42 protein-coding genes and 1 tRNA gene are annotated in these 50,989 nt (G+C 60.0%); 22 read left to right on the top strand and 21 right to left on the bottom strand.

Annotated features, from left to right (window positions below; all coding sequences use genetic code 11):
* Positions 1-163: 163 nt before the first annotated feature.
* The 5 genes from ABF757_RS05285 to ppk2 all read left to right on the top strand — a co-directional run bounded on the left by ABF757_RS05285 (position 164) and on the right by ppk2 (position 7,072).
* Positions 164-1,951: an ABC transporter ATP-binding protein gene (locus ABF757_RS05285; RefSeq protein ID WP_415481234.1), complete on the top strand. Its 1,788-nt coding sequence runs from the start codon at positions 164-166 to the stop codon at positions 1,949-1,951.
* 44 nt (positions 1,952-1,995) lie between these two features.
* Positions 1,996-2,331, top strand: a complete 336-nt coding sequence (locus ABF757_RS05280) for a hypothetical protein (RefSeq protein ID WP_415481233.1) — start codon at positions 1,996-1,998, stop codon at positions 2,329-2,331.
* A gap of 142 nt (positions 2,332-2,473) precedes the next feature.
* Entirely contained in the window at positions 2,474-3,955 is a 1,482-nt protein-coding gene (locus ABF757_RS05275) for an APC family permease (RefSeq protein WP_415481232.1), read from the top strand.
* Between the two features lie 448 nt (positions 3,956-4,403).
* Positions 4,404-6,014 carry an inorganic phosphate transporter gene (locus ABF757_RS05270; protein WP_415481231.1) on the top strand — a complete coding sequence of 537 codons (1,611 nt, stop codon included), beginning with the start codon at positions 4,404-4,406 and terminating at the stop codon, positions 6,012-6,014.
* 137 nt (positions 6,015-6,151) lie between these two features.
* Complete coding sequence (ppk2, locus tag ABF757_RS05265; RefSeq protein WP_415481230.1) at positions 6,152-7,072, top strand: polyphosphate kinase 2; 921 nt, start codon at positions 6,152-6,154, stop codon at positions 7,070-7,072.
* A gap of 11 nt (positions 7,073-7,083) precedes the next feature.
* On the opposite strand, the gene ABF757_RS05260 is transcribed toward ppk2, so the two are convergent.
* From ABF757_RS05260 to ABF757_RS05250, 3 genes are all read right to left on the bottom strand, one after another.
* The gene (locus ABF757_RS05260) at positions 7,084-8,724 is read right to left on the bottom strand and encodes an FMN-binding glutamate synthase family protein (RefSeq protein ID WP_415481229.1); all 1,641 of its coding nucleotides are present in this window, start codon (positions 8,722-8,724) and stop codon (positions 7,084-7,086) included.
* A gap of 118 nt (positions 8,725-8,842) precedes the next feature.
* Positions 8,843-9,739, bottom strand: a complete 897-nt coding sequence (locus tag ABF757_RS05255; protein ID WP_415481228.1) for a pirin family protein — start codon at positions 9,737-9,739, stop codon at positions 8,843-8,845.
* Between the two features lie 89 nt (positions 9,740-9,828).
* The gene (locus ABF757_RS05250) at positions 9,829-11,259 is read right to left on the bottom strand and encodes an aminotransferase-like domain-containing protein (protein ID WP_415481227.1); all 1,431 of its coding nucleotides are present in this window, start codon (positions 11,257-11,259) and stop codon (positions 9,829-9,831) included.
* A 187-nt stretch (positions 11,260-11,446) separates the two neighbouring features.
* Between ABF757_RS05250 and ABF757_RS05245 the strand changes: the two genes are divergently transcribed.
* The 4 genes from ABF757_RS05245 to ABF757_RS05230 all read left to right on the top strand — a co-directional run bounded on the left by ABF757_RS05245 (position 11,447) and on the right by ABF757_RS05230 (position 15,641).
* Positions 11,447-12,250 carry a carbon-nitrogen hydrolase family protein gene (locus ABF757_RS05245; protein ID WP_025860393.1) on the top strand — a complete coding sequence of 268 codons (804 nt, stop codon included), beginning with the start codon at positions 11,447-11,449 and terminating at the stop codon, positions 12,248-12,250.
* A complete protein-coding gene (locus ABF757_RS05240) occupies positions 12,247-13,695 on the top strand; it encodes an APC family permease (protein ID WP_415481226.1) in 1,449 nt (482 codons plus the stop codon). Before ABF757_RS05245 ends, ABF757_RS05240 begins: the two co-directional genes overlap by 4 nt.
* Positions 13,696-13,852: 157 nt before the next feature.
* Positions 13,853-15,202, top strand: a complete 1,350-nt coding sequence (gene aptA, locus ABF757_RS05235; RefSeq protein ID WP_415481225.1) for an omega-aminotransferase AptA — start codon at positions 13,853-13,855, stop codon at positions 15,200-15,202.
* A 46-nt stretch (positions 15,203-15,248) separates the two neighbouring features.
* Positions 15,249-15,641 carry a tautomerase family protein gene (locus ABF757_RS05230; protein ID WP_025860394.1) on the top strand — a complete coding sequence of 131 codons (393 nt, stop codon included), beginning with the start codon at positions 15,249-15,251 and terminating at the stop codon, positions 15,639-15,641.
* A 65-nt stretch (positions 15,642-15,706) separates the two neighbouring features.
* Here the strand turns inward: ABF757_RS05230 and ABF757_RS05225 are convergent, their stop codons facing one another.
* From ABF757_RS05225 to gatC, 5 genes are all read right to left on the bottom strand, one after another.
* Positions 15,707-16,531 (bottom strand): DUF3828 domain-containing protein, encoded by an 825-nt coding sequence (locus ABF757_RS05225; protein WP_415481224.1) that lies wholly within the window; start codon positions 16,529-16,531, stop codon positions 15,707-15,709.
* Positions 16,532-16,591: 60 nt separating this feature from the next.
* Positions 16,592-16,684, bottom strand: a tRNA-Ser gene (locus tag ABF757_RS05220).
* Positions 16,685-16,853: 169 nt separating this feature from the next.
* Complete coding sequence (gatB, locus tag ABF757_RS05215) at positions 16,854-18,308, bottom strand: Asp-tRNA(Asn)/Glu-tRNA(Gln) amidotransferase subunit GatB (protein WP_415481223.1); 1,455 nt, start codon at positions 18,306-18,308, stop codon at positions 16,854-16,856.
* A complete protein-coding gene (gene gatA, locus ABF757_RS05210) occupies positions 18,305-19,792 on the bottom strand; it encodes an Asp-tRNA(Asn)/Glu-tRNA(Gln) amidotransferase subunit GatA (protein WP_415481222.1) in 1,488 nt (495 codons plus the stop codon). Before gatA ends, gatB begins: the two co-directional genes overlap by 4 nt.
* Positions 19,792-20,079: an Asp-tRNA(Asn)/Glu-tRNA(Gln) amidotransferase subunit GatC gene (gene gatC / locus ABF757_RS05205; protein WP_415481221.1), complete on the bottom strand. Its 288-nt coding sequence runs from the start codon at positions 20,077-20,079 to the stop codon at positions 19,792-19,794. The genes gatA and gatC overlap by 1 nt, the downstream gene beginning before the upstream one ends.
* An 82-nt stretch (positions 20,080-20,161) precedes the next feature.
* Between gatC and ruvX the strand changes: the two genes are divergently transcribed.
* Positions 20,162-20,626 (top strand): Holliday junction resolvase RuvX, encoded by a 465-nt coding sequence (gene ruvX / locus ABF757_RS05200; protein ID WP_415481220.1) that lies wholly within the window; start codon positions 20,162-20,164, stop codon positions 20,624-20,626.
* A 97-nt stretch (positions 20,627-20,723) separates the two neighbouring features.
* Positions 20,724-21,173 carry a hypothetical protein gene (locus ABF757_RS05195; protein ID WP_025860397.1) on the top strand — a complete coding sequence of 150 codons (450 nt, stop codon included), beginning with the start codon at positions 20,724-20,726 and terminating at the stop codon, positions 21,171-21,173.
* Positions 21,174-21,320: 147 nt separating this feature from the next.
* On the opposite strand, the gene gabT is transcribed toward ABF757_RS05195, so the two are convergent.
* From gabT to ABF757_RS05170, 5 genes are all read right to left on the bottom strand, one after another.
* Positions 21,321-22,625: a 4-aminobutyrate--2-oxoglutarate transaminase gene (gabT, locus tag ABF757_RS05190; RefSeq protein ID WP_415481219.1), complete on the bottom strand. Its 1,305-nt coding sequence runs from the start codon at positions 22,623-22,625 to the stop codon at positions 21,321-21,323.
* A 136-nt stretch (positions 22,626-22,761) separates the two neighbouring features.
* Positions 22,762-23,709: a LysR substrate-binding domain-containing protein gene (locus ABF757_RS05185; protein WP_415481218.1), complete on the bottom strand. Its 948-nt coding sequence runs from the start codon at positions 23,707-23,709 to the stop codon at positions 22,762-22,764.
* A 110-nt stretch (positions 23,710-23,819) separates the two neighbouring features.
* On the bottom strand, positions 23,820-25,403 hold the full coding sequence (locus tag ABF757_RS05180; protein ID WP_415481217.1) for a carbohydrate porin: 1,584 nt from the start codon (positions 25,401-25,403) through the stop codon (positions 23,820-23,822).
* Between the two features lie 398 nt (positions 25,404-25,801).
* The gene (locus ABF757_RS05175; RefSeq protein WP_415481216.1) at positions 25,802-26,773 is read right to left on the bottom strand and encodes an ABC transporter substrate-binding protein; all 972 of its coding nucleotides are present in this window, start codon (positions 26,771-26,773) and stop codon (positions 25,802-25,804) included.
* A gap of 27 nt (positions 26,774-26,800) precedes the next feature.
* Positions 26,801-27,526: a cysteine hydrolase family protein gene (locus ABF757_RS05170; RefSeq protein ID WP_025860401.1), complete on the bottom strand. Its 726-nt coding sequence runs from the start codon at positions 27,524-27,526 to the stop codon at positions 26,801-26,803.
* Between the two features lie 166 nt (positions 27,527-27,692).
* Here ABF757_RS05170 and ABF757_RS05165 point away from each other — a divergent pair, with 166 nt between their 5' ends.
* From ABF757_RS05165 to ABF757_RS05155, 3 genes are all read left to right on the top strand, one after another.
* On the top strand, positions 27,693-28,640 hold the full coding sequence (locus ABF757_RS05165; RefSeq protein WP_415481215.1) for a LysR family transcriptional regulator: 948 nt from the start codon (positions 27,693-27,695) through the stop codon (positions 28,638-28,640).
* 161 nt (positions 28,641-28,801) lie between these two features.
* Positions 28,802-29,953, top strand: coding sequence for a hypothetical protein (locus ABF757_RS05160; RefSeq protein ID WP_051543006.1), 1,152 nt, complete (start codon positions 28,802-28,804; stop codon positions 29,951-29,953).
* Positions 29,954-30,061: 108 nt separating this feature from the next.
* Complete coding sequence (locus tag ABF757_RS05155) at positions 30,062-30,430, top strand: hypothetical protein (RefSeq protein ID WP_415481214.1); 369 nt, start codon at positions 30,062-30,064, stop codon at positions 30,428-30,430.
* Positions 30,431-30,495: 65 nt separating this feature from the next.
* On the opposite strand, the gene ABF757_RS05150 is transcribed toward ABF757_RS05155, so the two are convergent.
* Positions 30,496-31,407 carry a response regulator gene (locus tag ABF757_RS05150; protein WP_415481213.1) on the bottom strand — a complete coding sequence of 304 codons (912 nt, stop codon included), beginning with the start codon at positions 31,405-31,407 and terminating at the stop codon, positions 30,496-30,498.
* On the bottom strand, positions 31,404-34,889 hold the full coding sequence (locus ABF757_RS05145) for a hybrid sensor histidine kinase/response regulator (protein WP_462897824.1): 3,486 nt from the start codon (positions 34,887-34,889) through the stop codon (positions 31,404-31,406). Before ABF757_RS05145 ends, ABF757_RS05150 begins: the two co-directional genes overlap by 4 nt.
* A gap of 76 nt (positions 34,890-34,965) precedes the next feature.
* Here ABF757_RS05145 and urtA point away from each other — a divergent pair, with 76 nt between their 5' ends.
* From urtA to urtE, 5 genes are read left to right on the top strand one after another with little or no spacing between them, the layout of a single operon-like run.
* On the top strand, positions 34,966-36,306 hold the full coding sequence (urtA, locus tag ABF757_RS05140; RefSeq protein WP_415481211.1) for an urea ABC transporter substrate-binding protein: 1,341 nt from the start codon (positions 34,966-34,968) through the stop codon (positions 36,304-36,306).
* Positions 36,299-37,903 carry an urea ABC transporter permease subunit UrtB gene (gene urtB, locus ABF757_RS05135; RefSeq protein ID WP_415481210.1) on the top strand — a complete coding sequence of 535 codons (1,605 nt, stop codon included), beginning with the start codon at positions 36,299-36,301 and terminating at the stop codon, positions 37,901-37,903. The genes urtA and urtB overlap by 8 nt, the downstream gene beginning before the upstream one ends.
* Positions 37,900-39,045: an urea ABC transporter permease subunit UrtC gene (gene urtC / locus ABF757_RS05130; RefSeq protein ID WP_415481209.1), complete on the top strand. Its 1,146-nt coding sequence runs from the start codon at positions 37,900-37,902 to the stop codon at positions 39,043-39,045. The genes urtB and urtC overlap by 4 nt, the downstream gene beginning before the upstream one ends.
* Positions 39,042-39,782 carry an urea ABC transporter ATP-binding protein UrtD gene (gene urtD / locus ABF757_RS05125; protein ID WP_025860406.1) on the top strand — a complete coding sequence of 247 codons (741 nt, stop codon included), beginning with the start codon at positions 39,042-39,044 and terminating at the stop codon, positions 39,780-39,782. Before urtC ends, urtD begins: the two co-directional genes overlap by 4 nt.
* Positions 39,783-39,838: 56 nt before the next feature.
* Positions 39,839-40,534, top strand: a complete 696-nt coding sequence (gene urtE, locus ABF757_RS05120) for an urea ABC transporter ATP-binding subunit UrtE (RefSeq protein WP_415481208.1) — start codon at positions 39,839-39,841, stop codon at positions 40,532-40,534.
* A 189-nt stretch (positions 40,535-40,723) separates the two neighbouring features.
* On the opposite strand, the gene thiC is transcribed toward urtE, so the two are convergent.
* Positions 40,724-42,619, bottom strand: a complete 1,896-nt coding sequence (gene thiC / locus ABF757_RS05115) for a phosphomethylpyrimidine synthase ThiC (protein ID WP_415481207.1) — start codon at positions 42,617-42,619, stop codon at positions 40,724-40,726.
* A 404-nt stretch (positions 42,620-43,023) separates the two neighbouring features.
* On the opposite strand from thiC, the gene ABF757_RS05110 reads away from it, so the two are divergent.
* Complete coding sequence (locus tag ABF757_RS05110) at positions 43,024-44,526, top strand: sugar porter family MFS transporter (RefSeq protein WP_415481206.1); 1,503 nt, start codon at positions 43,024-43,026, stop codon at positions 44,524-44,526.
* Between the two features lie 98 nt (positions 44,527-44,624).
* On the opposite strand, the gene accC is transcribed toward ABF757_RS05110, so the two are convergent.
* Genes accC through aroQ form a run of 3 tightly spaced genes read right to left on the bottom strand, consistent with a single transcriptional unit; the run spans position 44,625 to position 46,881 of the window.
* The gene (accC, locus tag ABF757_RS05105; protein WP_415481239.1) at positions 44,625-45,968 is read right to left on the bottom strand and encodes an acetyl-CoA carboxylase biotin carboxylase subunit; all 1,344 of its coding nucleotides are present in this window, start codon (positions 45,966-45,968) and stop codon (positions 44,625-44,627) included.
* On the bottom strand, positions 45,968-46,429 hold the full coding sequence (gene accB, locus ABF757_RS05100; protein WP_025860408.1) for an acetyl-CoA carboxylase biotin carboxyl carrier protein: 462 nt from the start codon (positions 46,427-46,429) through the stop codon (positions 45,968-45,970). Before accB ends, accC begins: the two co-directional genes overlap by 1 nt.
* Entirely contained in the window at positions 46,426-46,881 is a 456-nt protein-coding gene (gene aroQ / locus ABF757_RS05095; protein WP_035370571.1) for a type II 3-dehydroquinate dehydratase, read from the bottom strand. The genes accB and aroQ overlap by 4 nt, the downstream gene beginning before the upstream one ends.
* A 275-nt stretch (positions 46,882-47,156) precedes the next feature.
* Between aroQ and ABF757_RS05090 the strand changes: the two genes are divergently transcribed.
* Entirely contained in the window at positions 47,157-47,858 is a 702-nt protein-coding gene (locus ABF757_RS05090) for a septal ring lytic transglycosylase RlpA family protein (RefSeq protein WP_415481204.1), read from the top strand.
* A gap of 66 nt (positions 47,859-47,924) precedes the next feature.
* Here the strand turns inward: ABF757_RS05090 and ABF757_RS05085 are convergent, their stop codons facing one another.
* Positions 47,925-49,025, bottom strand: coding sequence for a YihY/virulence factor BrkB family protein (locus ABF757_RS05085; RefSeq protein WP_415481203.1), 1,101 nt, complete (start codon positions 49,023-49,025; stop codon positions 47,925-47,927).
* Between the two features lie 377 nt (positions 49,026-49,402).
* Here ABF757_RS05085 and ABF757_RS05080 point away from each other — a divergent pair, with 377 nt between their 5' ends.
* Positions 49,403-50,533, top strand: a complete 1,131-nt coding sequence (locus tag ABF757_RS05080) for a type III PLP-dependent enzyme (protein ID WP_415481202.1) — start codon at positions 49,403-49,405, stop codon at positions 50,531-50,533.
* Positions 50,534-50,672: 139 nt separating this feature from the next.
* On the opposite strand, the gene ABF757_RS05075 is transcribed toward ABF757_RS05080, so the two are convergent.
* Positions 50,673-50,989 (bottom strand): heme exporter protein CcmB (locus tag ABF757_RS05075; RefSeq protein WP_415481201.1); only part of this gene is annotated, 317 nt, incomplete at its 5' end.

Raw genomic sequence — 50,989 nt, 5'->3', positions numbered from 1 at the left:
TTTGGGGGCATAAGGGGGGGCCTGCGGCTGGTCTGTTCGGGTGATAGTGTCAGGGATGGGGGGTATTTGTGCAACCACCCCCTTTCACGATACAGGCTGTGCACGCATTTATGCGCCAGAAAGAATGATCCATCTGTTTGACTGACCTGTTCGGGGTGTCCGTATGCCTGTGAGTGGTTCCGGGGTGGCTACCGCCGCGCGGAAAACAAGCCTGTTTATTGATGTGCTGCGCTTTGTGGCCCGGCACTGGCTGGGCTTTCCGGTGCCGCTGGCCGTTACGCTGGCCGGAACCATGCTGGCCACCGTGGCGGATGTGCTGATGCCCGTTATTGCCGGGCAGTTGGTAGCCGACGTGGCGCGCCCGGTGGCGGAGGTGGGGCATGATGCGCTGTGGATGCTCGCGGCCATGGCCGGGTGCGGCTTTTTTAGCGTGCTGGCCAAGCGGGGGGCCTATCTTGGCATTACGCGGCTGACCACGCAGGTCATGCAGAAAATAGGCACCGAGGCCTTTGCCCATGTCCAGCGGCTGTCAACCGACTGGCATGCCAGCACCTTCGCCGGTTCCACCGTGCGGCGGCTTACGCGCGGCATGTGGGCGGTGGATATGCTGGATGATACGCTGCTGCTCCTGCTGCTGCCCGAAGTGGCGCTGCTGGTGCTCACCACCCTTGTGCTGGGCTGGCACTGGCTGGCCATGGGGGTGCTACTGGGCGTGCTTTCCGTGCTGTTTGTTGCACTTTCCTGCACCTTGACCCTGCGTTACGTGGCCCCATCCGCACAGGCGGCCAATGAGGGCGACAGCCGCATGGGGGCAGCTCTGGCCGATGCCATAACCTGCAATGCCGTGGTGAAGGCTTTTGGCGCGGAAGAGCGTGAGGATGCACGGCTGGCGCGCATTGTCAGCCAGTGGCGCAAGGCAACGGCGCATATGTGGGTGCGCGGGACGGACAGCGCCAATATTCAGGCAGCGGCGGTCATGGTCATGCGGCTCGCACTGGCGGGCGGTGCTATCTGGCTGTGGGCCGCTGGCCGGGCTGGCCCCGGAGATGTCGCCTATGTGCTGACCATGACCTTTCTTGTGCAGGGCTACCTGCGCGAGATTGGCCAGCAGGTTTCGGTTGTGCAGCGCTCTGTCAATGAAATGGAGGAACTGCTGCTGCTGTGGCGTACGCCCGCAGCCGTGGCGGACCCGGTGAACCCGCAGCCTTTGCAGGTTACACAAGGCGCGATCAGCTTCGAGCATGTCCGCTTCTGCTATCCGGGGCAGGCGAAAGCGTTGTTTGATGACTTTTCCCTGACAATCGCGCCGGGCAGCCGAGTAGGGCTGGTGGGGCCATCAGGCTCAGGCAAGACAACATTTACCAAGCTGCTCCAGCGGCTTTACGCGCCACAGGCGGGCGTGATCCGGGTGGATGGCACGGATATTGCCACGGTGCGCCAGTCGGCCCTGCGGGCGCGTATTGCGCTGGTGCCGCAGGAGCCCATGCTGTTCCACCGCAGTCTGGCGGAAAACATTGCGTATGGGTGCCCCGGTGCCACGCGCGCGCAGATAGAGGAGGCCGCGCGGCTGGCCAATGCCTCCCGCTTTATCGACCGTCTGCCCGATGGGTATGAAACCCTAGTGGGGGAGCGTGGCATCAAGCTGTCCGGCGGGGAGCGCCAGCGTGTGGCCATTGCCCGTGCTTTTCTGGCCGATGCGCCTATTCTGGTCATGGATGAGGCAACGGCCAGTCTGGATTCGGAGTCCGAGGCTCTGGTGCAGCAGGCAATGGAACGGCTGATGCAGGGGCGCACGGTGCTGGTGGTGGCGCACCGTCTGGCGACCGTGCGGGGGCTGGACCGTATTGTGGTGTTCGAGCATGGGCGCGTGGTGGAAGACGGCCCGCATGATACACTGGTGAGCAAGGAAAACGGCCTGTACCGCAGGCTGTACACCTTGCAGAGCCTGTAAGGCGGTACGGTAGCTATTGGTGACAGGGAGGGTCATGACAGTTCATGGCGGCGGAAACGGAACCTGACAACGAAACCGAACGGCTGAGAAAACAGCGGCGCGATGCGCTGGTGGCCCGTCTGCCTGCGCGTCTGGCGGACTGGGTGCGCTGGCTGCTGGCGGCAGAGCGGCGCACGCTCAGGATGTTTGCGGGATTTCTGTTTCTGCTGGGTGGGTTTTTATCTTTCCTGCCCCTGCTGGGTATCTGGATGCTGCCGCTGGGTGTGGTGCTGTTGGCCGAGGATATTCCCCTGTTCCGCGGGCTGAGCGTGCGCCTGTTCGCCTGGATGGCCCGCCGCAGGCCCGACCTGTTTGCGGAGCAGAAGGAGAGCGGGCGCTAGAGAGCGGGATATGGGCCGGAGCTATCGGATAGAGCGATAGCTGGGCAGGGGCATTACAGACTGGTGCGATTCCGAAACATTTTTCTATGCTGGAGCCTTCGCAAGCCATCAGCTTTGCTCCAACCGGAAAAAAGGACCCGCCATGGATCACGCACCGGTACCCGCTACCGACGATGCCGCCAGTCTGGCGGCGCTGGGAGTGAAGTCGGATTTCGACCGCTCCATGTCGATGATTGAGAATTTTGCACTGGGTTTTACCTATCTGTCGCCCGTGGTGGGGGTGTACACCCTGTTTGACACCAGCCTGCAGACAGGCGGTGGCCCCATGATCTGGTCTTACGTGCTGGCGGGTATTGGCCAGTTTCTGGTGGCGCTGATTTTTGGTGAGGTCGTAGCGCAGTTTCCCATTTCTGGCGGACTTTACCCATGGGCACGCAGGCTGGTGGGGCGCAAATGGTCGTGGGTGACGGCGTGGGTTTATGTCTGGGCGCTGTTTACCACCATTGCCGCCGTGGCAACGGGGGCGGCTCCGTTTCTGGCTTTGCTGACAGGGGGCTCCAGCGCGCCGGGCCTGACAACGGCTATAGCCGTGGCACTGATTGCGCTCTCCACACTGTGTAACCTCGCGGGCACAAAATTGCTCGCACGTGTGGCCATGTTCGGTTTTATCTGCGAACTGGTGGGGGCCCTGTTTGTTGGTGGGTATCTGCTGGCCTTCCACCGGGTGAATACGCTGGGCGCATTGCTTGACCCTATGAACGCCGCACCGGCCAATGGCAGTTATCTGCCTGCTTTTCTGGCGGCATCGCTGCTCGGGCTGTTCTCGTGCTACGGGTTTGAGGCCTGTGGCGATGTGGCTGAGGAAATTCCAGATCCCGGCCGCCAGATTCCCAAAGCCATGCGCATGACCATCTATATCGGGGTGGGGGCATCCATTTTTGCCTGTGCCGCACTGCTACTGGCCGTGCCCGATATTCCGGCAGTGATTTCGGGCAAATCTCCCAATGCGCTGAGCGATGTGCTGATGAACGCCTTCGGCCCTACTGGCACCAAGGGGGTTGCGGCTATTGTAATGGTGTCTTTCATGTCCTGCGTGCTTAGCCTACAGGCGGCAGTCAGCCGGCTGATCTACTCCTTCGCGCGGGATGGTATGGTTGCGGGGTCTGCACCGCTTTCACGGGTTTCGACCCGGCATGTGCCGGTAAATGCACTCTATCTTTCCGGGCTGGTGCCGGGCGCTATCGTGCTGTTGGGCCTGTTTGCGCAGGATGCGCTTACAACCATCGTCAGCTTTGCGGTGGTGGGGATTTACGTGGCCTTCCAGATGGTGGTGGCGGGTGCGCTCTATGCCCGTCTGCGCGGCTGGCAGCCGGGGGGACCGTTTACTCTCGGGCGCTGGGGTTTTGCGGTTAATATTGCAGCACTGGCTTATGGTGTGCTCGCCATTATCAATATCCTGTGGCCCCGCATGCCGGATGCGCCATGGTATATCAATTACAGCATGTGGATCGGTCTTGCGCTTGTGGTGGCCACAGCCCTCGCCTATCTGGCGCTGGCGCGGCCGCATCTGCGGGGCAGCGCACGTTATGCGGATGCGTGGCTGATTTCGCCCAGACGCCGCTAAGCGCTCATACTCCGCTTTGTTCTACACATGAAAACAGGCGGCTCCAGCATGGGGCCGCCTGTTTTGCGTTACAAAAACGTGGCCATGCAAGACCAGTGCGTAGGTGCGTAACCGTTCCCGGCAGAGCTTCATGAAGCGATTGGCAAACTGTTGGAATCCATGGACTTCTTCGTGGTGGCGGGGGCGGAACCACACCATGTAATCGGATATAAAATCCGGGTTTTTTGGGGCTGCTATTATGGATAGCGTGAAGGTATATTTTTACAGGCTAAGGGGTGTCTTTTATTGAATGATTCAAAGGAGGAGAATTTCTATAAAAACTTATAGTGTTCATTAATTTAGTTATATATTTTGGGTGTGCATTCATCTTTCATAATAATTTAACTGTTTATTATTTTTAGCGTCGCCAAAATAGACAAACTTTCTGAAAATCAGGGAAGACAGAATTTTGTCTGATGCAAGTGTCTCACAGGGCCGCTATCTGCGCCCGCGCATGAATGCTGGCGAAGCTCCGGCCTTCAGGCTGCTTTTTCTGACGGTTATTGCCGCAGCGCTGGCCTTTGTGGGCTACAGCGTTCTAACCGACCTGCAGGCCGCAGGCGAACAGGGGATAGCCGTTGGTGCTTTCGCCCTTCTGGCGCTGGCGCTGCTGATTGCGCTCGGCTTTGAATTCGTCAACGGTTTTCACGATACGGCCAATGCCGTCGCAACCGTTATCTACACTAACAGCATGCCGCCGCTGGTGGCGGTTGTGTGGTCGGGTATGTGGAACCTTCTGGGTGTGCTCGTATCCTCCGGGGCGGTGGCGTATAGTGTTGTCACGCTGCTGCCGGTCGAGCTTATCCTGCAGGTTGGCGGTGGCGCAGGCCATGCCATGATTTTCGCTCTGCTGATTGCTGCCATTTTGTGGAACCTCGCCACATGGGCGCTGGGTATCCCCAACAGTTCCTCCCATGCCCTCATCGGCTCGATCATGGGGGTAGGGATTGCAAACCAGCTTATGGCACCAGCCGGTATGGCCACTTATGGCGTGGACTGGTCGCAGGTGCAGAAAGTATTCAGCGCGCTGCTGTTCAGCCCGCTCTGTGGCTTCATTCTTTCCATGCTGCTGTTCTGGACTTTCCGGGTTCTGATACGCCAGCGCGTGCTGTTTGAAGCGCCTGAAGGCCACAAGCCGCCGCCACTGTGGATCCGTGGGATGCTGATTGGCACCTGTACGGGTGTTTCCTATTTCCATGGTGGTAATGACGGTCAGAAAGGCATGGGCCTGATCATGCTCATCCTGATTGGCGCGGCCCCCACCGCCTATGCCCTGAACCGCGCCATGCCCGAAACGGCCATGCCCGCTTTTGTGCAGATGGCTGGTGATGCAAGCACCGTTTTCCAGCACCATGCCAAGGAAGTGCGCGCACCGAGTGTGGCCGATGCCCGCTCGCAGGTGACAGAGGCGCTGAGAAACCGGCATGTCGATACGCCGCAGGTATACAGCGCGCTGGCGGTTCTGTCGGACGACATCACGGCCTCGGTCAAGGGGTATCACTCGTTGAACGCCATCCCCGCAGCGGAAGTGCCTAACGTCCGTACGGACATGTACCTGGTGTCTGACGCCATCCGTGTCCTGACAAAAACCACGGTGTTTGAAGGCAAGGAAGCAGCAGACCTCAAGGGCTTTATGGGCCAGCTTAATGCTGGTACGCGGTTCATTCCCACATGGGTCAAGATTGCGGTGGCCGTAGCTCTGGGCATGGGCACAATGGTGGGCTGGAAGCGTATTGTCGTGACGGTGGGCGAGAAAATCGGCAAGACCCATCTCAACTACGCGCAGGGCGCTTCGGCTGAAATTGTTGCCATGGGCACGATCGGGCTGGCGGAAGGCTTTGGGCTGCCGGTTTCCACTACGCATATTCTCTCAAGCGGTGTTGCGGGCACCATGGCGGCGGCAGGTTCCGGCCTGCAGTGGCGTACCCTGCGCACCATGGCCATGGCGTGGATTGTAACCCTTCCGGCCGCGATGCTGCTGAGCGGTGTATTATTTTTTGTTTTCCGTCATATTTTCTGAAAACAGGTTTTTGTGTCCTGCGGGTGGAGCGTATGCCGTCCGCAGGGTAAAATTCTGAAAACAATAATGTTACCCAATGAATACCCGATATCATGCGCTCTGTGGAACGTGTGATCCTTTGCATGAAAGGAAAAACCATGGCCTACGACGAGTATCTGGAAAGCCTGACCCCCGAAGAGCGCGTCCGTGTGCAGATACGCCGTGAAATCATTGATGATCTGGATGAAGAGTTTGAACTCTCCTTGGAAGAGGAAGCCGCAGGCGGCTCTCTTGATGAGGAGGAAAAAGCCTTCCGCCGGGTCTATTTTCGTGAACTGGTGCGGTTGCAGGGCGAACTGGTCAGGCTGCAGGATTGGGTAAAGGCCACCGGGCACCGGCTGGTCGTGCTGTTTGAAGGGCGTGATGCCGCAGGCAAGGGTGGGGCAATCAAGCGGATAGCCCAGCGGCTCAACCCGCGTATCTGCCGGGTGGCGGCACTGCCTGCGCCTAACGACCGTGAGCGTACACAGTGGTATTTCCAGCGCTATATCGCCCACCTGCCTGCTGCGGGCGAAATCGTTCTTTTTGACCGGAGCTGGTATAACCGTGCCGGGGTGGAACGGGTTATGGGGTTCTGCACAGACGAGCAGTATGAAGAATTTTTCCGCTCCGTGCCGGAATTCGAGCGTATGCTCGTGCGTAGCGGTATTCAGGTGGTAAAATACTGGTTTTCTATCACGGATGATGAGCAGGAAGCCCGCTTTCGTGCCCGGATAGAAGACCCACTGAAACAGTGGAAGCTTTCCCCCATGGATCTGGAAAGCCGCCGCCGCTGGGAGCTGTATACCCGGGCCAAGGAAGTCATGCTAGAACGCTCCAGTATTCCTGAAGCGCCGTGGTGGGTTGTGCAGGGTGTGGATAAAAAACGTGCGCGCCTCAACTGTATTTCCCATCTGCTGTCTCAGGTGCCGTATGAAGATGTGCAGCACCCTGAAATCGTGCTGCCCGAGCGTGTTCATCACCCGGATTATGAACGTCAGCCGACGCCTGAATCCATGATTGTTCCTGAGATTTACTAAGTTTGTAAGGTTTAGTGCCGCAGGCGTGCGCGGAAGCTGTCCGGGTCGGCTTCATCCCACCAGCGGCGCAGCAGGGGGTGGTCTGTCCCGGCGATCAGTTCTCCCGGGGCAACGAACGGATAAAGTTCGTCCATCTGTAATGCCTGCGCCACATTGATACGGTGGCGTAGATGGGCTGGCTTGAAATCATCCGGTGAATTCAGGCCAGCTGCCACCACGATTTCATGCAGCGCATTCAGTGTTGACTTATGAAACCGCGCAACCCGTTCAGCTTTTTCTGAAACGACAAGCCCACGTTGCCGCGCTGGGGATTGCGTGGCAATGCCGGTTGGGCAGGTATCGGTATGGCAGCGCATGGACTGGATACAGCCCAGTGAGAACATGAAAGCCCGCGCGGCGTTGCACCAGTCAGCCCCAAGGGCCGCGTGCATGGCGATACCCGCTGCCGAGGCCACCTTGCCCGAGGCCGCCAGTTTGACCTGCCCCCGCAGGCCAGCGCCTACGAGCGCGTTGCGCGCGAGAATAAGCCCTTCGCGCAGGGGGGTGCCCAGACTGTCCGATAATTCCTGCGGGGCGGCTCCCGTGCCGCCTTCGGCCCCGTCTATGACGATAAAATCAAGCAAGATACCGCTGGCCAGCATGGCTTTGGTTACGGCAAAGAGTTCGTGTGGGTAGCCTACGCAGAGTTTGATCCCCACCGGTTTGCCACCGGACAGTTCGCGCATTCTGGCAGCAAATTCCAGCAGTTCCCTTGGTGTGGAAAATGCGCTGTGGGCTGCGGGGGAAAGGCAGTCCTGCCCGGCGGGAACACCACGGATATGGGCAATTTCTTCTGACACCTTAGGGCCGGGCAACACGCCACCATGCCCCGGTTTGGCCCCTTGCGAGAGCTTGATTTCGGTCATTTTCACCCGTTCGTCAGATGCACGGTCGCGAAAACGCTCGGGGTCGAACTGCCCATCCGCCGTGCGGCAGCCAAAATAACCCGACCCCAGTTCCCAGACGATATCGCCCCCGTGGCGCAGATGGTAGGGGGAGAGGCCACCCTCGCCGGTATCATGGTAAAAACCGCCCATTTTTGCGCCAAGGTTGAGCGCTTCGATTGCATTGGCGCTCAACGCGCCAAACGACATGGCGGAAATGTTCAGCCGGGAGGCGGAATAGGGCTGCGTGCACTGGCTGGAGCCCACCTGCACCCGCATGGCGGCATCGGCATGGGTATTGGGTACCATGGAATGGGCCAGCCATTCATATTCGCCGTCATAAACATCTAGTTCCGTGCCGAAAGGATGCGCATCCGTAGCCCCTGTAGCGCGGGCATAGACCAGTGCGCGCGTGTCCAGACTGAACGGGCGGCCTTCCAGATCGCCCTCGACAATATAGGAACGCAGGAACGGGCGCAGCCATTCAAAAAACCAGCGAAACCGTGCGGAAGCAGGGAAATTGCGCCTGAGGCTGTGCCGGGTTTGTATCAGGTCGATCAGGCACAGGGCAAAAACCGCCAGCGCGGGCACAAGCAGCAACAGGGCGGCAGGGTGGACAGGCGCAAGGCAGAAAGCCGCCACCCCCAAAAGCAGACTGGCCCATAACAGCCCGTTGCGCCCGAGAGCGCAGTCCGTGAACAGGGCAGCGAGCAGGGTTGCTGTTTTCATGGTCATGCCTCATGGCTGGTTACGCCGGGCCGGCTATCCGTCGGTTGAGGCGGACGATAGAATGCCGTGGGCTCAATGCGTAAACACGCTTACGCTATCAGTATGAACATTTACGTAATCAGGTAGCCGGGGGTGTCTGGGGCGGCAGGGTGCCAGCGGGGAGGGGAATAAACTCATCGTGGTCGGCATCGGGTAGTTTCATGCGACCCGCCTGCCAGTCCATGGCGGCCTGTGTCAGACGTTCCTTTGATGAACTGACAAAATTCCACAACAGAAACCGCTCGCCTATCGGCTCACCCCCCAACAGCATGACGGTTGATGGCTCAACGGCTTCAAACCATGTGCTGCCGGGGCTGACAACCAGCATCCGCCCGGCTTCATACTCCTGATGATCGAGGTGGATACGGCCTCTGGCAATGTAGAGTGCCCGTTCGGGGTAAGCGGTGGGCAGTTCCGCGCGGGCGCCGGCTGCGAGTTCAAGATGCACGTAAAAAAGCGGCGAGTGCGTGCGCGCTGCTGCCGTAAGTCCGTAAGCGCTGCCGGCAATAAGCTGGCCATGGAGTCCGGCCTCGGCCCAGTGGGGCAGGTCCTCACCGGCCAGATGCGCGAAGGAGGGGGCTGATTCCTCCTCTTCACGGGGGAGGGCAACCCAGGCCTGAATGCCGTGCAGGTGGTCCCCCATGGCGCGGGCTTTCTCAAAACGCTCGCTATGGGTAATGCCCCGCCCGGCTGTCATCCAGTTGACGGCATCCGGCCGCACGGCCTGCTCCGACCCCAGACTGTCGCGGTGCATGATCTCGCCTGAGAAAAGATAGGTAACAGTCGAAAGGCCGATATGGGGGTGGGGCCGCACATCCACATGGCGGTCCACGCCCTGAGGCAGATCCAGCGGGCCGAGATGATCAAAAAAAATGAACGGCCCCACCATGCGTCTGCGGGCATGGGGCAGCACACGGCCCACTTCCAGCCCGCCTCCTAGACTGCGTCGCCGCTGTTCTATCGTCAGTTCTATCATGGGGGCTCCTTACCGTTATCCGGGGTGGGTGTGCCGGGGGGTAGGCCATCGGTTTATCCGTAACGCGCGGGGCGGGGGGTGGCTCCCGCTCAGAAACCGCTCCGGGCTTCGGTGCGTAGAAAGGTCAGGAGTGTGGGGCTGTCACATTGCGTGACATTGAAACGGAACCACGGCGTATCCTGCCCGGTAGGGCAAAACAGGCTGCCGGGGGCAAGCAGGATATCGGCCTGTGCGGCGCGGCGCATGATGGTGCGGACCTGTTTGTCCCCCGGAAAGCGCGCCCATACGAACATGCCGCCCGAAGGCTGTGTGTACAGGGCCAGACCGGCTTTGAGCAGGGCGGCGCAGGTGGCTTTCTGCGCCTTGAAAAGCCCTTCGCGCAGGTCCGCCAGATGCGAGTGGTAAAAACCGCCTTGCAGGATGGAGCAGACCAGCGCCTCGTTGAGCGAGGATGAGGTCAGCCCCACGGCCATTTTGTATTCCATTATCCGCCGGGCCAGATCGGGTGCGCAGCGCACATAACCAACCCTCAGGCCGGGGGTAATGGTTTTTGAAAAACTGCCGACATGCACCACACGCTCCTCGGTATCCATGCGGGCAAGGCAGGGCTGGGTCTGGGGGGCAAGGTCGAGAAAGATATTGTCCTCGATCACGGTCAGTCCATGCTGGCAGGCCAGTGCGTACAGCGCCGTTATGTTGGCGGCCGTGGAGCAGACGCCGGTGGGGTTATGCAGCACGGATGTTGTGACCATAACGGTGGCGCGTTCATGCGCCAGAATGTGTTCAAGGGCTGTGATATCCACCCCTTCTTTGGTGCGGGGCACGCCGCGTGCGCTCAGGCCGAGCATGTGCAAAAGGGGGTAGAGGTTGCAGTAGCCGGGGTCATCCACCAGCACCGTGTCGCCCGGTTTTGTGCAGGCACGCAGGGCCAGTTCCAGCCCCTGCGAGGCACCATGGGTGAGCACGATACCTTCTTCGGGGCAGGGAATGGCCCTGCGCGCCAGAAGCTGGCGGATAGCCAGCCGGAGTGCGGGAAAGCCTGCGGGGTTTCCGTAATCCAGAAAGGTGGGCAGCAGGTCGGAGCGTGCCAGCCGCTCCAGCGCGCGGCGCACGGACAGGGAGTAGCGATACTGCTCCGACAGCCAGCCGCACCCGGCTTTTATGGTGGGGGCCGTGGTTTCATACGCATGCTGAAGCAGCCAGAGCGGGTCGTCCTCACCGGGGTCTGGCCGGGGGGGCGGGGCTGTACGGGCCGCGAAATATCCGCTCCGCGCATGCGCCACCAGCACCCCGGCTTCTACCAGTCGGGTATAGGCGTTGGCTACGGTCAGGGGGCTGACCCTGCACAGCCGCGCCATATGCCGGATGGAAGGAATACGCTCCCCGGCGGGAATATCGCCATTGCGGATGAGCGTGCCCAGACGGGTGGCAAGCTGCGCCACCAGCGGTGTGGGCAGGGTGGCATCCAGTTGAATGGACGAGGCAGCGGAAAAATTCCCGAAAGTCGGCGCGGAGGACACCAGTACAGATTCTTTCAGATTATGGAATTTCTGTACATATCATGAATGGCTTTGCGCCCGCCATGGCATGGTGCGTGTGTGTTCACGGTGTGGGGACGGGGAATGTGTCTTGCGAGGGCATTGAGTTCCCCATCGCTGTGCCTATAGTGACGTAATTGTTTTGATATAGAAACAGGATGACACGCTCATGCGTATAGCCGGCCTCCAGACCGCAGGCACGCCCGGCAGGGTGGACGCAAACCTGACCGAACTGGGGCAGGCCGTGGTGCGTGCCCGTCAGGACAATGTCCAGTTGCTTGTCACGCCGGAACTGTTTGTAACAGGCTACGACATAGGCGAAAGCCTGCGCGATCTGGCCCGTTTTGATCCGCTGCCCGCTATCCGGGCCATGGCGGCAGCGCATGGTGTGGCCATTTTGGTCGGCTATGCCGAACATACCGAGCAGGGGCTTTATAACAGCGCAACCCTTGTGGATGCCGAGGGCCATACCCTGCTGCATTACCGCAAGCAGCATCTGTTTGGCGAACTGGACCGGGCCTTTTTCCTGCCCGGCTCCGCCCCGCCCGAAGTCATTACCTATCAGGGCATGCGCCTTGCCAGCATGATCTGTTACGATGTGGAGTTTCCCGAATATGTGCGCGCCACCGCTCTGGCGGGGTGCGAACTGCTACTGGTGCCAACCGCCCAGATGGAGCCGTTCACGTTTATTGCCCGCGAGGTTATCCGCACCCGCGCGTGGGAAAACCAGATTTATATCGCCTACATCAATCACGATGGGCAGGAAGGCCAGACCCGCTATGTCGGCAACAGCCAGATTGTCGCCCCTGATGCCTCGGTTCTTGCCCGGATCGAGCAGGGCACGGGGCTGATTACAGCAGATGTTTCGGCGCAGGTTGTTGCCCGCGCCCAGCATGCAAACCCCTATCTGCAGGACAGGCGCCCTGCTTCATATCAGAGTCTGGTCGCCGCTTTTGAAAAGGACATGCCATGAGCACGGACCATTCTGCCGCCACCAGTGCTGAAGGGCCGGTACACGGCCGCCTTTCGGGGAATCTGGGTGTTGCGGAAATCATCTTCATGGTGATGGCCGCCGCCGCCCCGCTAACGGTTGTCAGCGGTAACGTGCCGCTGGCCATTGCACAGGGGAACGGGGCGCTGGCCTGGACAGGCTTTGCGGCGGCTTCGTTCGTGCTTTTGCTGTTTTCTGTCGGTTTTGTCACCATGACGCCGCATATCACGCAGGCGGGTGCGTTTTTTACCTATGTGCGCGAAGGGCTGGGAGCGCGGGCCGGGCGGGGGAGCGCCTTTCTGGCATTGCTGACCTATACGGCCATTCAGCTTGGCGTATATGGCTTTTTTGGCTGGGCGATGGATGATGCCGTGCGCCAGTGGGGTGGTCCTGCCTTGCCATGGTGGGTGTATGCTCTGCTGGCCCTTATTCTGGTGGCGTTTCTGGGCTACCGGCATATCGAACTCAGCTCGCGCGTGCTGGGGGTGGCCCTTGTGCTTGAAATCGGGGTTGTCCTGATCATGAACGCCGCCATTGTGTGGCATCCGGTACCGGTTGCGGCACCGGCGGGGGCGGAAAGCGTTGCCTCCGGCCCGTTTGCCGTGGCGCTGCTGTTTGCCATTACCGGCTTTCTGGGGTTTGAAGCCACGGCCATTTTCCGTGATGAAGCCCGTGATCCTGAAAAAACCATTCCCCGCGCTACCTACGGGGCTGTGCTGATTATTGGTTTTTTCTATGCTTTTTCGTGCTGGTGCGTAATCGAGGCCTGGGGGGCGGGCTCCGTTACGGCCATAGCTCACACATATCTGGACAATGGCGGTAACATGGTGCTGGAAACCGCCGGGCGTTATGCGGGCGGAACCGTGCGTGAAATCATGCAGGTGCTGTTGCTTACCAGCCTGTTTGCCTGCCTTCTGTCATTCCACAACATTATTGCCCGCTATTTTCTGGTGCTGGGGCGTGAGGCCATTCTGCCGGATTTTCTGGCCCGTACGCATGACCAGCATGCCTCGCCCCATGCCGCCTCGCTGTCGCAGACGGGTATGGCTGTTGTGCTGGTGGGGTTGGCCGCATGGTCTGGCGCTGATCCGCTTATCAGTGTTTTCGGGTCCATGGCGGGTATTTCAACAGTGGGTATTATTCTGCTGATGATCCTGACATCGCTCGCTGTTGTCAGGTTTTTTCAGTCCAGACCGGATCTGGCGCGTGGGCAGGCTATCAAAACGATGTGGCTGCCAGTTATGGCCTCTGTGGTGCTGGTGGCGGTTCTGTACATCATTCTGGTCAATTTCGTTATTATTACCGGCCTTTCAGCACTCGTCAGCACCGGGCTTGCCGTTCTGCCTTTCTGTGTCACTCTTTTTGGGTTCTGCCTGAAAAACACCGTTACCGGGGCAGCATCTGTGGCCGATTATACGGTCCGGTAAACCAGCGGATTTTTATCCGTTTTATGGGTGTCTGCCTGTTATGTACAGATGCGCCTGACTTGGGGGTGTCTGTACATATACCACCCGCATACAAATTGTTACGGTTGGTTATAAACCGCTCCCGGACCGGACGGCCACATAGGCAGGATTTTTCACCATGTCGCACGCTACAGGCAATTTCGACCCCATGGCCACCGCCCGTGAGGGCACGTACTGGCAGCCCTTTACCGCCAATCGCCGCTTGAGCGCCAATCCTGCGCCACGCACGGTGGTGGAGGCGCAGGGCGCTTATTACAAAAACATTGAAGGCAACAGGCTATTTGATACGCTGTCCGGCCTGTGGTGTACTCCGCTTGGGCATGCCCACCCGCTGATTGCAGAAGCGGTGAAAACGCAGGTAGAAACCCTCGATTTCGCGCCTAGCTTCCAGCTTACACATCCCGGTGCGCTGCAACTGGCCCAGCGGATTGCGACCATGGCGCCCGATGGCATGAACCATGTGTTTTTTGCCAACTCCGGTTCCGAGGCGGTGGATACCGCGCTCAAAGTGGCGCTGGGCTATCACCGTATCCGTAATGAGGGTAATCGCTTCCGCATGATCGGGCGTGAGCGCGGCTACCATGGTGTCGGGTTTGGCGGCATGTCCGTGGGCGGGATTGTCTCCAACCGTAAAATGTTCGCGGCGGGTATGATGCCCGGTGTCGATCACCTGCGTCACCCCTACGTGCCGGAGAAGGTTGCGTTTTCACGCGGGCAGCCCACATGGGGTGCCGAAATGGCGGATGATCTGGAGCGCCTGGTAGCGCTGCATGACGCTTCGACCATCGCTGCGGTTATTGTCGAGCCCGTACAGGGGTCAACAGGCGTGCTGGTGCCGCCCGTGGGCTATCTGCAGCGCCTGCGCGAAATTTGCACGCGGCATGGCATTCTGCTGATTTTTGATGAAGTCATTACGGGTTTTGGCCGTATGGGTGCCGCGTTTGGTGCGCAGCGCTTTGGTGTTACCCCCGATATGATCTGCTTTGCCAAGGCAGTGACCAACGGCATCGTGCCCATGGGTGGCGTGATTGTCAGCGATGCAATCTACAATACGTTCATGACCGGGCCAGAAAATGCCATAGAGTTCTGCCACGGTTACACCTATTCGGGTCATCCGCTGGCGGCGGCTGTTGGCAATGTGGTGCTGGATGTCATGGAGCGCGAAGATCTGTTCGCGCAGGTGCGAGCACTGGAACCCGTGCTGGAAGAAAGCATTCATACTCTGTCCGACCTGCCCGTTGTGGCGGATATCCGCAATATCGGGCTGACAGCGGCAATCGACCTCAAACCGGCGGAAGGTAAGCCGGGCGCACGGGGGCTGGCGATTTTCGAAGCCGGGTTGCAGCAGGGCCAGCTCCTGCGGTGCACGGCGGACACGATCTCCTTCGGGCCTCCGTTCATTTCCACCGCGCAGGAACTGCGCGACATGGTGGCTACAGTCCGTAACCTGATCAGCGCTGTCGCCTGATTGGGGTATTGTCTTACCCACGTCTGACAGAAAAGGGAAAACTCTTATGCCTTTGCTGCATTTTCATATTATCAAGGGTAGCCGTACCCCGGCTGAAACCAAAACACTTCTGGACACCGCGCACGCCGCCATGCTCGAAGCATTTGGCGTGCCCGAGCGCGACCGCTACCAGCTTGTTTCCGAACATGATGCTTCGCACATGATTATCGAGGATACGGGGCTCGACATCCCACGCACCAACAAGGTGGTGTTGTTGCAGGTTGTATCCCGCCCGCGTTCGAAGGAACAGATTGCGGCATTCTATCGTCTGCTGGCTGAAAAGCTCGAACAGGCCTGCGGTCTGGCACCGGCTGATCTGATGGTGTCCATCATCCAGAATGCCGATGAGCACTGGAGCTTCGGCCTTGGCCGTGCCCAGTTCCTGACTGGGGAACTCTAACTGTATCTGGGGGTGGGTGGGAATTTCCATCCGCCCCGGTTTTCTTTCCAGTCTGTAAAGGGTGTTTATTGCTCTTTGCAGTCAGGGAGGGGATTATACAGGGCCAAGTCAACCAGATAAATCTTCCAGCCACTTTTGGTGTGCTGTAGCCTGACGCATATTGCCTGTGCATCACTTACCTGACCAGAAGACGCCATAAAAACCCGAACAACGGCTTTGTCTTTGTCTTCCTTGATTGTTTTGACTGATATCAGGGAGGCCCACTCAGCAGCAAAATCCTGAGTATGCGTAAAATAATCTGAATCCCCTAAATAATTCGGATCTGAATCCGGCAGCATATCTCCAACCGGTTGTGCATGATACGAACGCATAATTTTTTCATATAATGATTTTGTGATGTATTTCTTGATATTCATGCCGCAGAAATAATTATTATTGACTGATCTAGGGAGAGATTCGGTATTTTTGCTACATTCGACCATGTATTTTTTATAAAAACCCAGAGTCATCTGCTCAGGTGTTGTGGTTTGAGCGTTGGCCCAGAATGGGAAAAAAGCAGCAATAAAAAGGGCTAAAGCTGATAGTTTCAGCTCATGGCGTGTTCCGGTCAATTGTATGCGGTGGTTTTGCATCGTGATATATCGCTGCCATAAGGCAGCACTCTCTAGCTGAAATATGGGTAAGAGTGAAAATCTGTCACCCGATATGATCATCTGTTTATCGGATGGGTCAATGGCCCATGGTTGCTCTATCCCGGTTACAGCCCGGCCACTCTGCAAGAAGCGATGCGCCGATCTTGCTCCAGTCTCTGGCCATGTCGAACAAGCGCGGTGCAGGGGCGAGACCTCGCCGCTGCTTATGATCTGCTTATCACGCGCGCGATCGCTCATGCCTGCCTGAAGAAATAGGCGAGGTCGGTTTGTTTTTATTGGATGGGAATATTTAAAAATTGGCGGAGGGGATGGGATTCGAACCCACGGTACGGCTTGACACCGTACAACGGTTTAGCAAACCGCCGCCTTCAGCCACTCGGCCACCCCTCCGCCGAAGAGTGCACACATACACGACGTTTGCACTGCTGCTTTTAGGGGGGCAAATGGGATTCGTCAAACCCTCTTATGCAAGTTGACATTTATTTTTTGCAAACAGGGGGTTTTGTCAGGTTTATGGCCCTGTGCGGGGCGGGGTATTCCGCCCCGCACAGGGGTGTTTTCAGCCGTTGAGGCGGGCCTGAAGAGCCTCGTTCACCAGAGCCGGGTTACCCTTGCCCTTGGTTTCCTTCATGACCTGTCCCACAAAGAAGCCGAACAGCTTGTCCTTGCCGGAGCGGTATTCCGCCAGCTTGTCGGCGTGCTTGTCCAGCACTGCCGTAATGGCTGCGTCAATCGCGCCGGTATCGGTTACCTGCCGCAGGCCCTTGCGTTCCACGATGGCTTCCGGGTCTTCGCCGGTTTCCACCATGTCTTCAAACACTTCCTTGGCGATCTTGCCATTGATGGTGCTATCCGCGATCAGGTCCAGCATCTTGCCAAGGCTGGAAGCGCTGACAGGGCTGGTCTCGATCGTGGTGGAAGTGCGGTTGAGGGCTGCGAACAGGTCGCCCGTAACCCAGCTTACCGCCAGCTTGCCATCGCGCCCACGGGCTACGGTTTCGTAGTAATCCGCCACAGCCTGCTCTGCGACCAGCACCCCGGCATCATAGAAGGTAATGCCGTATTCCTGCTGGAAGCGCGCGCGCTTGGCATCGGGCAGTTCGGGCAGGGCGGCGTGCAGGCTGTCCACCCAGGACTGTTCAAGCACCAGCGGCAGCAGGTCAGGGTCGGGGAAGTAGCGGTAGTCATGCGCGTCTTCTTTCGAGCGCATGGTGCGGGTTTCGCCCTTTGTGTGGTCGAACAGGCGGGTTTCCTGATCCACCGTGCCGCCGTTTTCCCAGATTTCGACCTGACGTGCCGCTTCGGCCTCAATCGCCTGCATGACAAAGCGGATGGAGTTGACGTTCTTGATCTCGCAGCGGGTGCGGAAAGGCTCACCCGCCTTGCGGACAGACACGTTCACATCCGCACGCATGGAGCCTTCCTCCATGTTGCCATCGCAGGTGCCCAGATAGCGCAGGATCTGGCGCAGCTTGCGCAGATAGGCCCCTGCCTCTTCCGGAGCGCGGATATCGGGCTCACTGACGATTTCCATCAGCGCGACACCTGCGCGGTTCAGGTCCACGAAAGATTTTGTGGGGTCCTGATCGTGCAGCAGCTTGCCCGCATCCTGCTCCAGATGCAGGCGCGTGATGCCGATGGAGCGGGTTTCCCCATTCGCCAGTTCGATGGTGATGGTGCCCGTTCCCACAATCGGGTGCTCGAACTGGCTGATCTGGTAGCCCTGCGGCAGATCGGCGTAAAAATAGTTCTTACGGTCGAAACGGCTGGTCAGGTTGATCTGCGCGTTCAGCCCCAGCCCGGTGCGGATGGCCTGTGCCACGCAGGCGTGGTTGATGACGGGCAGCATGCCGGGGAAGGCGGCATCCACCAGACTGACCTGCGTGTTGGGGTCGCCACCAAAGGTGGTGGACGCACCGGAGAACAGCTTGGAGTGGCTGACGACCTGAGCATGAACCTCAAGCCCCACCACAATTTCCCACTGGCCGGTCTGGCCTTCGATCACGTAGCTCATGCGCCTGCTCCCGCATGCAGGGTGGGCCGGTGTGCAAAACCCGCCGCTGCTTCCAGCGCGCCGCCAACCGACAGCACGGTTTCTTCATCAAAATGGCGGCCCAGCACCTGCAACCCGAGCGGCAGGCCAGAACCGTTCAGCCCCACCGGCACCGACAGGCCGGGGATACCGGCAAGGCTGGCGGGCACGGTAAAGATGTCGTTGAGATACATCTGCACGGGGTCGTTCTGGTTTTCTCCCTGAGCAAAAGCGGCTGAGGGGGCCGTGGGGGTCAGGAGTACATCCACGTTTTCAAACGCCTGCTCAAAATCACGGCGGATGAGTGTGCGAACCTTCTGGGCCTTGAGGTAATAGGCATCGTAATAGCCAGCGGACAGCACATAGGTGCCCATCAGGATACGGCTGCGGACTTCTGGGCCGAAGCCTGCGGCGCGCGAGGCCTCGTACACCGCGTCGAGCGAGGCGCCGTCCACCCGCTTGCCAAAGCGGATGCCATCATACCGTGCAAGGTTGGAAGAGCATTCCGCCGGAGCGATAATGTAATAGCTGGTCAGCCCGTAGCGGGTGTGGGGGAGGGAGACATCCACCACCTCGCATCCGGCCTCACGCAGCCAGGCAATGCCCTGCTCCCACATGGCCAGCACGTCTTCGGGCAGGCCGGGGGCGCGGTATTCGGTGGGGATACCCACCCGCAGGCCCTTCACGCTCTTGCCCACGGCCTTGTGGAAAGCCGGAACCGGGCGGGAGGAGGAGGTGCTGTCGCGCTCATCAAACCCGGCCATGGCTTCGAGCATCAGCCCGGCATCGGCCACGCTGCGGGTCATGGGGCCTGCCTGATCGAGCGAGCTGGCATAGGCGATCACGCCCCAGCGGCTGCACCGGCCATAGGTGGGTTTCAGCCCGACAATGCCGCAATACGCGGCAGGCTGGCGGATGGAGCCACCCGTGTCCGTGCCGGTTGCAGCCAGAGCCAGACCAGCGGCCACAGCGGCGGAGGACCCGCCTGAAGAACCACCGGGCACAAGGGCGACATCGGGTTCGCCCGTGCGGCGCCACGGGCTGGTGGTCGCCCCGAAAGCGGATGACGTGTTGGCCGAACCCATGGCGAATTCGTCCAGATTGGTCTTGCCCAGAAAAACCGCGCCTTCCTTGAGCAGCCGCGCCGTAACCGTGCTTTCATAGGGCGGCACGAAGTCGGCCAGAATCGCACTGGCGGCTGTCGTGCGGATGTCCTTTGTGCAGAACAGGTCCTTGATACCGATGGGCAGGCCATCCATCAGCCCGGCCGTGCCTGCGGCGTAGCGGGCATCGGCGGCATCGGCCTGTGCCAGAACGGTCTCTTCGGGCAGGACGGTAATATAGGCGTTCAGCGCGGGGTTAAGGCGGGCGATGGCGTCCAGATGCGCCTTGGCCAGTTCACGCGCGCTGAAAGTGCGGGCGGCAAGGCCCGCGCGGGCTTCGGTCAGGGTCAGTCCGGTTAGCATTATTCGACAACCTTGGGTACGGTGTAAAAAGGCCCGGCCGTTTCGGGGGCGCAGGCCAGCAGGGCGTCGCGGCAGTTGCCGTCATTCACCACATCTTCGCGCTGGCGCAGGGTTTCGGTTTCCGTGCCGACCATGGGGGGCACGCCATCCACGTTCACTTCGGCAAGTTGATCGATCCAGCCCAGAATACTGTTGAGCTTTTGCGTGGTGGCTTCAAGCTCAGCGTCTTCAAGGCCGATACGGGCCAGTTTGGCTATGCGTCGGGTGGTCGCAAGGTCGAGCGACATGAAAGCGGACCCCTCAATTGTTCAGACAGATGGTGCGAAAGCCCCTAGCATAATCGGGCGCGGTGCAACATACCATGGGGCCATGACTCTGCTCAGCCTGGCCGATCTGGCCGCGACATTGCCCCCTCAGTCCCGCCTGCTGGGTATTGACCCCGGCAGCCGTCAGGTCGGGCTTGCCCTGTCCGATGTGCTGCGCATGGTGGCCAGCCCTCTGAAAACCGTCAAACGGGGCAAGCTGGGGCAGATGGCGACCCTTGTGAGGGAACTGGCGCGTGAACACGGCATAGGCGGCATGGTGGTGGGCATGCCGCTTTCCCTCGATGGCGGGTTTGGTCCTGCTGCACAGGCCAGCCGTGACTGGACACTGGCGCTGTCCGAGCAGACGGGCCTGCCCGCCTGCCTGTGGGATGAGCGCCTTTCCTCTGCTGCGGTCAACCGCATGCTTATCAACGAGGCCGACATGTCGCGTGCGCGGCGGGCCGAAATGGTGGACAAATTGGCTGCAGCCTATACGCTGCAGGCGGCGTTGGATGCCATGCCCCGGTAGCAGGTCTGAAAAACAGCCTGAAAATACGGGGCTCATATTTGCCACAAATGGACGACATGCTTGTGGCAACCAAACATAGCCAGGAGAAAACGGGCCTATGTCCAAACATATGTTTAATGCCGCCGCCCTGACCATGATGGGAGCCGCCGTGTTCGCGCTCAGCCTGCCGCCTGCTCCGGCTCATGCCGAAGATGCTGTTGGCAAGGCTTGGGATTCCACCAAGACGGGCACCGAACAGGCATGGGACAAAACCAAATCCGGTACCGAAAAGGCGTGGGATAAAACCAAATCCGGTTCGGAAACGGCGTGGGACAAGACAAAGTCTGGCAGCGAGAAGGCATGGGACAAGACCCGTGACGGTAGCGAGACCGCTTGGGACAAAACCAAATCCGGCAGCAAGAAAGCCTGGAACAAGACCGAAAACGCCACGACCGGCGCCGCACATGATGTGGGCAAGTGGGGTGACAAAACCGGCAAGAAAATCGGTAATGCCGGAGAGAGTGTCGGCAAGGATATTGGCAGCGTTTTTTCCAGCAAGGACAAGTAAGCCTTACCTGTCTGATAGCGGGTTACGGCTCGCATAAGAAAAAGCCCGCCACCCCATGCAGGAGTGGCGGGCTTTTTCATGCCGTGGTTTGGCGTGCGGGGTGTTCTGGCCTTTGGGCAAGGCCAGAACCTTTCCGCTTCGTCAGGCTCAGGCCTTGGCGGCGTCCAGCAGGGCCTGTTCCAGAATGTCCAGACCTTCGTCCACCAGCGCATCGGAGGCGGTGAGCGGCGTCAGGATACGGACCGTGGCCCCCTGCACGCCACAGGCCAGAACGATCAGACCTTTTTCACAGGCCATGGCGCACAGCTTGGCGGCAAAGCCTGCGCGGCGCTCTTCGCCCGCATGGCGTTCCAGCACGTCAAAGGCGACCATAGCACCCAGCCCGCGCGGCTGGCTGATCGGCAGCAGGTCGGTGCGCTTATGCCAGCCCGCGATACGCGCCTTGAGGCGCTCGCCCATGGCGTTGGCGCGGTCGATCAGCTTTTCCTCATCGATCACGTCCAGCACGGCCAGAGCAGCGGCGCAGGCCAGCGGTGCACCGGCATAGGTGCCGCCCAGCCCGCCGGGGGGCACGGAGTCCATCAGATCAGCCCGGCCGATAACGCCCGAGAGCGGCATGCCCCCCGCCAGAGACTTGGCGACGCAGATCAGGTCAGGCTCAATGCCGGAATGTTCGATGCCGAACAGCTTGCCGGTACGCGCAAACCCGGACTGCACTTCATCAGCAATCAGCTTGATGCCGTGCTGGTCGCACAGGGCGCGCAGGTGGCGCAGCAGGGCTGGCGGCGCAATGCGGAAACCACCTTCACCCTGTACGGGCTCGATGATGATGGCGGCCACGTTGTCAGGGCCGATATCGGAGGCAAAGAGGAAGCCCAGCATCTTCAGGCTGTCTTCTACCGTGACGTCACCATCAGGGAAGGGCACGTGATAGATTTCACCCGGCAGGGTGCCGAAGGGGGCCTTGTAGGGCTGCACCTTGCCGGTCATGGCCGTGGCCAGCAGCGTGCGGCCATGGAAACCGCCGCAGAAAGCGATAACACCCGTACGGCCCGTGGCGGCGCGGGCGATCTTGACCGCGTTTTCCGTGGCTTCGCCACCGGTGGTGAAGAAAATCGTCTTGGCAGGGCCGGTGAACGGCGCGCGGGCGTTCAGCTTTTCAGCCAGTTCGATATAGGGCTCGTAGGCACAGACCTGAAACGCGGTGTGGGTGAAGTGCTCAAGCTGCTTCTGCACGGCCTCAACTACCTTGGGGTGACGGTGCCCGACATTGAGCACCGCAATACCCCCGGCGAAATCAATGTAACGGCGGCCTTCGACATCCCACAGTTCGGCATTTTCAGCCCGGTCGGCAAAAACCGGAGTGGCCACGGATACGCCACGCGGCACGGCGGCCTGACGGCGCACGAGCAGGGCGGCATTGGTTGCGGCGGGTGGTGTGGTGTTCAGCATGGTCATTCGCTCCGGCTAATGGCGGAACACGGGGCATGCCGCTGGGGGGCGTGCGTGTTCGTTTCGGTTTGTTTCGTTAAGCAATTTTTCATCAGGGCGGGAGGAGATTTTTCTGTCGTCAGGTGGTGACTTTTAATCACCGTTCAGGCGGGGTGGTGCCTTCCTGTCTGGCGGCTTCTTCCAGCAGCCATGCCCGGAACGCGCTCAGGGCCGGTTTGTCCCATGCCTGAGCGGGCGCCCGCAGCATATAAGCGCCCAGCGTGGTGTCGATCAGAGGGGTCTGGCTGGGCTGCACACGCACCAGCCGCCCGGATTCGAGGTCATCTCCCAGCAGGAAGGCGTTGCTCAGGGCAATGCCTTCACCCGCGCGGGCGGCTGCGAGCGTGACATGCGCCTGCCAGAGCCGCCCGGCGGCGTTCAGCGCGCCGGGTCGCACGTTCTGGGCGGCAAACCACAGGCGCCATTCGCTGTCATCTTCCTCCAGCAGTAGGGGGGCGTGCAGCAGGTCGGCGGTGGTGCGTGGCTGCCCACCCATTGCGCTCAGCCCGGCGGGCGAGATAACGGGAAAAACGGCGGGCCGGGCAATCAGCACGCTCCGCAGGTCGCGCGTGTCCGTGCTGATGGTGTTGTCCTGTCGGTAGCCGATCTGCGCGTGGCTGTGCGGGCTGACACCGCTGACATGAAAGGTCGTGTTGGCATCTACCGCGCGCAGCAGCACATCCGTGCCGGGATAAGCCCGGCGGAACGCGCCCAGTCTGGGCAGCAGCCAGTGATAGGCAAAGCCGTGCGCGCAGGTCACGGTCAGGGAACGGGGCTGGTTACGTAGCTCGGCCGTGGCATTGGCCAGTTCGTCCAGCAGGGGGGCTATGCGGTCGTGGTAGCTCTGCCCGGCCTGTGTCAGCGCGCCGGTTTCGCGGTCGCGCAGGGGGGTGCCCAGTCGCTGCTCAAGGTCGCGGATATGGCGGCTGATGGCGGCATGGTCCATGCGCAGGGCCGCCGCCGCCCGTCTGATACCCCCGGTGCGGGCGAAAGCAACAAAGGCGTTCAGGGCCGCGAGGGGGGGGATATGCGCGCGTGAATCCATGCGGAACGGCTAGAAAATGAAAGAAGATCACTCCATTGGACGGGAAAGCGCTCAAAAGGCAAGGGGGGCGCACCGGGAAAGAATGCAGGGCTGGGCCATGCAGGCTGTTTTCAGAAGGTAACGGAGGAGCGCAGGCCAAAAATGGCCTCGTTCTGCACCGTATGCTCGTGTGTCCAGTCCAGCACCCCGCCGGAGGGGTTGAAGATGTACTGGAAATCGGGCTGGAGGGTGCACCAGGGTAGAATCTGGGCCTGATAGGTCAGCTCTATATAGGTTTCGGTGTTCTGTACGGGCAGGCGGGCCGTGCGGTCGTACTGGCGTAAACCGGATGAGGCCTGTCCAAGCCCCCAGCCAAGCCCCAGCGTGTCATTCAGGCGTGAGCGGAAGGGGGCGTTGAAGTTGATGCCCATATCCACCGCAAAGCTGATCTGGGTGCTGATGGACGGGCCGCTGCCTGTCACGCGGGTGAAAGCGCCGATGGAGCGGGCGGAATCGGGGGCCGGGCGCCAGAGCATCTGGTCTATAACGGCGTAAATCAGCCAGTTACCCGCCACCATGCGGGGAGAGGCGGTTGTATCCTGCGCGCTGCCCAGCGGAATGCCGCTGGTATTGTAGCGGTAGTCGGGAAAATCAGCTGTATCGTAATAGCCACCCAGTTTGTAAATGCCCGGCAGCCCCACATGGCCCGGCCCCGGATTAATGGCATACTGGATTTCGGCCATCAGCAACGCGCCGGTGTTCATGTTGAACAGCGTGCCGCTGCCATCCATGGCTGTCTGGTTGGTGGGGTCCGCCGTGTTGCCGCCATGCTGGACAGTAAAGGCATTATAGCGCACCCCGGCGGGGTTATCATCCGCCGCGGCAACCAGAATGCTCAGGCTGTCATTGGGGCGATAGCGCACGCGGATGGCGGGCGCGCTCAGCGGCCATGACGGGCCACCACTATACAGGTTGTTGGAGGGGGCTACCGGCCAGCCCATATTGGCGTTCAGATACAGCGCGCCGTAGTTGGAAATCAGGAATTCCGTATCCAGATCCTGCTGCCCGATCTTGATATCCAGCGTGTTGTCCAGAAAAGATTGCTGGTACCACAGTTCAAACAGGCGGGTGGAGCGGTCGGCCTCATAGCCCGAGACCGGGTTGAACAGGGCAAGATGATCCTGCGAGATCGACCGGCCATGGGTTTGCAGGGCGCTGATATTGAACAGGCCCCCGCGCAGGCCCATGACTTTTTCCAGATCAAGGCCCAGTGTCACCAGCGTAACGCCATCATAATACGGGCCAGTGCCTGAGCCCTTGCCGCCATCCCCCGCCGAGGCGCTGCCACCTGTGACGTTGGCCCATAATTCGTCCACTTCCTGCACATCGAGCGTAATGCCTTGATGCGCCATCCAGTGCCGCGCTCCCCACAGCCCGCCCAACAGGTGATCGTCCATCTCATCTGGGGCTTCTGTCGCGGTGGGGAGCGGAGGGCTCGCATCGGCATTGGCATCGGTGCGTCCCGCATCGGGCATGGTTATAGGGCCGATCTGCTCAATGACGGGGGCGGAATGGGCTAGCCGCCGCTGATCGAGTTCCACCTGTGTTTCAGGCTGTTCAGCCCGTGCAGGTGTGCCGGACAGCCCCGCCCATAATGCGGGGGCTGACAGGGCAAGCAGGAGGAACCACGCCCCGACAGGGGGGCGTGGCGTCATGAATCTGTCTGGCTCACAGAGTGAGGAAAAAGGGCGTGCGTTAGGGAAAATCAGGATAATTCACTCAGGAACAGGGCAGAGAGGGTTGCGGCGTCAGGTCGGCACCATAACCGCAAGGCCTGCCATGGACAAAGCCATCCAGCCATGCGGAATGTTCCGGTGGCTGGAATTCATTGAATTATCATAATCATCGGCGGCCCACATCGCTTGCCTGTGTGGGTTTGCCCGTGCGGACAGGGCGCGTGAATGGCTGCCATACAGGCAGTGGAACCATAGCGGTATGCCGGATGGCGGCAGCTTTGCCATTGGGGCAGGGCCGCAGCGCGCCCGGTAGGTCAGTCTGGGCCATGCCGTCAGGTGCGCGGGTGCGTAAGGTGCGGCACCCGCGCAAGGGGGGATCAGAACAGTGGTTTGATGGTGCTGTCCACGTTCTGGGGCGTTTTGTAGACGTTGTATTTTACATTGAAGCGGTCAGCGTTTTCATCCGATCCGTAAAGGGAGTTCAGCCCCGGACCGCGTTCAAAGATCGGGCGGCTGTCAGACAGGCTGAGCAGGTGTGTGCCATCCAGAAACCGCTTGTATGTTTTGGGCGCAATGCCCACGCGTCGGGCCATGATATCGATGGCATCGGCCTGGGTTGCGGGGTCTTTGATATAGGCCACCACCCGGTCCCAGATCTGGACAACCTCGCGCCACTCCTTTTCGTGGGTTTTCAGGCTGAGCGGATCGACCGAGAGCGTGTCGTAAATCAGCCCCGGCGCATCATGTGAGGTAAAGAGCGGGTGAGAGCCCGAAACCTCATGCAGCGCCTGTCCCGCATTGGGCTGCCATACCCCGATAGCCGATACACTGCCCGAGGCCAGAACCTGCGGCGTTTCATTGGTGGGGGTATGAACGATAGTGATGTCGCTTTCCGACAGGCCGCTGCGTTGCAGGGCTGTGAGCAGCAGCAGATGATCGACCAGCCCGGTTTCCACCGCCACCTTATGACCTTTCAGGTCGCCCACGGTTTTAATGTCCTGTGTGGCAACGATCATGTCATTGCCGTCCGAATAGTCGTTCAGCATGATCGTAATGCTTTTATGCCCGTTGGCTCCGGTGCTCAGTACATCACCATTGGTGGCGCTGATGGCGTCGAGCTTGCCCGTTGCGTAGGCATCCAGCATGGCACCGTAATCGAACCAGTCGAATACGACATCGAGCTGTTTTTCAGCAAACCAGTGCTTATCGATGGCGATCTGCCAGGCCACGCTGCCCGGCCAGTCGCTATAGCCAATGCGTAAGGGCTCGGCCTGCGCGCTGCCCGCAAGGCATGCCAGACCGAAGGAGCAGGCGGCCAGAATTGTTTTCCACGAAAAACGCTTTGTCATGGCAGGGGTCTCCGCTTGGTTTGCCGCTCAGGACGCTGTGTGTCCGGGGTGCTGCTTCTGTCCGAGGGTTTCCAGTACGGCGATCAGATCGTCCGATTTGCCAACCGTGCCGAACAGGGTCGAGGGGTCACGGATAATGCTGACAGCCGCCTCCTTGAGTTCCAGCGTAACGGCGGCGGTCGCATCTTCGAGCAGGAGGTTGTCAAACCCCCGGTCAGCCGCCTCACGCATGGAGGTATGGACACAGCATTCCGTGGTGACGCCGGTAAAAACAAGATGGCGGATGCCGTTGGCGCGCAGGATATGCTCCATTTCCGTGCCGTAAAAACAGCCGCTGCCGACCTTGTCGATCATGATATCGCCCGGTTCGGGGGCGAGTTCGGGAATAATTTCATGCCCCGGCTCGCCGCGTGTCAGCACGCGGCCGAGGGCAGTATATTCGCCAACACCCGCGCCATCATAGGCAAGGCGGGTGCGGAACTGCTTGACGGCGGTCAGGTCGGAGCCATCGGGGCGGTGGCCCTCGCGGGTGTAGATCACTTTCATGCCTGCGGCTCTGACGGCACCCAGAACGCGTTTGATCGGTTCTATAGGCGCGCGCATGAGGTCAAGCGCGGGTGTCAGGCTGGCGACCCACCCGCCCGGCGCGCAGAAATCAACCTGCATGTCGATAATGACCAGAGCGGTTTCCGAGGGGTGGAAATCGCCGGTAAAGGGAAAATCATACCCTGTCGCGGGAACCTGAAGTGCCATGCTCTGTAACCCTGAAAAAAATAGAGACCGTGTGGTGCGGGGGCGGTTATGCGCCGTGCCTTCAGGGTAGTGTAGGCCAAGCCATACGCGGAACGCCTAAAAAAATGATAAGGGGTATAAGATTGTAGTATATCAAAACAGGGTCAGACGAACGGGAGAACCCAGCATGACGGCGCGCACGGACCAGCCTTTGTCGCAGGATGAAAGGCGCTTTATCACGCGGGCTGACTGGAACCTGTTTCGCCAGTTTTATGAAATCGCCCGCTGCGGCAGTATTAGTGCTGCGGCCCGCTCGCTGGGTATGCACCAGCCGGGCCTAAGCCTGTCGCTCAGGCGGTTGGAAGAGCAGGTGGGGGTGCAGCTATGCCGCCGCACACCACAGGGTATTGCGCTGACACCGGCGGGCAAGGCGGTTTTTGAACAGATTACCGAGGCGGCGGAGGCGGTGCGGATGGTGCCGCATGTAGCCCGTGAGGCCGCAAGGCGGATCGAAGGTACGCTGCGGCTGAGCATGATTTCGGATATTCTCTGTCAGGACCTTGATGATGCCCTGACTTCATTCTCAGCCCGCCATCCTGATGTAACGGTCAGGGTGGAAATCCGCACATGGCGTAACGTGCTGGATGCGGTGCAGTCGGGCGAGGCAGATGTGGGGGTAACGTATGAGAGCGAGTCCGTGCCCACGCTGCGTTACGAACCCATGCTGCGTGAAAGCCAGCAGCTTTATTGCGGGCGTGCGCATCCGCTTTTCGGACATTCGATCAGAAATCCCGCGACACTGGCCGGGCAGCGTTTCATTCTGGCGGCTGCGGATGAACCTGCGGATGTCGGGCGGTTCAGGCTGCATTACGATTTGGGCAAAAACACCGTGGCACAGGCGGATGACCTGAGTGAAGCCATGCGTCTGATCCGTCTGGGTTTGGGTATAGGGTTTTTACCAACCATCGTGGCCGAACCACTGGGTGAGCGGCTCTGGCCTCTGCTGCCGGGTTCGCTGCGGCCAAGTTATTTTGTGTATCTCATTACCGGCGATTTTACCCGGCTTTCGACTCCCGCCCAGCTTTTCCATGAAGAAATACTGCGCCGCCTGCGCGCAAGGCCCGGTTTTCGTTAAAAGCGACAGGGCTATGCGTAACGCTAAGTAATTTCGCGCATCCCGTCTAAACGATATCATATCGTAATATTTCCGTGTCGCCAGCGGGTAAGTGCGGCCACAAGGAGATGTTCATGATTGCGCGCGTGTCGCGGCTTCCTATGAGCCGCAGGAAGAAAATGATGTGGTGTGGCGGCATATTGTCCGCCTGTGCGGCCTTTGGCCTGTCCCAGCCCCGTCCGGCGCAGGCCGGTGTTACGGTCAATTTCGGCAAGGACAAGTCTTTTACGCTCGGTGTGGGTGTGCGTGGCCAGTACTTGACCCGTGACCCCGCAACCAAGGATAATTCCAGCGCGGCCAGTGCGGCTGACTTTCGTGTTTACATGGGCGCGCAGTTTCATCGCTATGTCAAAACAACGCTGAACCTCGAACGCCTGCGCGATGGTAACTGGAACGTGCTCGACGGCATCTTGCAGGTTGAACCCATGAAGGCGTTCAATGTCTGGTTCGGGCGGATGCTGACCCCGAGTGACCGTTCAAACCTTGATGGACCGTATTTTCTCAGCACCTATGCCTTTCCGCTGGTTTCGCAATATCCCGGTGCATGGTCTGGCCGTGATGACGGTGTAACCATCTGGGGCAAGGTGCTGAATGATCGCTTCCGCTATACGGCGGGTATTTACCGTGGCCATAACTGGGTGCCCGGTGGATCGAACTACGGCGAGCATCCGCTGTTTGCTGGCCGGCTTGAATATAACTTTCTCGATCCCGAACCCTCTCCAGCCTATTACACCGCCAGCACCTATTACGGAAAAGCCGATATTCTGGCCATTGGTCTGGCCGGGCAGTATGAGGTGGATGGCGTAGGCTCTGCCCAACAGAAAGGTGATTACAAAGCCTGGAACGTGGATGGCCTGTTTGAGAAAAAGATAGGCAAGGACGCCCGTTACGGCGTTTATACCCTTGAGGGTGCGTATTATCAGTACTACACCGATGGCGTGAAAGATATTGCAGCCGGTTATGGCCAGCGCGACCCAGATTACGGGAATGTTGGCGGTATCAATAACGGTACGGCTTTTCTGCTCAGCACGGCGTATCTTATTCCTTACCGGCTGGGCTGGGGCCGCGTGCAGCCGCTGGTACGGTATCAGGAGTTCATTTACAAAAAAGATATGTATGGGCCGGGGCATCCGAAAACCACACAGTTCGATGCAGGGGCCAACTACGTGATGGACGGACATAACCTGCGCTTCACGTTCGATTATGTTCGCTACAGCCCGGCAGGCAGTCAGGCATCGAATGCGTTTCTGCTGGGTATGCAGTTGCAGTACTGATCCGGTCTGAGACCGCTTGTTCCAATTTCCGGCCGGGTTGTGCACGATTATCCCGGCTTTATCGGAGTGCAGACCTTGAAACGATCTTTTCTGTACGGGGCTCTTTTCATGTCCTGTCCCCTTGGTATGGTGACGGCCCATGCCGCGCCATCTTTGCAGAGCATGGACTGCCGACATCTTGTGGTGGAAGATGTCAGGCTGAGCGATAAGATCAGCGCGCGCCAGAATCATGATACGACAGCGGCTGAAAAAGGCTCGGCGTTCAGCGTCAGTTTTGACCCGTTCCCGGGCTTCGGAATCATGAACGGCATGACCCTTACCCCCTCGGGGCATGGTGGGGTCAATGAGTGGGATGACATGAAACTCGAAGACCTTGAAAAAAGGCTGTCAGAAGTCCAGGCCCTTGAGCAGCAAAAACTCTGCCCGAATATTACTGTGCCTTCAGACGAGCAGCCCCGTCTTTCTGACGCAAAATAAGACGACCGCGCGCAGAGAGGCCGCCGCTTGATGCGGCCTCTCTCCATTATAGGCTGGCCGGGTGCTTACGGCCTGCCCTGTCCTTCCTGCAACAGGCGCGAGGCGGTGGATGCTGCGGCGGCCCGTGTGCTCATGCCAGTTTTATTGTAGATTTGCTCCATATGTTTATCGACCGTGCGGGGGCTGACAGACAGAATATCCGCAATGTCGCGGCTTGTTTTGCCGCGTGAGATCCATAAAAGCACTTCGGCCTCACGCGCGCTCAGGCCCAGTCTGTCCTGCAATACCCGCTCGGGCTGGTGGGCCTGTGTGGTAATGCGCAGCAGCCGCTCATCTTCCCCCATACCGTTGCCTGTAGCACCGACAAAAATCAGGCTTAGTTCATGATCCTCTTCCCTATGGCGCAACAGTACACTTCCCGGTGCAGGCAACGGCGTGGGAATGGATAGTTCCGCCAGCAGGGAGGGGGGAATGTTCTCCAGCAGGCGGGCCGCATGGGGTGTTGTCCATACGATATCGCCCCTGCGGTTGAGCGCTAGAAAATACCGCCCGACATCATCCAGCGCCCCATGGGTCGCGCGGATACGCGCCGAGGCCTCAAGGTGAACATTCACCCGTGCCAGCACTTCCTCCAGCCGTAATGGCTTGTTCACGTAGTCCACCGCACCGGCTTCGAACGCACGTAATACATGCTCGGTTTCTGTCAGTCCGGTCATGAAAATGATCGGTGTCGTTGCGTTCTGTCTTCTCTGGCGCAGTTTTTTGCATACTTCCCAGCCGGTCATGCCCGGCATCAGGGCATCGACCAGAATCAGGTCTGGTGCTGTATGCGAGACCACTTCAAGCGCTGCTACCCCTGATTGGGCAAGCAGAACCGTGTAGCCGTTATCAGAGAGTTTTTCATCCATGATACCCAGCACGCTTGGGTCATCATCAATCACGAGAATACAGCGGCGTGTGGAAGCAGACAGGGTCATGGCTGTGTGTGTTCCAGATGCTGGCGAAGGTTTTCAAGCTGATAACCGGCGGCGAGTGTGAGCAGCGGGGCCAGAACATTCTGTAGTTCCGGCCGATTGGCCTGCAAAACAGCCAGATGGTTTTTCAACTGACGCAGATTGCCGCTGTCCAGCGCTTCAAGCAGGAGCGCGCGTTCGGCAGGGGGCAGGTGCGCCGCCTGCTGGGGGGGCATGTCCCTGCAGGGTTCATGGGCTATCTCACTGGATGTTTTGCCCTCGTTGGTGGGAGCCTGCGTGCCTGATTGTCCTGTTTCATCCGTAAGAGGGTATGGGGGAGCTTCTGCCGTATCAGGCATGATCCATGTCAGGGAGAGAATATGACGGATGTTTTCGAGCAGAACCGACAGGTTGACGGGTTTGCCAATCACGGGACAGTCGTCCAGCGAGGGAACATGCCGGTTTGCACTTTCCACCAGATTGCCGGTCAGGAACAGGATGGGAATGGCAGGGCCACCTTGTGCGCGAATACGCAGTGCGAGTTCGCGCCCGTCCATTCCCGGCATGGACAGGTCGAGCAGGAGCAGGTCGGCCTGGCGGGTTTCAAGCCAGCTCAGGCAGGCGGGGCCACTTTCCACATCCTCGATATCGAAACCGCATTGCTCCAGTAGTTCGCGCATGATCTGGCGGTGTTCGGGGTTATCATCGACAATCAGCACCTTGCGGCGCGGGCCTGCATAGCCGGCGGGGAAAGCGGAAAGGCGCGGGGCGGGGCGGCTTTGCCGGTCAGGCAGCATCAGCCGCACGCGAAAGCGCGTGCCCACACCGGGTGTGCTGGAAAATGTCAGCTCTGCGCCCAGTATTTCGGTCAGCAGTTTTGTAATGGTCAGGCCCAGCCCGGTGCCGGGAATACTGGCGGTGGAGGCAGAGCGTTCGAAAGGCTCGAAAATCCGCCCCTGATCTTCGGGCGGAATGCCAAGGCCAGTATCTTCAATAACGAATTCTGCAATCTGTGCCTGCCATGTTGCGGAAAAGGTGACAGAACCTTTCTGCGTGAACTTGACTGCGTTGGAGAGCAGGTTGAGCAGGATCTGTCGCAGCCGGTGTTCATCGCAAGTGACAACCGCTGGCAGCGGGCCGGGCTGCCATACAAAGCGCAGGCCCCGTGCCTGTGCCTGCATGCGGATCATCTGTGCGACCGATTCAAGAAAAACCGGCAGCTCCACCATGTCGGAATGCAGCTCGATCCGGCCGGCCTCAATGCGCGAGATATCGAGCAGGCCCGACAGGATAGAGGTGATATGCTCGCCGCTTTCGCGCATGATACCCAGTGCGCCCAGCCGTTCGGGCGGGATACGGCGGTCATGCTCGAAAAGCTGGATATAGCCCATGATGGCATTCAGCGGAGAGCGGATTTCATGACTGATCCCGCTGATATAGCGTGTTTTGGCAAGGCTTGCGGATTCAGCCTTTTCACGCGCCTGTTGCAGGGCCTGATCGGTGCGGCGGCGGGCACGGATTTCGTTCATGAGCAGGCGGGTCTGGTGCAGGGTTTCGCGCGTGGCGGTGCGGCGGCTTTCCTGCGCCATGACCAGCAGCCACGCCCCCACCGTGCTGGCCAGAAAAGAGACAATCAGCAGCGTGCTGTCAAAAGGCAGGCCAGTCTGGCGTGCCAGCAGCGCCATAACCACAACAATGCCGCAGAGCAGAAAGGCAAAGCGTCCCCCGGGCGAGGTCAGAACATGGCGCAGGCGTGGCGGCAGGCTGTGCAGCGGGGTTGCCATTTGTGCGGCCATACGGGTGGAAACAGGCTTGCAGCGGTCGCGGCAGCGGCTGTCCAGCGAACAGCATAGCGAGCAGATTGTGCCGCCATAGGCCGGGCAGGGGGCCATATCTTCCGCTTCAAAGCGGTGTTCGCAAATGACGCAGGTTTTGTGGGCTCTGGTGTTCCAGTCTGTGGGGGGCTGACGAGCCAGATAGGTGCGCCCGCCGGTTATGGAGGCCAGAAGGGGCGCGCTCAGGCAGGCCAGTGCCAGTGTTATGAAAGGGGCATAGGCCGCAGCCAGCGGGCCTGCAACACCGCTCAGGGCCACAAACCCCATAGTGGCAGCCAGTGCCCATGCCCCCAGCCCGACAAGGTTGAGGTCAGGCAGGAAGGCGCGTTTGAACTCTATGCGCGCGGGGCTCAGCTTCAGGGGTTTGCACAGTGCCACATCCCCCAGAATGGCCCCGATCCACGCGCAGGCCAGCACGGCATAGAGCGTGATCCCGGTCTGGATCGTGTTCACCAGCCCGGCTTCCATCAGCAGCAGGGCAATGGCGATATTGAACAGCACGTAAAACACCCGCCCCGGATGAGTGTGTGTCAGGCGGGAGAAGAAGTTCGACCACGCCAGCGACCCCGCATAGGCATTGGTGATGTTGATTTTGATCTGTGAAAGCGCAACCAGCGCGACAGTCAGCACGGCGGCAAGCTGGGGTGGCACGCATGTGCTCCATGCCAGCCAGTACATCAGCCCCGGCTGTGCCGCCTGTGCGGCTGAAAATCCGCCTTGCAGCACGGCCCATGCCAGCAGCGAGCCCGCCATGATTTTAAAGGCGTCCAGCACCACCCAGCCCGGCCCGCCCAGAACCAGTGCCACCCACCATGCGCGGCGGTTCTGGGGTGTCTGCTCGGGCAGAAAGCGCAGGAAATCGATCTGTTCCGCACTCTGGCAGACCAGAACGATAATGACCGAGGCCGCGCTGCCAATGGCAATGGCGTTGACCTCGCCCAGTGCCGGGGTAAGCCCGTTGAAATGCGCCCAGCCCGGCACAAGAGCAGGGTGGGTGAGCAGGAGAGCCACCAGCGGAATAAGGTTGAGCGCGAGCCAGACCGGCAGTGTTGCAATCTGGAAACGGGCGATGAAGGTCATCCCCCATGTGACAAGCGGGATGATGATGACCGAGCAGCCCAGATACGCAAGCCAGAGCGGCATGCCCAGCAGTGCGTGCAGCGTGCCCGCCAGAATGGCGGCTTCCAGCCCGAAAAAAATGAACGTGAAACTGGCGTAAATGACCGAGGTTATGGTGGAGCCGATATAGCCGAAACCGGTGCCGCGCGTCAGCAGGTCTATATCCAGCCCGGCCCGTCCAGCCGCCACACAGAGGGGGAGGGTAATGCAGAAAATAACCACCGTGGCCAGCAGGGTTGCCAGCAGCGTGTTGGAAAAACCAAAAGCCAGCGTGAGCGTGCCCCCCATGGCCTCAAGCGCCAGAAAGGATGTGGAGCCAAGGGCCGTTAGCGCGGCGCGCATGGGGGTGGCGGCCCGCGCCTTGCGCGCAGTAAAGCGCAGGGCGTAATCCTCGAATGTCTGGTCGGCCGCCCAGCGGCTATAGGCCCGCCGTGTGCGGACAATACGCAGGCGGCTGGTGTCTGGCGGGGGGGCTTGCGTCAAGATTACGCGGTCCTGCTGTTCCCGGTTGGCTGATGTACTTATAGCGGTGCCGGAGGCCTGACACACCATACGCAGGATCGCGTATGGCGCGGCTGTCTGTCATTTGGCTGATAATGAGGGCAGCAGCAACAGGAGTGCTTTGTTCATGTCGGCCAAACTGCCCCCCCTTTCCCGCCGCGCCTTCGGGCGTCTGGCTCTGGCATCGTCCGCAGCGGCACTGGGTGCTGTCTGGAAACCGGGTGATGCGCTGGCCGCTACCCCCAAGGGTGAGCCGATCAAGGTCGGCATTCTGCATTCCCTGTCCGGCACCATGGCTATCAGCGAAACGACCCTGAAGGACGTGATGCTGATGCTCATTGCCGAGCAGAACCGCAAGGGCGGGTTGCTGGGCCGCCCGCTCGAGGCTGTTGTGGTGGACCCCGCATCCAACTGGCCGCTCTTTGCTGAAAAAGCGCGCCAGCTTCTGTCGGTGGACAAGGTAGCCGCAGTGTTCGGTTGCTGGACCAGCGTATCGCGCAAGTCGGTGCTGCCGGTGTTCGAGGAACTCGACGGCATCCTGTTCTATCCTGTGCAGTATGAAGGGCAGGAGTGCAGCCGCAATATCTTCTATACCGGTGCGGCCCCCAACCAGCAGGCCATTCCCGCAGTGGATTATCTGCTGAGCGAGGAAGGCGGCGGCGCCAAGCGTTTTGCCCTTGTGGGTACGGATTATGTCTATCCGCGCACGACCAACCAGATCCTACTCAACTACCTGAAGGCCAAGGGCATCAAGGAAGAGGATATTATGGTCAATTATACGCCGTTCGGGCAGTCCGATTGGCAGACCATTGTATCGCAGATCAAGGCTTTTGGTTCGGCGGGTAAGAAAACGGCTGTTGTTTCAACAATCAATGGCGATGCCAACGTGCCCTTCTATAAGGAGCTGGGTAATCAGGGCATTTCCGCCACCGATATTCCCGTCATGGCTTTCAGCGTTGGTGAGGAAGAACTGGCGGGCATGGATACCAAGCCGCTGGTTGGCCAGCTCGCCGCGTGGAACTACTTCGAAAGCATCAATACGCCCGCTAACGAGGCGTTTATCAAGGAATGGCACGCGTTTACGAAAAACCCCAAGCGTACCACAAACGATCCCATGGAAGCGCATTACATCGGCTTCAACATGTGGGTGCAGGCGGTGACCAAGGTGGGCAGCACTGACCATGACAAGGTGATTGACGCCATGATCGGTATCCGCCAGCCTAACCTGACAGGTGGTGTTGCCGAAATGCTGCCGGATCATCATCTGACAAAGCCTGTCTATATCGGTGAAATTCAGGATGATGGGCAGTTTGCCGTCGTATGGAAAACACCCGCACTGGTGCCGGGTCAGGCGTGGTCTCCCTGGGTGCCGGAAACCAAGGACCTGATCGGTGACTGGAGCAAGCCTATCGTCTGCGGCAATTACAACACGGTTACAAAAACCTGCCTTAGCAAGAAACATGCGTAGTTTTGTAAGATTCTGCCTTGTAGCGGCTTTTTGCGTGGGGGCCGCTTTTGCGGCTCCGCGTTGCGCACGGGCAGATGTTTTTGCGGGGCTGGCCAGCGGTCAGTTCGATACCGTGGCGCAGGCTATAACCGAACTGGCCGTATCGGGTTCTCCACAGGCGGGTGCCGTGCTGGGCGCGCTGGAGCAGCATCGGCTGTTTTTGACGCCCGATGGTGGGCTGTTCCTGCGCGATGGCGAGGCTTACGTGGATGCCCGCACCGGCCAGCCCGTAGCGACCCCGCCCGAGGGGCTGGCTGCGGTGCGGTTGAATAACCGTGTGCGCAAGGCGCTTGCGGGCGCACGGGCGGGTATGGATCTGTTCTCGGCGGACAGGGCCGCGCGCCTGCATGCCGCTACAACCCTGTACGAACGGCATGACCCGGCGGCATTGCCGGTGCTGCAACAGGCCCTGAGTGCCGAAAAGGATGCCGCCATTCACAAGGAACTGGCGCTGGCTCATGCCGCGACCATTCTGGCGCAGCCCCCGGCAGACGACCAGCTTGCCGCCCGCATACAGGCCGTTGCGGCTCTGCGCGCCACAGGCGGGCTTGAGGCGCGCGGTATTCTGGCCGGTGTCGGGGCTAATGAAAGTGAAAATGCGCAGGTTCGCAAGGCGGCACAGGAGGCCGTGGCCAGCATAGACTGGCGCTTGCGGGCATGGAGCATTGGCCAGAACGCCTTTTACGGCCTGAGCTATGGTTCGGTTCTGTTGCTGGCGGCAACGGGTCTGGCCATTACGTTTGGCGTCATGGGCGTGATCAACATGGCTCATGGCGAACTGGTGATGATCGGGGCCTATGTTACATGGCTGGTGCAGCAGGGCGTGCGCTCGGTGGCTCCTGCGCTGGAGCCGGTTTCGTTGCTGCTGGCCATTCCCGTGGCGTTTTGTGTCTGCGGTGGGCTGGGTGTGCTGATCGAGCGCGGGCTGATCCGGTTTCTGTATGGCCGCCCGCTAGAAACCCTGCTAGCGACATGGGGGCTGTCGCTCATTATGCAGCAGGCCGTGCGTTCGGTATTCGGGCCGACCAATATTCCTGTTGCCACGCCGGGCTGGCTTACGGGGTCTTTCGCGCTGGGGGGTATGGACATTACCCTGAACCGCCTTGCCATTCTGGTTTTTGCATTCCTCGTGCTGGGAACGCTCATGTGTGTGCTACGGCGCACCTCGTTGGGGCTGGAAATGCGCGCGGTTACACAAAACCGGCGCATGGCCGCGCTGATGGGTATCCGTACCCCACGGGTGGATGCACTGGCCTTTGGGCTGGGGGCCGGGCTTGCGGGTCTGGCCGGGGTTGCTGTTAGCCAGATCGACAATGTCAGTCCCAATCTGGGGCAGACCTATATTATCGACAGTTTCATGGTGGTTGTGATCGGTGGTGTGGGCAATCTGTGGGGCACGCTGGCGGCAGCCATGACGCTGGGCATGGGGGGTAAGGTTCTGGAGCCCGTCATTGGGGCGGTATCCGCGAAAATTGCCATTCTCGTTCTGGTTATTTTGTATATTCAGCGTAACCCGCGCGGCATGTTTCCCGTGCGCGGGCGTGGGGTGGAATCATGAACCGCCTGTTTCCATCCACATCGGGCGCGCAGGGCTTTGCGGGTGTTGCGCGCATGGCGGTGGTTGTGCTGGTGGGTGCAGTGGTGCTGGCCGTAGCCAGCCTGCTGCCCGAAAGCAGCCCGTTGCATGTGTCCGCTTTTACGGTTTCGCTGGCAGGCAAGTATCTCTCTTACGCCATGCTGGCGCTTGCGGTTGATTTGGTCTGGGGTTTTGCCGGGATACTGACACTCGGCCACGCTGCATTTTTTGCGTTGGGTGGCTACGCCATGGGCATGTATCTCATGCGCGAAATTGGCGCGCGGGGTGTTTATGGCAATGCCAGCCTGCCCGATTTCATGATCTTTCTGTCATGGACAAAGCTGCCTTGGTACTGGTGGGGCAGCGGGCATTTTCTCTGGGCCTGCCTGCTGGTGCTGGCGGTGCCCGGTGTGCTGGCGGGTGTGTTTGGCTGGCTTGCCTTCCGCTCGCGGGTTTCGGGCGTGTATCTGTCCATTATGACACAGGCGCTGACCTATGCGCTCATGCTTGCATTTTTCCAGAATGGCTTTGGGTTTGGGGGCAATAATGGCCTGACCGATTTCAAGGATATTCTGGGCGCGGATTTGCACAGCCCTGTAACCCGTGCGGTTCTGCTGGTTATAACGGGTGTTGTGCTAGCGCTGGCACTTATGCTGTCGCGCTTTGTGGTGGCGGGTCGTTTTGGCAACCTGCTGGTGGCGGTGCGTGATGCAGAAAGTCGCACGCGTTTTCTTGGCTACAGGCCTGAGCAGGTCAAGCTGCTGGTATGGGTGTTTTCGGCCATGCTGGCGGGTGTGGGGGGGGCGCTGTACGTCACGCAGGTTGGTATTATCAATCCTGGTGAGTTCGCTCCTGCCAATTCGATTGAATCCGTTATCTGGGTTGCAGTTGGTGGCCGTGGCACCCTGTCTGGCGCGGTGCTGGGGGCGGTGCTGGTGAACATGGGAAAGACCGTGTTTACGGCATGGTTGCCGGAATTCTGGCTGTATGGTCTGGGGCTTTTGTTTCTGGTTACGACGCTGTTTCTGCCCAAAGGGGTTATGGGCTTGTTTAAACCCGCCCCCCGTAAGGAGGCAGAAGACATCACGCCCGAGGTTTCCAGCCCGGAAGGAGATGAGGCATGAATGCGCCAAAACTTCTGGAAATGCGTGATGTCAGCGTTACATTTGACGGGTTTAGAGCTATAAATGGTCTGAGCCTGACACTGGCTGCAGGCGAAATGCGTGCGATTGTCGGCCCTAATGGGGCGGGCAAGACGACGATGATGGATATCATCACAGGAAAAACCCGCCCAGATAGCGGTAGTGTGCGCTTTCATGGTCAGGATCTTACCCGTCTGGATGAACCCGCCATCGCCCGGATGGGGATTGGCCGCAAGTTTCAGAAACCCACGGTTTTTGAGGCGCTGAGCGTGCGCGAAAACCTGCTTCTGTCATTAAGTGGCCTGCGTGGACCATTTTCGGTTCTTATGGCGCGCCTTTCGGGGAAGGAGCAGGCACGGGTGGACCATCTGCTGGATATGACCAGACTGGGTGATTTTGCCGACCATCAGGCTGGTGGCATGAGCCACGGGCAGAAACAATGGCTCGAAATTGGCATGCTTTTGGGGCAGGAGCCCGAGCTGCTGCTGGTGGATGAACCGGTAGCAGGCATGACCGATGCCGAAACCATGGCCACGGCAGACCTGCTACGCGAAATCAACCGTACGCGTAGTGTTGTGGTGGTGGAGCACGATATGGATTTCGTGCGCGCTCTGGATGTTGGCGTGACTGTGCTGCATGAGGGCTCGGTGCTGGCCGAGGGTGCGCTGGATACAGTCAGTGCTGATCCGCGTGTTATTGAGGTCTATCTTGGCCGCTAGAGTATGCGCAGGCAGCCCTTCGGGCACAATGGACGCAAGGAAAGGAGATAGCCCGCATGCTCAGGGTTGAGGACGTGCATCTGCATTACGGAGCCGCCATAGCCCTGCGCGGTGTTTCCCTGACCGCGCAGGTGGGGCAGGTGAGCTGCGTGCTGGGGCGCAACGGTGTGGGTAAAACCAGTCTGCTGCGTGGCATTACCGGCATGCACGCGCTCAGTGCCGGACGCATTGAGTGGGAAGGAGAGGACATAACCCGCCTGCCAGCCTATGAGCGCGCTAGACGGGGCATTGCCACGGTACCGCAGGGGCGCGATATTTTTCCGCTGCTGAGTGTGCGCGAAAACCTTGCAACAGGCTTCGGTCTTTTGCCGCGCAGGCAGCGCCGGGTGCCTGATGAGATTTTCGACCTTTTTCCTGTTCTGGCCAAAATGCTTGACCGTAAGGGGGGCGATCTCTCCGGCGGGCAACAGCAGCAGCTTGCCATTGCACGCGCGCTGGTTATCCGCCCGCGCCTGCTGGTGCTGGATGAACCGACAGAAGGGATTCAGCCCAGCATCATCAAGGATATTGGCACCATTATCGGTATGCTACGCGACCGGGGCGACATGGCTATTGTTCTGGTAGAACAGTATTTCGATTTTGCTTTTGCGCTGGCCGATCAGGTTACGGTCATGGATCGGGGCAAGGTCGTGCTGTCAGGGGAGGCCCGCAGCCTCGTGGCGGACGAAGTGCGCACACATATCGCGATCTGAATTATTCAGATTGATTGGGTGTCTGGAAAGAGGCTTTTTGGAAATACATTTTCCCACTCGTTCTACGATTGGACAGTATTCGTCCGCGTTGGTTGGCGGATAAATAATTTCAAATATTGAGCTCTGGTGTTTTTCAAGGTCGTAAAAGAAAAGGCCCACCCCGCAAGTGGGGGTGGGCCTTGTATGGCGTTATTCTGCCGCGGGTACGTAAACGCGGCCGCCAGCCTGACGGAACTCCTCGTTTTTCTGTTCCATGCCAGCGAGGCGGATGGCATCTTCGCGCAGGTCCTGGCTGATCCGCATGGAGCAGAATTTCGGCCCGCACATGGAGCAGAAATGCGCAGTCTTGTGGGCCGTGCGCGGCATGGTTTCATCGTGATAGGCGCAGGCCGTATCCGGGTCGAGCGAGAGGTTGAACTGATCCTCCCACCGGAAGGTGAAGCGTGCGCGGCTCAGGGCGTCATCACGCCTGCGGGCCGCAGGGTGCCCCTTGGCCAGATCAGCGGCATGAGCCGCAATCTTGTAGGTGATAACGCCTGTTTTCACATCGTTGCGGTCTGGTAGGCCCAGATGCTCCTTGGGTGTTACGTAGCACAGCATGGAGGTGCCGAACCAGCCGATCATGGCTGCTCCAATGGCCGAGGTGATGTGGTCATAACCCGGAGCGATATCGGTCGTTAATGGCCCAAGCGTATAGAACGGCGCTTCGTCACATTCGCGCAGTTGCTTGTCCATGTTTTCCTTGATCTTGTGCATGGGCACATGGCCCGGCCCTTCGATCATGACCTGACAGCCCTTGGACCAAGCGATCTTGGCCAGTTCGCCCAGCGTTTCCAGTTCAGCAAACTGGGCGGCGTCATTGGCGTCAGCGGCGCAGCCGGGGCGCAGGCCATCACCCAGCGAGAACGAGACATCATAGGCGCGCATGATGTCGCAGATTTCCTCGAAATGTTCGTACAGGAAGCTCTCGCGGTGGCCGTTGAGGCACCAGCTCGCCATGATGGAGCCGCCGCGTGAGACAATGCCCGTTACCCGCTCGGCGGTCAGCGGCACATGGTGCAGGCGTACACCGGCATGGATGGTAAAGTAGTCCACTCCCTGTTCGGCCTGTTCGATCAGCGTGTCACGGAAAACCGGCCAATCGAGTTTCTGAACGTCGCCACCAACCTTTTCCAGCGCCTGATACAGCGGCACGGTGCCGATGGGCGTGGGAGCGTTACGCAGAATCCAGTCACGGATATTGTGGATGTTCCGGCCCGTGGACAGATCCATGACCGTATCCGCACCCCAGCGAATGGACCAGACCAGCTTTTCCACTTCTTCGGCAGCGGAGGAGGTCACGGCGGAGTTGCCGATATTGGCGTTCACCTTGACCAGAAAATTCCGCCCGATAATGACCGGCTCAAGTTCGGGGTGGTTGATATTGGCGGGAATGATGGCCCGGCCGCGTGCGATTTCGTCGCGCACAAATTCGGGGGTGACAAAGTCGGGCAGGGCAGCACCAAAGGATTCGCCATCGGCCCGGCGTATTGCCGCATCCGGGGCGGCCTGTTCGCGGCTCAGGTTTTCGCGGTGCGCCACATAGATCATTTCTTCGGTAATGATCCCGGCCTTGGCGAATTCATACTGTGTCACCTTTTGCCCGGGCTTGCCCTTCAGCACCGTGTGGGGGGCAGGGCAGGGGGCAACAAGATGCGCGCCCTCGGCATTGCCGTTATCCTCGGGGCGGACACTGCGCGGCGTGGTCTGCTCATAGCCGCGCAGTGCCAGCCATGCCGAGCGGATGCGGGGCAGGCCGCTGTTAACGTCTATGCGCGCGGCAGGGTCAGTATAGGGGCCGGACGTATCATAAACACGCAGGGGCGGTTCGTTCGCATCCGGGCTGAGCATGATGTCACGGAAAGGCACGAGAATATCGGGCCGTCCTGCCGGGCTGCTATAGACCTTGGCCGAACCACGAATAGGCCCGGTGGTGACATGGCCCGGAGCCGGTGCCGTGGTGTTGGCCGGTTTGGGGTTGCCGCCCGCATGTCCGCCCGGGGCGTTTTCATGCGGCGCGTCAGGCGCTGACAGGGTAGAAGACATTACATTTCTCCTCAGCCGAGGAGGACAGGCCAGACCAGACAACCCGAAAGGGTTTACGCGCGCGTGCAGCCATGCAGGCTGTTCTTGTCAGGCACCAGTCCCTCCGCCGGTATGAGCCGGATCAGGTTCCCCATCCGAGCCTCATGCCCGGATGGCAGGGTCGCCACGGTGCCTCCTTGCGGATAGCGTGAAGTGGCCTCTCAGTTCCTTGCCGGAACCCCCCTTGGTGGGGCCAAGCAGATAACCAAGGTCCGGTAACTGTCAAGAAAAATTCGGATAGAATGGAGAATCCGGGCTGCCTGTACAGGGCCTGAAAACGGGCTACGCGCGCACGGATACAAACATCACAATAGAGAAAAAATTTATAGATGTGAAATGATTTTTGTTTATGTCATGCTTTTGTCATGGTAAACGAAAGAAAATCAGCTCTTAACGCTCTGAAGAGCCTTGAAATATCGCCCAATGCAGGACGTGTATTGTGGTTTGCTGTCTTTGTGTCTGCCATATGTGGTGGACTTTACGGCTATGATACCGGCATAATTTCCGGTTCGTTACTTATCATGGAGAAAGACTTTCATCTTTCTTCTGTTCAGGAAGAACTGATTACCTCAGCCATCCTGGTGGGCGCGGTACTGGGTGCGGTGGGCATTTCGTGGTTTTCCGAGCGGTTCGGGCGGCGTAGTGCTGTCATGATTGTGACCGCAGTGTTCACCACGGGGGCCATTGCCTGCTCACAGGCACCGGATGTGGCAACGCTGATTGTGGCGCGTATCTATCTGGGGCTGGCGGTGGGGGGCTCCACGCAGGTGGTGCCCACCTATATTTCCGAACTCGCTCCCGCCAGCCAGCGGGGTAATCTGGTCACGGTCTTTAATGTCGCGATTGGGGTCGGGATTTTTCTGGCCAACCTCATCGGCTTTTCCATGCGTGATAGCTGGGGCTGGCGGCCCATGATTGCCGTTGCGGCTGGCCCGGCGGCTTTTGTGTTCGTGTGCATGTTCTTCATGCCGCGCAGCCCGCGCTGGGTGGCTGAAAACGAGGGGCTGGTGCCCGCACTTGAACAGCTTGGGCGGGTGCGCTCCTCCCGCAAGCTGATTCGGCGCGAAATTACCGAAATCCATGACAGCGTTTCCGGTATGGAAGATCAGGAGCGGGGTTGGCGTGGCCTTATGCTGCCCTGGGTGCGCCCGGCACTGATCGCGGCACTCGGCACTGCGTTCTTTACGCAGGCCGGTGGTCTGGAGATGATGATCTACTACACCCCCACATTTCTCTCCGGGGCCGGGTTTGGCGGGTCCAGCGCTCTGCTGACCAGCCTTGGCGTGGCGGCTGTCTATCTGATCATGACCCTGCTGGGCTGCCTGTTTGTGGACAGGATCGGCCGCCGCAGGCTGATGCTGATCATGGGGCCGGGCTCGGTGCTGAGCCTGCTGGGGCTGGGTATCGTGTTTGCCCTGCATCCTGCGCCGGGCAGCACGGGGAGCTGGCTGGTTATCGTGTTCCTGCTCCTGTTCATGATGTTCAACTCTGGCGGTATTCAGGTTGTGGGCTGGCTGCTGGGGGCTGAAATGTTCCCCCTGCCCATGCGTGCGGCGGCGTCGAGCGTGCATGCCTCCGTGCTGTGGGGGGCTGACCTGCTGGTAACGGCCACAGCACTTTCGCTGGTTCAGCATATTTCGCTGGGGGGTACCATGTGGCTGTATGCCGCGGTCAATCTGGCCTCGGTGGTGTTTGTCTGGTTCTGCGTGCCCGAAACGTCAGGGGCCTCGCTCGAGGATATCGAGAACGCGCTCCGCGAAGGCGAATTCCGGCCTACAGCAGCGAACGGGCGGCGTATCGCCATATCGGAGGATGAGAATGAACCCGAGGGTTCGACGGTGGCAGAGGTGCCCCACGCCGTATCCTGAGCGGTTTATACGTTTGTAAAATAACAAGGGCGGCTCCTGTAAAAGAGCCGCCCTTGTTGCGTCTGGTCTTGTATCAGCCCCCGGTAAAGGGGTTGGTTTTACTGTGAGCGGGCCGTGAACTGCTCCAGCCAGTGAATGGTGTATTCACCCTTCTGGAATTCGGCATCCTCAAGAATGCGCCGGTGCAGCGGTATGACGGTCTTGATGCCTTCAACCACGAACTCGTCCAGTGCACGCTGCATGCGGGCAATGGCCTGTGCGCGGGTGGGGGCATGCACGATCAGCTTGGCGATCATGCTGTCATAGAACGGCGGCACCCGGTAGCCGGTGTAAAGGGCGCTATCCACGCGCACGCCCAGACCGCCCGGCGGGTGATAAACCGCAACCGTGCCGGGGCAGGGGGTGAAGGTGTCCGGGTCTTCGGCATTGATGCGGCATTCGATCGCATGGCCGGAGAAGGTGACATCCTCCTGCGTGTAGCCAAGCTTTTCGCCCGCAGCCAGACGGATCTGCTCACGCACCAGATCCACGTCGCACACCATTTCCGTAACCGGGTGCTCGACCTGAAGGCGGGTGTTCATTTCAATGAAGCAGAACTGCCCATCCTGATACAGGAACTCGAGCGTGCCCGCGTTGCGGTAGCCCATGCGCGAGAGTGCTTCGGTGGCCGTGCGGCCAATCGTGTCGCGCTCTTCGGTGCTGAGGGCGGGGGAACCTGCCTCTTCAAGCAGCTTCTGGTGGCGGCGCTGCAAGGAGCAGTCGCGTTCACCAAAATGCACGACGTTGCCGTAGTTATCGCCCAGAATCTGCAACTCGATATGGCGCGGGCGGTCCATGTATTTTTCAAGGTAAACCGCGTCATTGCCAAAGGCAGCACGGGCCTCTGTGCGGGCCATGTTCCACGCATCGGCCAGTTCATCAGCCGAGTGTGCGACCTTCATGCCGCGCCCGCCGCCGCCTGCTGCTGCCTTGATCAGCACAGGATAGCCAACCTGTTCGGCCACGCGCCGGGCTTCGTCCAGGTCGGTCAGTTCCCCATCCGAGCCGGGTACGAGCGGCACGCCCAGTGCGAGCATGGTGGTTTTGGCCGTGATCTTGTCGCCCATCATGCGAATGTGTTCTGCCGTGGGGCCGATAAAGGCCAGACCGTGGGCTTCCACGGTTTCGGCAAAATCCGCATTTTCGGACAAGAAGCCATAGCCGGGGTGAATGGCTTCCGCCCCGGTGATGGTCGCGGCCGAAAGAATGGCCGCCACGTTCAGGTACGACTCGCGCGATGCAGCCGGCCCAATGCACACAGCCTCATCCGCCAGACGCACATGCATGGCGTCGGCATCGGCAGTGGAGTGGACAGCCACGGTCTTAATGCCAAGCTCCCGGCAGGCGCGCAGGATGCGAAGGGCGATTTCGCCGCGATTGGCGATGAGGATCTTGGAAAACATCACTCGATAATGGCAAGCGGCTGGCCGAATTCCACCGGATCACCCGAGGCGACAAGAAGGGCCTTGAGCGTGCCGCTTTTGGGAGCCTTGATCTGGTTGAAGGTTTTCATGGCCTCGATCAGCAGCAGGGTCTGGCCCGCGCTTACGGTCTGGCCTTCCGTTACAAACGGGGGCGAGGACGGGTCGGGCGTCAGATAGGCCACGCCCACCATGGGGCTGGATACCGCACCGGGGTGGCGCGAGAGATCAGCCGCAGCCGGTGCTGCCGCAGGGGCCGCAACGGGGGCGGGAGCCTGCGCCACGGCAGGAGCGGCAGCAGCCACAGCCTGCACGGGGGCGGGCATACGCGCCACGCGAATGCGGTTGTCTTTTTCCGCTATCTCGATTTCGGTCAGGCCGGTTTCAGCCAGAATTTCAGCCAGAGCCCGGATGGCATCCGCGTCCACGAGCAGTCCGCTCATCGGTTGTCCTCATTTGCAATAAGATCGGTCATTGCTTGCAATGCCAGAGAATACCCCCCTACGCCTAGCCCGCAGATAACGCCGGTGGCGGCGCGGGAGACATAGGAGTGGTGGCGGAATTGCTCGCGGCGGTGGATATTGGAGATATGAACCTCAATTACCGGCAGGTCCGTGGCCAGTAGCGCATCAAGCAGGGCGATGGAGGTATGACTGTACCCTGCCGGGTTGATCACGATACCACGCGCCCGCCTGCGGCACTCCTGCACCCAGGAAATCAGCTCGCCTTCGGTATTGGTCTGGCGGAAATCCACCGCCAGTCCCAGCTTTTCGGCTGTACGGAGGCAAAGCTGTTCCACGTCGTCCAGCGTGGCCCGACCGTATATTTCGGGTTCGCGCTGGCCGAGCATGTTCAGGTTCGGGCCGTTCAGAACAGCAATGAGAGGTCTTTCCATAATAGAGCAGGGCCCTAGCACGATGCCGGGCTCTCTCCAAGAGAAGACAGCATGCCGGTGCAGGAGTGGGGCAAAAGGGCGGGGTGTTCGGGGGGCTCGGGTGCAGCGGTAAAAGGAAGGGAGAGGGCCATATTTTCGCCATGCACAGGCGGCAGACAGGCAGGCAGTCTGGCCGTCCTGTAAAGGCGCGGAGGCAGAAAAAGGTTGATTCCGGCGGCCCAAGGCGGTCATGTGCAGGGGTGTTAAGCCCAGATTCACGGAAATGGAGCAGGCAGATGCCAGTCCAAAACCGGAGACGAGCGGGATGGTTGACCGTGCTTGCCGCCCTTGTTGCAGGGGGGGGGAGCGTGGCAGCCCACGCTGGCGAATTGCCTGAACACTCTGGTGCTACGCATTCCAGCACGCCACAGGCAGGCGGTACCGCATGGGCCGATTCCGTATCCCGCGCTTTGCAGGCGCGCAGTCATGAAGATCCGGCCCTGAGCGACTTTGGCGGGGCATCTCAGGGCGGTGCAGGGTCTGCTCAGCACCGTCCGGTGCAGACGGGCATGGCAAGCTGGTATGGCGGGCGGTTCCATCATCGGCGCACGTCTTCGGGAACGCCTTTTGACAGGGCGAGCCTCACGGCCGCCCACCCGACAGCCCCGCTGGGTAGCAAGCTGCGCGTGACCTCGGAAGAAACCGGGCGCTCCGTGGTGGTAACGGTCAATGACCGTGGCCCCTATAAAAAAGGCCGGATCATCGATCTCTCCCACGCAGCCGCCGCACAGATTGGCATGCTGGGTTCAGGGGTTGCGCATGTGCGGGTTGAAACCGCGAGTGCTCGCGAAGTGGCCGAAGCCCCGGAAAATCTGGGGATAGGCGCGGATGATCTGATTATTTCTCCGAGCCATGTCATTGCAGGGCCGCACGTAAAAATCAGGCATGGCGTCATTACCCACACCCATGCGGGCCGCAGGATCGTGGCGCGGCGATAAGCCGCTACCGGGCAATCTAAAGCTGTTACTTTAAGATGTGTGGAAGGCCGGGCTCAGGGCTTGCTGTCAGGAGCCTGCCGCTGGCTCGTTGTTGTCGCAGTCCTGCCCTTCGGGGGTCATGCTGTGCCAGACGATCAGCCTCGGGTTGCCTCGGGCATAGCTTTCCATTTCCGCATTCAGTTCAGCGCCCATGAGCACCACCCATGCGGTAACGAAAAACCACATCATGATGACGATAAACGCCCCAAGCGGCCCGTAGGTGGTGTTGTAGCTGGCCAGATGCGCTACGTAATAGGAAAAGAGCTGCGAGGCGGGAATGAGCACGAAGCTGGCCAGAACAGCCCCGGGCATAACCCAGCGCCAGCCCGTGCGGCGCTGGCGGTCCGGGCCGTAGCGGTAGAGGGTGGACAGGGCCAGAATTTCAAAGGTGAACAGGATCAGTGGCCCGCTCAGGCTGCTCAGAAAATCGGTTGAACCCGGCGGGGTGGGAATATGCAGTCGCAGTGACAGGTTCAGCAGCAGCGGAATGGCGACCATCAGCGCAATGGTCAGCACCGCGCCCAGAACGGAAAAAAGTGTCAGGGCGAAAGCTGTGGCCTGAAAAACAAAGAAATTCCGATGCTCACGGGCATTATACGCCATGTTGAGCGCCGAGATGATGGAGCGCGTAGCGGCAGAGGCCGACCAGAGCGCTACCGTGAGCGAAATAATCAGGTTGAGTGTCAGGGAGGTATGGGGCTCGGCCACCAGCACCTGCACTCGATTCTGGATCAGCATGAAAACGCTGGGCGGCAGCAGGGGGCGCAGCGCGTCCATCTGTGGGGTGACGGTCTGTACGTCAAATGCCAGGCCGTAGATGGAAATCAGCGCGCTGATAGCCGGAAAAAGCGAGAGCGTGCTGTAGAACGCGCAGCCTGCGGCCACCAGCGTGGAAGGCCCCGCCACCAGACTGCGCGCCGTACGGGAGATGATACGCCGCCAGTCGGCCCAGCGCAGGGCCAGAGGCGTGTCCGGTTTGGGTTTGGCAGGTGCGGCCTTGCCGGGGGGCGGCATATCGGGGGCCTGATGCACGGGGGTCGTTTCTGCGGCCGGGGCAGAGGGTGCGGAGGATAGTTGCGAAGAATCGGGCCGCGTGAACGCCTGCATTGTGGGGGAGGTGTCTTTCATTCTGCGCCCTGCCGCCCTGCGGGGTGTACCTGTGGGCATTGGGCCGGGCTTTTGCTTTGGGGCCATGAATTATGGCGCAAGAACAGCATTACAGCCTTGATCCTTAGCGGTCACGGCTGTGTGTTGTCATGTTTTTTCGGATAAACCGATTTTTTCACTTGCACTTGTGGCGGTTTGGCCGCATATGCGCACCCCTACGCAGCAACGCACGTGCCACTGGCCCTCTGAGGTTACGCAACGACGTCAAGCGTTCTGGCAATCGGGACCGTCCTTGTTTTTCTGGGCGTTCTGCCTTTGGTCGCTGGTCCGTTAGACCGTTTCGCAACTCCTTCTCCGCTGTGTATGCCGGAGAAGCATGAACTGGGGGAGTGGGAGCTATGAATCCCAAAATTACCCGTTTCATTGCCGAGAACAACCCGGCAACGCCCTGCCTTGTCGTCGATGTTGACGAGGTTGAATCTCGTTACCGCGCCCTTGGGCGCGCTCTGCCGCAGGCGCGCATTTATTATGCCGTCAAGGCTAACCCCGCCACGCCGATTCTGGATCGTCTGGTCGGGCTTGGTTCCTGCTTCGATGCCGCCTCGTGGGAGGAAGTCTCCCTGTGCCTTCAGGCTGGGGCTGATCCGTCTGCCATTTCCTTTGGCAATACGGTCAAAAAGGTTTCCGCCATCCGCGCGGCGTATGAGGCGGGCGTACGCATGTTCGTCTTCGACTGCCGCGAAGAGCTGGAAAAGCTGGCCCGCCATGCGCCCGGCAGCCGCGTTTACTGCCGCCTGCTGGTCGATAACTATGCCGCCGAATGGCCGCTGTCGCGCAAGTTCGGCACGACGGTGGAATCCGCTCGCGACCTGATGCTGGCCGCTCGCGACATGGGGCTGGACCCGTATGGGCTGTCCTTTCATGTGGGGAGCCAGCAGCTTTCGGCCGAGGCGTATGAGGTGGCGATTGCCCGTGTGGCAAGCCTGTTCACCGACCTGAGTGCGGCTGGGCTTGATCTGCGCATGATCAATCTGGGCGGTGGTTTCCCCATTCGCTACCGTGAAGACGTGCCCGAGATCGACCATTTTGCGGATGCGATTTTCCGCGCCATGACCGAGCATTTCGGCAACGCCATGCCCGAAATGCTGGTGGAGCCGGGCCGCTTTATCGTGGGTGAGGCTGGGGTTGTGCATACCGAGGTGGTTCTGGTCAGTGCGCGTGGTCGCAAGGACGGGCTACGCTGGGTGTATCTGGATATCGGCCGGTTTGGCGGTCTGGCGGAAACGGAAAACGAATCCATCCGCTATGCTATTCGTACCGGGCGTGACGGCGCGCCGTCCGGCCCCGTGGCGCTGGCTGGGCCAACCTGCGATGGGGCGGATATTCTTTACGAAAAGACCCGTTACGACCTGCCGCTGGATCTCGAATCGGGTGAGATGATCGATCTGCTGGGCACAGGGGCGTATGTCTCCACCTACTGCTCGACCCGGTTTAACGGTTTTGCACCGCTGGCCGAACACTACATCTGAGTAAATCGCTCTCGTAGCGGTAATAGACTGAACTCAAAGCGCGCCGTTTTTACGAACGGCGCGCTTTTTTATTGTGCGGGGCTGATCGAGCTTCAAGCTGCGTCTGCCCCGGCCCGCATCCGGTTTGCGTGGAGCGTGGTTATTCGGTGGCTGCGCGCAAGCCTGCTCCTGCCGCCAGCGGGCAGAGTGGCAGGGCGGCGGCTACAAACGCGCCCAGCAGTTCCAGATCAGGTTTCCATGGCAGGCCGGTGGCGGCGGCATCAATGGCGGCGGCTCCAAAAATCAGGGCCGGGGTTATCAGTGGCAGGGTCAGCAGTGGCAGCAGCACCCCGCCCCGGCGCGCACCCAGCACGATGGAGGCCCCCACGGCCCCCCGGGGCGACGGCAGGCGGGCGGCGCGGGACAGCCCGCGCCGCAGGGGCGGCTGGGGGGCGGCGGGGGGGCGGGGCCTGGTGG

Origin of the sequence: Acetobacter papayae (genome assembly GCF_047721125.1) — a bacterium.
In the GTDB taxonomy this organism is placed as follows: Bacteria; Pseudomonadota; Alphaproteobacteria; order Acetobacterales; family Acetobacteraceae; genus Acetobacter; species Acetobacter papayae.
Note: the sequence above shows the minus strand (reverse complement) of the source record. Positions and strands in the feature narration are given on the sequence as shown.

Bases quoted from the DNA above. Each gene is read 5' to 3' on its own strand.
- ABF757_RS05255 (WP_415481228.1), bottom strand. From the start codon at position 9,739: ATGATAGAACTGACGATAGAACAGCGGCGACGCAGTCTAGGAGGCGGG.
- accC (WP_415481239.1), bottom strand. From the start codon at position 45,968: ATGTTTTCCAAGATCCTCATCGCCAATCGCGGCGAAATCGCCCTTCGC.
- ABF757_RS05180 (WP_415481217.1), bottom strand. From the start codon at position 25,403: ATGACGCCACGCCCCCCTGTCGGGGCGTGGTTCCTCCTGCTTGCCCTG.
- ABF757_RS05145 (WP_462897824.1), bottom strand. From the start codon at position 34,889: ATGGTGTGTCAGGCCTCCGGCACCGCTATAAGTACATCAGCCAACCGG.
- ABF757_RS05110 (WP_415481206.1), top strand. From the start codon at position 43,024: ATGGTAAACGAAAGAAAATCAGCTCTTAACGCTCTGAAGAGCCTTGAA.
- urtA (WP_415481211.1), top strand. From the start codon at position 34,966: ATGTCGGCCAAACTGCCCCCCCTTTCCCGCCGCGCCTTCGGGCGTCTG.
- ruvX (WP_415481220.1), top strand. From the start codon at position 20,162: ATGACTCTGCTCAGCCTGGCCGATCTGGCCGCGACATTGCCCCCTCAG.
- urtC (WP_415481209.1), top strand. From the start codon at position 37,900: ATGAACCGCCTGTTTCCATCCACATCGGGCGCGCAGGGCTTTGCGGGT.
- urtD (WP_025860406.1), top strand. From the start codon at position 39,042: ATGAATGCGCCAAAACTTCTGGAAATGCGTGATGTCAGCGTTACATTT.
- gatC (WP_415481221.1), bottom strand. From the start codon at position 20,079: ATGTCGCTCGACCTTGCGACCACCCGACGCATAGCCAAACTGGCCCGT.
- ABF757_RS05195 (WP_025860397.1), top strand. From the start codon at position 20,724: ATGTCCAAACATATGTTTAATGCCGCCGCCCTGACCATGATGGGAGCC.
- gatB (WP_415481223.1), bottom strand. From the start codon at position 18,308: ATGAGCTACGTGATCGAAGGCCAGACCGGCCAGTGGGAAATTGTGGTG.
- ABF757_RS05080 (WP_415481202.1), top strand. From the start codon at position 49,403: ATGAATCCCAAAATTACCCGTTTCATTGCCGAGAACAACCCGGCAACG.
- ABF757_RS05150 (WP_415481213.1), bottom strand. From the start codon at position 31,407: ATGACCCTGTCTGCTTCCACACGCCGCTGTATTCTCGTGATTGATGAT.
- ABF757_RS05175 (WP_415481216.1), bottom strand. From the start codon at position 26,773: ATGACAAAGCGTTTTTCGTGGAAAACAATTCTGGCCGCCTGCTCCTTC.
- ppk2 (WP_415481230.1), top strand. From the start codon at position 6,152: ATGGCCTACGACGAGTATCTGGAAAGCCTGACCCCCGAAGAGCGCGTC.
- ABF757_RS05185 (WP_415481218.1), bottom strand. From the start codon at position 23,709: ATGGATTCACGCGCGCATATCCCCCCCCTCGCGGCCCTGAACGCCTTT.
- ABF757_RS05155 (WP_415481214.1), top strand. From the start codon at position 30,062: ATGTCCTGTCCCCTTGGTATGGTGACGGCCCATGCCGCGCCATCTTTG.
- ABF757_RS05085 (WP_415481203.1), bottom strand. From the start codon at position 49,025: ATGAAAGACACCTCCCCCACAATGCAGGCGTTCACGCGGCCCGATTCT.
- ABF757_RS05260 (WP_415481229.1), bottom strand. From the start codon at position 8,724: ATGAAAACAGCAACCCTGCTCGCTGCCCTGTTCACGGACTGCGCTCTC.
- ABF757_RS05245 (WP_025860393.1), top strand. From the start codon at position 11,447: ATGCGTATAGCCGGCCTCCAGACCGCAGGCACGCCCGGCAGGGTGGAC.
- aroQ (WP_035370571.1), bottom strand. From the start codon at position 46,881: ATGGAAAGACCTCTCATTGCTGTTCTGAACGGCCCGAACCTGAACATG.
- ABF757_RS05280 (WP_415481233.1), top strand. From the start codon at position 1,996: ATGGCGGCGGAAACGGAACCTGACAACGAAACCGAACGGCTGAGAAAA.
- ABF757_RS05160 (WP_051543006.1), top strand. From the start codon at position 28,802: ATGTGGTGTGGCGGCATATTGTCCGCCTGTGCGGCCTTTGGCCTGTCC.
- aptA (WP_415481225.1), top strand. From the start codon at position 13,853: ATGTCGCACGCTACAGGCAATTTCGACCCCATGGCCACCGCCCGTGAG.
- ABF757_RS05240 (WP_415481226.1), top strand. From the start codon at position 12,247: ATGAGCACGGACCATTCTGCCGCCACCAGTGCTGAAGGGCCGGTACAC.
- thiC (WP_415481207.1), bottom strand. From the start codon at position 42,619: ATGTCTTCTACCCTGTCAGCGCCTGACGCGCCGCATGAAAACGCCCCG.
- ABF757_RS05275 (WP_415481232.1), top strand. From the start codon at position 2,474: ATGGATCACGCACCGGTACCCGCTACCGACGATGCCGCCAGTCTGGCG.
- ABF757_RS05230 (WP_025860394.1), top strand. From the start codon at position 15,249: ATGCCTTTGCTGCATTTTCATATTATCAAGGGTAGCCGTACCCCGGCT.
- ABF757_RS05285 (WP_415481234.1), top strand. From the start codon at position 164: ATGCCTGTGAGTGGTTCCGGGGTGGCTACCGCCGCGCGGAAAACAAGC.
- gabT (WP_415481219.1), bottom strand. From the start codon at position 22,625: ATGCTGAACACCACACCACCCGCCGCAACCAATGCCGCCCTGCTCGTG.
- ABF757_RS05225 (WP_415481224.1), bottom strand. From the start codon at position 16,531: ATGAGCGATCGCGCGCGTGATAAGCAGATCATAAGCAGCGGCGAGGTC.
- urtE (WP_415481208.1), top strand. From the start codon at position 39,839: ATGCTCAGGGTTGAGGACGTGCATCTGCATTACGGAGCCGCCATAGCC.
- ABF757_RS05090 (WP_415481204.1), top strand. From the start codon at position 47,157: ATGCCAGTCCAAAACCGGAGACGAGCGGGATGGTTGACCGTGCTTGCC.
- ABF757_RS05165 (WP_415481215.1), top strand. From the start codon at position 27,693: ATGACGGCGCGCACGGACCAGCCTTTGTCGCAGGATGAAAGGCGCTTT.
- gatA (WP_415481222.1), bottom strand. From the start codon at position 19,792: ATGCTAACCGGACTGACCCTGACCGAAGCCCGCGCGGGCCTTGCCGCC.
- urtB (WP_415481210.1), top strand. From the start codon at position 36,299: ATGCGTAGTTTTGTAAGATTCTGCCTTGTAGCGGCTTTTTGCGTGGGG.
- accB (WP_025860408.1), bottom strand. From the start codon at position 46,429: ATGAGCGGACTGCTCGTGGACGCGGATGCCATCCGGGCTCTGGCTGAA.
- ABF757_RS05170 (WP_025860401.1), bottom strand. From the start codon at position 27,526: ATGGCACTTCAGGTTCCCGCGACAGGGTATGATTTTCCCTTTACCGGC.